We start from the raw sequence: 57,671 nt of genomic DNA, 5'->3' as shown, positions 1-57,671 counted from the left end.
TTTTATCATTACGGGATAACTCAACCCGATGGAAGCAATGCACCAGTTTACAATACTTCAAAGGAATTCCGTGTTTTGATGGAAAACAAACCAGGAGTTAGTTTGGCTGTTTTAGGAAATACAACTCTGAAAGTTACTAATTTAGCTCAGGAAATTAAAGTAAAGCTGACTAACAAAAATGCTTTGTCAGCAGCTCCTTATACTTGGTTATCTATTCCAGATGTTCAAGGAGTTGAGGTTATAGGTTTGCAAGAAGTTGATGGAAACACATTGCGAACTATTGATAAAGTAACAACTATCAGTGGTGAGTCAATGTTCTATTTAAGTGAAGCGGTGTTGCCTGCATCTGGTAGAGAGTACATTATAAAAGTACGTTTAACGAACTGTACACAAGCAACATTGAGGGTGCTTACTGGTTGGAATTGTAGTAAGTTCCCGTCGGGTTATAACCAAACGTGTAGTAGTGCAACAGATCCGAAATTAACTGATTCTGAGAAATCGGTAACATTGGTGCATTCAGGTAGTGAAATTCAGCTTAAACGAACACAGACACCTAATCCAGATCCGCAAGATCAAACAAGAGCAAAATTGAATATGTGTGCGGATAACTGGTACGAATATGAGATTAATAGTGGAGGAGATGGAGATGTTATTGATCCTAAAATCTCAATTACCAAAGAATTAGGAGTAACAATTGCTGGTGTTGAGGTCTATTACCCATTCGATGCGGTATCTCCAAGGACTTTGACTTCACGAGATGAGGGAACGGCTGTGGTGTACGACTTGTTACCTGCTGGTCAGCCTTTATTGGGAAGAGAATCTACCCAAAGTGAGAATCAACGTAAGATACGTGTACGTGTAAACATAAAACCAGATTGTGAATTCCGTGGGGGTTCGACCTTCGGTATGGAAGTATTGGGTAAAAATACCTGTGGCGGAGCACTTGAAGGGACACGTGATAATGCCATTACAGCGGCTATTGAAGGGGTTGCTGAAGCTAATTATAGAGTTATTAACACACTTACACATACTGGTGGTGACGCCAATGCTTGTGCTTCTGGTGCTACTTATGAAGGTAAGCACAGTATTTCAGCTGCTTCGGGAGCAACTACGCAAGATGGAGGAAGGGTTGTGATACGTATTCCCCAAGGGTTTAAAATGGTTGTGGGAACATTTGCAACAAAAGACCATTCAGGGAATTTTAATCTTACAAATGTAGTTCTTGAAACAGAGAGTGGGGTTGTTTTGCCTTCAGGAGTTACAGAATATCGAATAAAAGTACCTCAAAATATGGCAAATGACAACTGGTTTACATATCAATTTACTGTTAAACAGCCTGATGGGGAAAAAGCAACTAATTGTGAATCAGAAGCTAAAATTGAATATTATACAATAGATACGGTAGGTTCGGTAGCCTGTCCGGGAGGTAATGATTGTGCTAACATAACAACAGCAACTTCCGAGGTTAAGACCGTTACTCTAAAAGCTGAGCGTGCTTCATTAGTGATTAAAAATATAATTGCAACATCACAAGCCAAAAATAATAAAGAAGAGCTTGGTTTAACTTTTGATATAGAGAATACATCAAATACACCTTATACAGGAGCACTGAAAATAGCATTATTTGATGATGTAAACAATAATGGTAAAGTAGATGAAAATGAGCCTTCTTTAGGAGTAATCACTCTTTCAAGTCAGACTTTCGCAGAAAGCACTACAGTTCAGGGGCTCCAAGGAATGATTGAACTGCCACAGGAGCAAGTTTGCCGATTACGAATGAAGATAACATCTGCTGACAATAACTGCTTGTGTGATATGTCAGATGTTTTGGTACCTGCCCCTGCGACAATTACAGGTCTGGTAAAAGATGTAACTATTTGCCAAACAGATAGTAAGGAACTTGAATATAGTGCTGAGGCACCACAGTTTGCCTCTTATCATTGGAGCTCGACAGATTCCCAAGCAATGGATTATTTATCAGCGAATAATATAGGAAACCCTGTATTTACGTATACGGGTGCTGATATAACGCAAGATACAACCTTTACATATACGTTAACGGTACGTCGTGCAGGAGGTTGTGAGGCGATACAAACCGTTGTGGTTACTGTTACTCCTGCCCCTGCTGCCCCTGCTGTGTCTCCATTGACTTTCTGTGTAACAGCAACAGGAGCTGATTTAACTCCAAGCATTGCCTCAGGACATAATTGGTACACAACTGCCAAAGGAGGGACACCGATAACATCAGCACAGGTTCTATCTACTGGAACATATTATGTATCAAGTACAAATGGAAGTTGTGAGAGTTTGCGTGCGTCAGTGAATATAGTTATTTCGGCAAATCAAACGCCTAAGGGAGCCTTATCCGAAGTACCCTTCTGTGATAATACAGGGCAGAATGTTACGGTTGTTCAGCTTAAAGCCAAAATTTTAGAATTAGAACCTGCTTCGGGGGCTGTTATTAAGGTTTATAGCGGTACTCAATTGTTAAATGACACAGATGTAGTGATGCCAGGTACAACTTATAGATATACGCGTACAACGGATAATGATTGCGAAAGTGAAGGTCAGGACATAACGATTTTATTAGGAAAATCAACTGTGCCAACGGGTGATAATTCACAGAAGTTCTGTGGAACACCTACGGTAGCTGACTTGGCTGCAATTTATGGAGGCAATGCGAAAATTTTTGAGGATGCCACTACGCTTATAGCTCTGACTGATGCGACAAATCTTACAAATGGAACGTATTATGTACGAAATGTGGAAGTGGGTAAATGTCCGAGTGACGTTCTTTCAGTAAGTGTAACAGTTGAAAGTAACTGCGTAGATGCCATAGATGACAGGAATGCATCACCAATTAACGGAAGCGTAGGAAATCCAAATGTGCTGAATGTACTGACAAATGACATTCTTAATGGAGTGCCAAACATTCCGGTTTCAGAGGTTACTATTACGGTGCCTACACCTGCAACACCAATAAACGGAAGCCCTAATGTACCAACACTTGAACCAACAACGGGCAATGTAAGTGTACCAGCAGATACTCCATCAGGTACTTACACGATTGTTTACCAAATTTGTACAAACACAAATATCTGTGATACAGCAAATGTGGTAATTGTGGTGGACGCACAACCGATTGACGCAAAAGATGATACCTTTGCTCCAATGGCAGGAAATACGGGAGGAAAAGCAGGAAATGTTCTATCTAACAATGGTGATGGAACGGATACCTTAGGAGGTAATGATGCAACTACTTCCGATGTTGCGATAAGTGTAGTTACACAGGCAACAGGAATTAACGGAAGTACGGTTGTACCAACGTTAGATGTGGCAACAGGTGATGTTACTGTTCCAGCAAATACTCCGTCAGGAACTTATACTATTGTGTACAGTATCTGTGAGAAATTAAATCCAACAAATTGTGACACGGCTACGGCAACTGTTGTGGTAACTTCGGCAACTTTGGTGGCAAACCCTGATGATTTCAGTGGAACGCCGATTAGTGGAGTTAATGGAGGAAATACGCCAAGTGTTTTGACAAATGATACGCTTAACGGAAGCCCGTTAAACCCAACAGAGGTAGATCTGACGTGGGGAACTAATATCCCAGCAGGTTTAACACCAAATGCCGATGGAACAATAAGTGTAGCTCCAAACACTCCATCAGGAACATATACTTTAACCTATACAATTTGTGAAAAATTAAATCCAACAAATTGTGATACAACTACGGCAACTGTTGTGGTAGATGCTCGTCCGATTGACGCAAAAGATGATTCATTCTCGCCTGTATCAGGAAATACTGGTGGAACTGCGGGTAATGTTCTTTCCAACAACGGTAATGGAGCGGATACCTTGGGAGGTAATGATGCTGCTATTTCTGACGTTACTATGAGTGTAGTTACCCCAGCTGTGGGAATCGGCGGAAGTACAATCGTTCCAACATTGGATACGACAACAGGAGATGTTACCGTTCCAGCAAATACTCCGCCAGGTACTTATACTATTGTGTATAGAATTTGCGAGAAATTAAATCCAGCAAATTGTGATACGGCTACGGCAACTGTTGTGGTAGATGCTCGTCTGATTGACGCAAAAGATGATTCATTCTCGCCTGTATCAGGAAATACTGGTGGAACTGCGGGTAATGTTCTTTCTAACAACGGTAACGGAGCAGATACCTTAGGGGGTAATGATGTGGTTATTTCTGATGTTACTATGAGTGTAGTTACCCCAGCTGTTGGAATCGGCGGAAGTACAATCGTTCCAACATTGGATACGACAACAGGAGATGTTACCGTTCCAGCGAACACTCCGCCAGGTACTTATACTATTGTGTATAGAATTTGCGAAAAATTAAATCCAACAAATTGTGACACGGCAACGGCAACTGTTGTGGTAACTTCGGCAACTTTGGTGGCAAACCCTGATGATTTCAGCAGTACACCTATCAGAGGTATTGATGGAGGTACTACGCCAAATGTACTTACAAACGATACCTTTAATGGAAGTCCATTGAATCCGTCAGATGTAACACTTACTTGGGGTACTAATGTTCCTACCGGATTTACACCAAACGCAGACGGAACTATTACCATCGCACCAAATACGCCGGCAGGTACATATACCATAACTTATACTATCTGTGAGAAATTGAATCCGACAAATTGTGAAAGTGTTGAGGTTACCATAGTTGTGACTGAGGAGCCGATAGACGCTAAGGATGATAACTTCCCTGCCGTATCTGGTAACACGGGCGGAAAAGCAGGTAATGTTCTTTCGGATAATGGTAATGGTTTAGATGTGTTAGGAACAAATCCTGCAACGATTGCAAATGTTAATATTACACAGGTTACGCCTGCATCGCCAATCAATGGTAGTGCAAATATTCCAACATTGGATGTAACTACCGGAGATATTAATGTTCCGACAGATACACCAGCGGGTACTTATACTATTGTATATCGTATTTGTGAGAAACTGAATCCAACAAATTGTGATACAGCCACAGCTACGGTAGAGGTAGCAGCCTTACCAATTGTAGCAAACGATGATGATTATACATCATTCCCGATATACACAGCTGTAGGAGGAACTGTAACTACTTCTGTATTAGTGAATGACACGATTGGAGGAGCTCCGGCTACTTTAGGAACTGTTACTATTTCAAATCCTACTACACCGAATACAAACATCTATATTGATGTTTCTAACGGAACGGTTGTGGTATTGCCAAATACGCCAGCGGGAACCTATACACTTACTTACACAATCTGTGAAAATGCTAATGCGACAAATTGTAGTAATGAGGCAAACGTGACGGTAGTTGTTTTGGATGTTCCGAAAGCGAATGATGATTCTGCAACCACTGAAATAAATACTCCTGTAACAGTGAATATTTTGGATAACGATGAAAATATCCCAACAACAGGAAGAGTTGCCGTTGTGACTGATCCGTCAAGAGGTACTGTACAAGTAAATGATGGCGGAACACCAGATGACCCATCTGATGACACCATTACATACACTCCAAATCCAGGTTTTGTTGGTACGGATACATTTGTGTATGAGCTTTGTGACGCGGCGGGTAATTGTTCAAATGCAACAGTTACAATCGAAGTTGTAGCCGGAGGAGATATAGTTCCTTATAACGCTATTTCAACTAATGATGATGGTTCAAATGATATATTCTACATCAAGGGAATTGAGGCATATCCGAACAATACGGTAAGAATTTACAATCGTTGGGGAGTGAAAGTATTTGAAGCTCACGGGTATAATAATACAACGAAAGTCTTCAGAGGATTATCAAACGGAAGGGTAACGATAGAAGCTCCGGAGAAATTGCCACAAGGAACGTATTATTACATAATAGAATATGTGGATAAAAACAATCAAACTAAGAAAAAAGGAAGTTGGTTGTACATCAAAAATTAGACATTAATACTTATTGAAAAACTCGAGTGTTAATACAAAAACCGCTCGGGTTTTTCAAAAAAGTTATGGAGATAGGATACGATTATAAAATAAGACAATAAACATATAAATATATTATAATGAGAAAAAGTAGTGCTTTTTTAATGTTGATGTTAATGCTATGTACAGGGGTTTTTGCTCAACAAGAATCGCAATATACACAGTATATGTATAACACAATGATGTTTAATCCGGGGTATGCAGGTTCAAGAGATGTAGGGAGTTTCTTCGGGCTGTACAGAACCCAATGGGTAGGTTTGGAAGGTGCCCCGAAAACAGCAACATTGAGTTACCATACGCCTATCAGAGATAAAAATGTGGGGCTGGGAGTTTCATTGTTTCACGAATCAATTGGTCCTCAGCAAGATAATACAATTCTGGTAGATTTTTCATACACACTGAATTTTGAAAATTCAAAATTGGCTTTTGGTCTGAAAGGTTCGGCAGGATTTTTTCAGTTAGATGTCAATAAATTACACTTATATGACGGTTTAGACTATAGTTTCACCGGAGATAATACAATTTTCAGACCCAATGTAGGTGCAGGGCTTTTCTGGTATTCTGACAAACATTATTTAGGTTTTTCTGTACCAAATCTTTTAGAAACAGAAGTTTACAGAAGAAATGAGAGAAACAGAGAGGTTTCCGTTCTGAAAAACACTCAACACTATTACCTGATAGGAGGATACGTGTTTGATTTGACAAAAAATACAAAATTCAAGCCGGCGGTGCTTAGCAAAGTATCTTACGGAGCTCCATTTCAGTTAGATGTTTCGGCGAATTTTATGTTCAACGAAAAGTTTGTTTTGGGTGCTGCTTGGAGATGGTCGGCTGCGGTAAGTGCTATGGCTGGTTTCCAGATAAATGACCGATGGTTTATCGGCTACGGGTATGATTTCGAAACTACAGAATTATCAAGATATAATTCAGGTTCACACGAAATATTCTTGCGTTACGAACTGGTGAAAGCACACAGAAAAGTGATTTCTCCAAGGTTCTTCTAAGAAAATTTTTATCAATCTAATTTATTTTAAAAAGAACAAAAATGAAGAATCATAAAATATATGTGCTTGCAATAGCGTTGATTAGCAATGTCTTGTTGGTTTTTTCACAAGAAAAACAAATGCAGAAAGCCAATGAGATGTATAAGAATTACGCCTACATAGATGCTATCAAGGTCTATGAAAATATTGCAAAAAAAGGATTTATAAATCAGGAGTTGCTCGAAAGGCTTGGAGACTCATACTATTTCAATGCTGAGTACGACAAGGCTTCTACTTGGTATGAGAAACTTTTTGAAAATAAGGGATATAAGATGCAACCTGAATATTATTACCGATATGCATTATCCTTAAAATCATTGGGTAAATACAGTGAGTCAGACCAAATGATGAATAAGTTCGTAGAGCTTACCGGAGCAAATGATACTCGTGCCATATTGTTTGAGGAACACAAAGATTACAGAGAGGAAATAAAAGAAAATTCCAACCGATTGGAATTGCTTCAAACGGGCATAAATACGGAACATTCCGAGTATGGAACAGCTTTTTACGGAGATAAAGTGATTTTTGCAGCAAGTAACACGAGCCTGATTAAGCCTGTTTCAAAATGGACAGGTGAAAGCTTTTATGACTTGTACGAGGCGAATCGTGATAGTATTAGTTTGTCAAAAAAGACGCTGTTTTCATCAAAAGTTAACACAAAATTCAACGAATCAACAGCTGTATTCACAAAAGATGGCAACACTGTATATTTCACCCGAAATAATTACGTGAACAAAAAAGTAAGAATGGACTCGGAAAATACCATCTTACTGAAAATATTACGGGCAACCAAAGATAGTAAAGGAAATTGGGGGAATGTCGTTGAGATGCCATTCAATAGCAATACGTACAGTGTGGCTCATCCTGCGTTAAGTCCGGACGAAAAATATTTGTACTTCGCTTCGAATATGCCGGGGACATTAGGAAGTTCTGATATATTCCGAGTAGAAATATTGAAAAACGGTTACGGAAAGCCTGAGAATTTAGGAAATATCGTAAACACAAGCGGAAGAGAATCTTTCCCTTTCATTTCAAAAGATAATGTATTGTATTATTCTTCAGATGGTTATCCGGGATTGGGAGGATTGGATATCTTTGCTGTGAAATTGTACGACAACGGGACTACTTCAAGAGTCATAAACATCGGGGAGCCGGGAAATAGCGTAGATGATGATTTTTGTTTTGTGATAGACAAGGAGTCAAAGGTAGGTTTCTTGACTTCCAATCGTGCCGGAGGAAAAGGAAAAGATGATATTTACGGATTTTACGAGCGTATTCCTTTGAATTTCACTTGCAACAAAATTTTAAAAGGAGTTGTTAAGAATTCGGAAACAATGGAAATTATTTCTGGAGCAATGGTTTCATTGTCAGGGAAAAAGATGGATTTGCTAAAAACAGAACCAAGCGACCCTGCAGGAGGATTTGCCTTTGGAGAAGAATTCATAAATTGCCAAGATTCACATTTCTATTTGAAGGGAGAAAAAGAAGGTTACGAAACGGCTGAGGTAAAAGTAGAAATGAAAGGCAAAGGAAGAGAAATCCACTATGAAATTCTGTTAAAACCAAGAGTTATAAAAGTAACCGAGGGAGACGATTTAGCGAAAGTATTCAAGATAGAAAACATTTATTTTGATTTTGACAAGTCGAATATTCGTTATGATGCATCGGTACAGTTAGCTAAAATCTTGGAGGTGATGAAAGAATATCCAAATATGAAGATAGACGTTCGTTCGCATACAGATAGTAGAGGTTCAGATAGTTATAACTTAGCTTTGTCTGACAGAAGAGCGAAATCAACTGTAAAATGGATTATTGATAATGGCATTGATGCCAGCAGAATCACAGGAAAAGGCTACGGAGAAACACAATTAACGAACCATTGTTCTAACGGAGTGAAGTGTACACCGGAAGAGCACCAAGCCAACAGAAGAAGTGAGTTCATAATTATAAGTTTAGAGTAATAAAAAAGGGATAGTTTTTCAGCTATCCCTTTTTTATTTTTAATCTTTTAATTTTTTGTATATGATATTTTGTACTCCTCTAAAGCGATATGTTGTTCGTGAATTAATGTGGAAAAGCTCAATTTCACGGTCGTTTAAAATACGAACTTCAAAGCTTTCGGTTTCATTTCTGTAATTCAGATTTAGAATTTTTACATCATTAGCATTTCGTACATCATCAACGGTGTATATCCCTCTGAAAAGTGGCGTTGTAATATTCGGATGTTCTCTTGTTTCAAAAATATAATCTCCGTGGAGGCTGTAAAACCTGATAAAATTCTCATTGTCAAACGGATTCATTGCACCTTCTCTGCTGGTATATGTTTTCTCCCAGAAATTGTATTCTTGCAGAAAATATTGCATATTTTCAAAGAATAATCTGTCATAGTTGAAATTACGTTTGTGATATCCTTCCAATCTATAAACTGAATTAGAGTCTATATCATACAAATCTATTTGGTTCGGAGAAATTTGTACAACTTTAAAACGATAAGAACCATCTCTGTCGTGGTGAAATGTCAGGTGCGTATCAGAGGTGAAAAAATTTCCTATAACTCGTCCGTAACCTCTTCCAACAGAGCCGATTCCTACTAAGTTGTTGTTTGCCAGTAGTGTATTTCCGTCAAAAGTTATGGTAAAGGCCTTCTGCAAAAACGGAATTCGGTCGTTTCCGCGTGTAGCATCAACATTTACATACCACAGGTCGTAGGAATGCAAAAATTCGTGTAATGTGAGCTGGTCATCATCATATTCATTACGAACGGAACAACTGCTTAAAAATAGAATAATAGCAGAACTAAAAAATAATAATCGTTTCATAATCAGTTAATTTTAATAATTATGGTGCTTTACAATATTGTTACAATCAATAGTTGTGCCATTTTTGCAAAAGAGAGGAATAAAAATGTGTTCTTCTTTTGTGCTTTATTTAAAATTATTTACCTTTGCACCAGTTGTTTTTTAGGTTAAATCGTATAAATATATTACAAATGAATATTAGAAAACCATTTTTATTAGCAATTTCAGGGGCTGTATTGGTAGGCTGTGCAAGTCCGTTGTCAAAAATTGCATCGGCGAGCCCAGATGTTTTGCCAGATATGTTGCCAAAGCAAGCGGAAAAAATTTCTGATGAGCAATTGAAAGTTTGGCCTCACGAGAACCTTACTTCTTTTCCGGGAATTGGTTTGCAAGGAGCGTATGACTTATTGAAAGGTGTAAAAACAAGCAATAAAGTTATCGTGGGAGTTATTGATTCGGGAATTGATATCAATCACGAGGATTTGAAGAATGTTATTTGGGTAAATCCTAATGAAATTCCTAACAATAACATTGATGATGATAAGAATGGGTATGTAGATGATATTCACGGTTGGAATTTCTTGGGAGATATCAACCACGAAAATATGGAGCTTACACGTATTTACAAGTCCGGAGATAAGAGCAATCCTGATTATGAGAGAGCTAAAACCGAGTATGAGAAACAATACGAGGAAGCTTTTGCTGAAAAAGAGTATTTCGAGCAACTTAATCAAATGGCTTTATCGGCAGATGACATTTTGAAAAAAGAACTCAAAAAAGATAAATATACGTCAGATGATGTAGCTAAGATTCAACCTACTAATAATATGATGGCTCAGTATGTTGAGTTTATGCAACAACTGCTTGGTCGTGTGGGAGATTCGGAAGCTCTTAAAGAAGAATTGAAGGGAGCTCTTGAGCATTACACTTCAAAATTGAGTAACTATTTGAATTTGGAATTTAGCCCTCGTAGAGATATCTTGAAAGATGACGAGAATGATTTCAGCAAGATAGGATACGGAAATAATAACGTAATAGGTCCTGACTTGGATGGTTCACTGCACGGAACTCACGTGGCGGGTATCATTGGGGCTCAACGCGGAAATAACGTAGGGATGGACGGAGTTGCTGATAACATTGCTATTATGGCAGTGAGAGCAGTTCCTGATGGAGATGAGTATGATAAGGACATTGCTTTGGCAATTCGTTATGCAGCGGATAATGGTGCAAAAGTTATCAATACAAGCTTTGGAAAAGGATTTTCTCCTCATAAAGATAAAGTTTATGAAGCTATCAAATATGCAGCATCAAAAGATGTGTTGATTGTAAATGCAGCAGGAAATGACAGCAAAGATATTGATGTAGAGGAAACATATCCGAATGATGAGGTAGCAGGAAAAGAAATTTCAGATAACTTCTTGACAGTAGGTGCGTTGAATTTTGAATTCAATGATAAACTAATTGCTTCATTCTCAAATTACGGAAAAAGAAACGTAGATGTATTTGCTCCAGGGGTTAAAATCTGGGCTACTGCACCTGGTAACAGTTATAAATTTTTACAAGGAACATCAATGGCTTCTCCTGAGGTAGCAGGTTTGGCAGCTTTGATTCGTTCTTACTTCCCGAATTTGACAGCATCACAAGTTAAAAAAGTGATTATGCAGTCAGGGGTTAGCCCTAAACTTCAAGTGTACGTAGGAGAGGCTGAAAGCAAGAAAAAAGTGGATTTTTCAGAATTATCTTCAGCTGGAACTATGGTTAATGCACGAAATGCGGTTATTTTGGCTGCAAAAATGAGCCAAGCAAAGAAAAAATAGTAAAATATTAATAGAATTAAAAAAAAGCCCGACGTGAAAACGTCGGGCTTTTATATGCTGTTTCAAAACAGATTAGTGTTTGAAGTGTCTTGTTCCTGTAAGTACCATCGCTATTTTATGTTCATTACAATAATCAATAGTCAATTGGTCTTTAATAGAACCTCCAGGCTGAATAACCGATGTGATTCCTGCTTTGTCCGCTATTTCCACACAGTCAGGGAAAGGGAAGAAAGCATCACTTGCCATAACAGCATCATTCAGGTCAAACTCGAAAGATTGAGCTTTTTCGATGGCTTGTCGTAAAGCATCAACTCGGCTCGTTTGTCCGGTTCCGCTTGCTAAAAGCTGTTTGTTTTTGGCTAAAACAATTGTGTTTGATTTGGTGTGTTTGCAAATTTTTGAAGCAAAAAACAAATCCTCAAGAGCTTCTTCACTTGGTTTTTCGTTTGTAGCGTACTTGATGTCTTCTATTGTATCCGTTTTTAGGTCTTTATCTTGAACTAAATATCCATTTAAACAACTTCTGATAGAAGTTTCAGGCAAATTGATGTTTTTTTGTACTAAAATGATACGATTTTTCTTTTCTTTTAGTATTTCTAACGCTTCATCGCTGTATGTTGGAGCAATGATTACTTCAAAAAATAAAGAATTGATGTCATTTGCCGTAGCTGAATCAATTTTTGTGTTTGAAATTAAGATTCCACCAAAAGCAGAGACAGGGTCGCCAGCCAAAGCTGCTGCGTAAGCCTCCTGAATATTTTTTCGAGTAGCAACTCCGCAAGCGTTATTGTGTTTCAAAATGGCAAATGTAGGGTCATCGTGTTTGAATTCTGAAATAAGACTTACAGCCGCATCAACATCTAATAAATTATTATACGAAAGTTCTTTTCCGTGTAATTTTTCAAATAAATCATCAAAATTTCCGTAGAAATATCCTTTTTGATGCGGATTTTCTCCGTATCTGAGTACTTGACCTTCATTTTCACTGATTTTCAACGTAGTTATTTCTTCTGTTTGGTTGAAATAATTGAAAATAGCCGTGTCATAGTGAGAAGAAACTTGGAATGCTTTGGCTGCAAAATTTTTGCGTTGTTCCAAAGTAGTTTTTCCTTGAGAGTTTACCAAAATATCCAGTAAATCAGCATATTGCTCCACTGAGGAAACACATAAAACATCTTTGAAATTCTTTGCAGCAGCACGTATTAATGAAATCCCCCCGATATCAATTTTTTCAATAATATCACTTTCTATGGCACCACTTGCAACGGTTTTTTCAAAAGGATACAAGTCAACAATGACGATATCCAACTGAGGAATAGCGTATTGAATCATTTCCGAAACATCGCTGTCATTGTCCTGACGATTTAATATCCCTCCAAAAATTTTGGGGTGTAATGTTTTGACGCGTCCTCCAAATATGGAAGGATATTCGGTTACGGTTTCCACTGGAACTACATCGATGCCCAAATTTTTGATGAAAGATTCAGTTCCTCCCGTGGAGTAAATAGTGATTCCTAAGCTATTCATTTTGTGAATAATAGGTTCCAGTCCTGTTTTATCGAAAACAGAAATTAAAGCAGATTTGGCTTGTTTTGTGAGTTTCATTAAAAAAAGTCTTATATTTGAAGCTACAAAAATAACGTTTTTCTTACGGATAATAAAGCCTATTTCTAAAAATTATGTTTATATATCTGCAATTACTAAAAGAAAGTTTCAATTTTGCCATAAAGTCATTATGGGATAATAAGCTTCGTACGTTTTTGTCGTTGCTTGGAGTTACGGTGGGGATTTTTTCTATCATTTCCGTATTGTCAGCAGTTGATTCACTAAACAGAAGCATACAAGAAAATTTGTCGGGATTGGACAAAAACACAATGTCTATCTCAAAATTTTCATTTGCTCCAACAGATGTACCACGTTGGCGACGACTTAATTTTCCGCAGGTTACATATCAGGAATATGATTATTTAAGAAAAGAGATTCTTGATATGGACGCTATATCTTATGTGATTTTTGGAGTAAACTCTTCCATAAAGTACGAAGGGAAAACCATTGAAAATGTTCCTGCAAGTGCGGCTACTTCCGAAATTTTACAGATTGAAGACATAAAAGTAGAAAACGGACGTTTTATGAGTGAAGCCGAGTCCAGTACGGGAGCTCCTGTCATTGTTTTGGGGCATAAGATTGCCGAGCAACTTTTTGAAGATGAAGACCCCATTGGTAAAGAAGTTCGTTATTTTGGAAAAAGAATGATGGTAATAGGTGTTTTAAAAAAATATGGTTTAATGAACGATACTGATGAAAAAGTTGTGATTCTTTCTACCTTCATACGGAATTTTATGAATACGGGAACGATGGGGGTTCCTAGTGCATTGATAATCAAACCTAAAAAGAATGTGGACGTACAAGAATTTGAAAATACACTTGTTCAGCGTCTTAGGAAATATAGAGGATTAAAACCAGATGCTCCCAATAATTTTTTCATTAATAAAATGTCCACTTTTACGGCTATGATTGATGAAACTATCGGTATGATGAATTTAGTAGGATGGATTATTGGTGGATTTTCGATTTTGGTGGGTGGTTTCGGAATTGCTAACATAATGTTTGTCAGCGTTCGGGAAAGAACGAGCCTTATCGGGATACAGAAATCTTTGGGAGCAAAAAAGCATTTTATTTTATTTCAGTTTTTGTTTGAAGCTGTACTTTTGGCATTGATTGGAGGGTTTTTGGGGTTACTTTTTGTATGGCTTGGAACTTCCGTAGCTTCAAATATGATAGAAGAATTTAAATTTGTGCTTTCTGCGGAAAATATTATCATTGGCTTGGGAGTTTCGTTTGTAGTTGGCTTATTATCAGGAATTATTCCGGCATTGAGTGCAGCAAGATTAGACCCTGTTGAGGCCATACGCACAGGACAATAATGATTTTTATCTAAAATCATTTAAAATTTTGTCAGCAATTATTTCGAGGAGGAAATTATTTTCAATTTCGAAAAGTATTTCTTCCAAGGTTAGGTTTTGCAAGCAGTAAAAATATTTTTCTCTGTAAAGTTCTGATTTTTTGATGTTATTTTCTTTAAGATAGATTTCTTTTAGGAAAAAATACAGTAGCAAATTTTCTGCTTGGTTGTCATTCTGAAAGGCGTAAGGTTTTAATTTTTCGTATGTTTTGTTGTATTTTTCTGCAAGGAAGAAATATTTTTTTGCTTCTTCATTATTGTTTAAGTGCAATAATATTAGTGCTTTACGTGTACAAAGTAAAACGATTTCCTTGCCATCTTCAAAGTTTTCTTTGTAATGGTTTATTCCTTTATCATATAGTGTGATTGCCTTATCAAAGTCTTTCATTTTGAGGTGAACATTTCCTAAGAAAAGATAATTTTCCGTGTATTGGGAGGATGCGTCATTTATCATTATTTTTTCTGATAACTGACTCATTTTTAGTGCTTCTTCCGGAAAATTTGCAATAGACAAAGCATTTGCATAACGGGCGAAAAACATTGTTTGGTACAACTTTCCGCCATCGCCAAAATTGCTTTCATCGTGAGCAAGAGGCTCAACACTTTTATAAAGAGCCAATGCTTGAGAAAGTTCGCTTTTCTTTCTAAAGCTCAGAGAATCAGCCTCTCCGATTTTATAGATAAGTTCCTCATTGAAGGGAGTGAAAAACTCTTCTTCGTCAAACCATTTATTTTCTTCCATAATTAAACGAGTCCTTTTGCTTTTTGCAATAGATTTACGGTTTTATTTACGTTGAATTTTTGCATTAAGTTTTTGCGGTGTGAATCAACTGTTAACGGACTGATATTCATTTTATCAGCTATTTGTGCAGATGAAAGCCCTTCGGAAAGATACTTCAATACCTCTCTTTCGCGTCGAGTGATGATAGGGATTTCTTCCGAATTACTTTCAGAAGGCATTAAAAGATTGATAATCTGCTCACTTAAGTATGTATTTCCGTTATAAATATGCAAAATAGCTTCTTCAATTTCAGCCATTGGGCTACTTTTTAGCAAATAACCTGAAGCTCCGTCGTTTATCATTTGCTGGATAATGAAAGGATCATCAACATTGCTAAGTCCTAATATTTTTACATTGGGATAATTTTGCTTGATACTCAGACATATTTCAGAGGCTTTTCCGTCAGGCAGATGGATATCAAGTAGCAGAATATCAGCAATAACATTTTTCAAAACCTCATCAAGTTGCTTTATGTTCGAGGCAGTGGCAACAACTTCCATTTGCGGATGTGAAGTGATAAAACTTTGCAGACCTTCGTTAATTATGGGATGGTCATCGCAGATAATAATCCGTATCATAGGTAATTATATTTTACATTCAATATTTATGGTAGTTCCGATTCCTTCTTCGGAGAAAATTTCCATCTTTCCTCCCAAATAATTTACACGAGCTTCAATATTGTTAAGTCCCATATTTCTTGAAATACTTTTGGGGTCGAATCCTTTTCCATTGTCTTCAATTTCAATAAGAAGGAGATTGTCTTTAAAGGTGGATTGTAGCTGTATTTCAGATGCTTGGGAATGTTTTACGGCATTTGTTAGTAATTCCTGCACAATTCGGTAAACGGATAGTTGCCATTTTTTGTCGTGCAAGTCGGAAAGCCCGTCTGTATAAAGTTTGATGTGATGTTTTTCACATTGTAAAGATTGGCAGAAGTCGGATATTGCTGTTTGTAACCCGTATTTTTGCAAAGCAGAAGGGTCTAAATTATGAGCAGTATTTCTTAATTCAACAATTGCTATATCTAATTGTTTTACAATCTTTTGCAATTCTTCTTTCTTTTCAGAATTTTGCGACAACATTTCTACATTCATTTTAATTCCCGTGATGCGTCCGCCTAATCCGTCGTGCAATTCCCGAGCCAATCGGTTGCGTTCCTGTTGCTCGCCTTCCATAAGGGCGTGTGTAATTTCAATTTCTTGTTGCTGTTTTCTTAATAAGAAATCTTTTTTGGTACGTTTTCGATTTACATTCCAAGCATATAAAGCCCAAGCAGTTACAACTCCGAAAAGAGAAATTCCGCCGAAGAGCAGGATTTGATTTAATTTGTTTTTGTTTTCCAGCTGAATGATAGCCTTTTCCTTCTCGGCAGTGCGATATTGCAACTCCATATCGGCAAACATTTTCTTGTTTTTTTCTTCGATAATGCTGTCTTTAAGCGAGTTGTGTTTTTTCATCAAATCATACGCATTATCGTGATTACCAAGATTTGCTTCTAAGTCAGCAAGGTCATAGATTAATCTTAATTGATTTTTTTTGATAGTTTTATTGATAGAAGTTTTTAGAAGTTTCTGTATGATTTGTTTTGCTTCGGTAAAGCGATTTAATGTTTTAAGAATGCGAACTTTTTCATATTCTAAAGAATTTTGGTCCCACGGAGCATTATTTTTTGATGTGAAATCGAGTCCTTTGTTTATGCTTTGCAGAGCTTCTTCCGTTTTACCTATGAAAGCAAAATAGCGAGCTTCATTGCGGTAAACGAAACCTGTAAGTTTACTTCTTGGATATTGTTTCCAAAGAGATATTGTTTTATTGTACAAATCGGAAACACGAGCTTCTTCCCTCTTTTCCAGATAAATATCAAACATATTTAAGTAAGTCCAGAGGAGAGCTTCATTTTCTTTATTTTCTTTCTGAGCTTCAGCAAGAGATTTTTGATAATATTCTAAGGCTCTGTCGTACTCTTTGTTATTGCTTAAAATCATACCGATATCTGTAAAATATCCCATCAAAAGGTCAGAATCACCGGATTTTTCAGCAAAAGGAATACAGTATTCCAATGTGATATCCAATAGGTTATGTTCTCGGTCGTTGTATTGTTCCAGAACTCCGTAATTATGCCACAGCCTTGCTCGATACCGATAAGCTTCTGGGGTTGTGTACCATTTCAAATAATCGTTGGCTTTTTGATAGAATTTCTGACTTTTTTGATGGTCGTAATCAAAATAAATTCCTGCTTTGTTGAAATAGTAAATTCCTTCCAAATAAGGTTCTCCTTGGGCTAAATGGAATGCTTCTTCCCGAAGTATTTTGAGTGCCTGCGTGGTATCGGCTTGTGAGAGAATATTTGCAAGTTCCATTAAAATATAGAACTTTTCTCTGTCGGAAGAGGCTTCATTCGCCGCTTGACGCAGTTTATATGGTTCTTGAGCCTTCACCAGTGAAAAACTTAGAACTGTTACAGTTAAGATTAGTATTTTGAGATGTTTAAGCAAAGTGATTGATGTTTTTTACGGCATAAATATAGTGATAAAAAATAAAAACGAAAAAAAATATAGAAATTAATATAAAAATACCTAAAAAAGGGGATTGACATACGAGTTCGAGACTGTTAATTTTGTACTGTTGAAAAAACAATAAAAAGGAAGCTGACTGAATAACAACCTCAATTGTATTCAATAACGCTGTGAAAGTGTTGATATTGAGGGGGATGTAAAAAACAAATCGTTTTTTAAATTAGAAAAAAGAACTTAAAAATTAAAAACAATGAGAAACTTAAAAAAACTAAATCACAAAATTAAATTACTTTTGGTTATGGTTTGCTTTGCTTCGTGCGGAAAGGAGACCGAAGCAAGTGAGCCTTTCCAAGGAGTTTGGAATCTGAAAGCCATCGTTCAGGGAGGGCAAATTGTTGATGTTACAAAACCCGAATTACCTTGTTTTAAGAATACCAAACTTACAGTAGGTAGTTCAAACTTTGAATTATTTTTCTCTGCACTTAAGTCACAAAATTCCACGGATTGCAATAGTGTTACCGAATCAGGGACTTGGACTAAACGCGACGGAAAATATTACATCACTCAAAAAGGACAAGAAACTGAGTTCCCGATGAAATTCAGTGACAATAACACTACATTGCAATTCACCTACGGAGCTGGAAATGATGCTTTCGATATGGTTTTCAAAAAAGAAGGAGGCTCTTCGGGGGATAATAACACAGGTACTAACGCTACCAAACCTGGAACAGGCGTGTATGCGGGTATTTGGTTTCTTGGGGCAAATAGATATGACCTTGCCATCTACCTGCGAGATGACGGCACATATACCGAAGCACTTCGCAAGAGTGATTGGAAAACCCGAGTAGATGGTAATTACGTCATTCAAGGTAATAAACTTACCACTACAAGTAAATCTGGCAAGAAGTCGTACTATACATATATGGATAATTACAGTTATATGTTAGCCGATGGCACTTACTTTATGTTCAAAGTAGAATTTGTGAACCAGATTCCACCCAGTGGATATAAGTTCCAAAACATTGCCGTACTCGATGTAGCAGGTAATTTTTCGGCATCGGGGGTGAGTGGCTACCTGTATTTTGATGGTAAAGGCAATTTCTCGAATGATAAAACTGCTTTCACCCAAACATCGGGAAGTGGAATAGGAAGCGGAGGCTATTCCGGACAGAAGTACATAGGTACCTATACCATTTCCGACGGTACTTTAACTCTTCGTTATAGCAATGGTTCAACAAGTACTCATAGTTTCTTCTATGGGAAGCCTTCCAAAAAAGGAGACGATGCAACTATCGTGGTTGATGGATACACCTATTTTCAGAAAGAATAAAGAAATTTCGTCTTAAGAAACAAGTAAAAAAGTTTTCAAGAACCAAGTAATAAGTGTTTTTAGTAGAAAGAGAACATCCCCCTTACCCCCTTCAAAGGGGGAAAGAATGAACAAGAATTATTAAGAACCAAGTAATAATTAGTAAAAGCAATCTAAAAGAAAAAGAATAAATTATTTATTCACTGTACAAACTCCCCCTTTGAAGGGGGCAGGGGGATGTTAATAAGTAGAATAGTATAAATAAAGGGGCTTCGACTTCGCTCAGCCTGACAAATAAGATGAAAAATATTTGAGCTGTCACCCTGAGCGTAGTCGAAAGGTATAAAAAAATATTTTTACATACATCAACTATATGTATATGCTTATAAAAAAATAATTTTACATATATCAATTATATGTATAATTCTATAAAAAATATTTTTTATAAAGTGAAATAAGTATATAATGTGTTATAAAAATTAAATTTAAAATAAAAACAATATGAAAAATATGTTTACAATATTATTATATGTATTCAGTATGCTGATAGTATCGTGCAATAAAGATGATGAGGGAGGAGGAAATTCTTCAGCAAGTCATATTTCGGGAACGATACATTGGCAATTTGGAGGTAAAGTAGGCAAATATACACCTTCTAATGGTAGTTACAATAAGTCGGTATTTCTGATAGGGTCAAGTTCTACTAAAAAAGGATTTGATGTTTCGTGGGACGGTAAAAAATATATGATTGCATCAGAAACTTGGGATTCAGATGTACAACGTTTTGTACTCCGAGATATGGGGGAGAAAATGGCAAAAGTTGATGATGACAAGAATCGATTTAATGTAACTATCGAGTGGGATAAAATTGGTGATACGCAACCTGTAATAGCTCCTAATGAAAAATATTTTGCACTTGAGCCGCAACGTTGGGCAAAGATGCCGATTGTTATCGTAAATGATAAAGGAAGTGTAATACGTGAGTGGACAAATCCGAAAGAATCATTAGACTATCACGAGAAACCTGTGTGGGACGCTCAAAACGTGTTGTATTTCCGTATTGGTAATAGCGTTTGGAAGTGTGCACCTGATGGAGAATATGCTGATGCAAAGCAAATTATTTCCAATCTTAATGGTGGCAGTCATTTGACGGTAAGCCCCGATGGTTCAAAGTTTGTATTTCGTAAGGATTATTTCTTGTGGATGTGTAATTCAGACGGAAGTGATATGCGACAAATTACCACCTATGATATTTCCAGAAGAACGAACTATAAGGGAGATGCTCGTCCGGCATTTTCGCCCGATGGCAAATATATCGTTTTTACCACAACAGGAACTACAGGAGCAGGTTGGACAGATGCTGACCTTGATGTAAATGTAACCGGAAGTCGTTTCGGCTATCTGTGTATCATTCCCGCAGACGGAAAATTACGCAATCTTGATGATAAGAACAGCGGAGCTATCTATTTGAAGAATCCTGAAGGTGCTGCCGGTATCCCCTGCGATGGTCATTTAGTATGGAGACCTTAATGAGGAGTAAAGAACCAAGTTTTTCAAGAATCAAGTAACAGATATTTCAAGTTATAAAAAAGTCTGGTTTGTCACCCTGAGCGTAGTTGAAGGGTATGAAAAAGTTTTCAAAAACCAAGTAACAAGTATTTTCAAGTTACAAAAAAGTTCAGTTTGTCACCCTGAGCGTAGTCGAAGGGTTTAAAAAAGTTTTCAAAAACCAAGTAACAGGTATTTCAAGTTACAAAAAAGTCTAGTTTGTTACTCTGAGCGTAGTCGAAGGGGCTAAAAAAATTTTCAAGAACCAAGTAACAAATAGTATAAGTAATCTAAAAGAAAAAGAATAAATCAATTATTCACTGTACAAATTCCCTCTTTGAAGGGGGTAGAGGGATGTTAGTAGTCGAAAAAGTATAAATAAACAGGCTTCGACTTCGCTCAGCCTGACAAATAAATTAAAAAATATTTCAATTGTCACCCTGAGCGTAGTCGAAGGGTATGAAAAAGTTTTCAAGAACCAAGTAACAGGTAGTAGAAGTAATCTAAAAGAAAAAGAATAAATTATTTATTCACTGTACAAATTCCCCCTTTGAAGGGGGCAGGGGGATGTCAATAAGTAGAAGAATATAATGAAAAGGCTTCGACTTCGCTCAGCCTGACAAATAAATTAAAAAATATTTCAGCTGTCACCCTGAGCGTAGTCGAAGGGTCTAAAAAAGTTTTCAAGAATCAAGTAATAAGTTTTTCAATTGGGTTAAAAAGCATTCTTTTTGTTTCCTTCATAGGAGAAATAAATATGATTTAATTATTAGTTCTTTATATGTTATAATTTTAGTATCCTTTTGAGGGAAACTGGAGAATGCGACAAAAAAATGTAACTAATGGAAAAACTTTATAAATGTAAATACTTATAGCATCATAAGTCAATAAATTTTTATATATATTTTATAATATATTTATATTTTAAAAAAGATATTTGGCATTGTTTATGCGGCAATTTTAGTGTAGTTTAACTTATTTTTACTACAAAAAATAGTTTTAGTAATAACCAAATAAAATTTTTTAAGATGAACAACAAAGTAAAGGGGCTAAAAATACAAGCCTTGCAAAATCACGAACATTTCGGATTTGTATCTGAATTAAAATTAGTGTTGGAACAAGCTAATATTGATGAATTAGCAAAATTATTGGAGCAATTTTCTCTTTTGGTAGAAGAAGAAAATAGGGCTTTTGAACGTACGGCAAAAAGTAGCCATACTAAAACACTTTCTATGTTAGACAAGGAAAGTGGTAATTACTATCGCGGGCTGTTGGCTTGTGTGAATTCCGCCAAGTATAGTCCTGTGAAAGAAGAAAAAGAAGCAGCCGATTTGCTACTGATATTGATTAAATCATATGGTTATTTCATATCGGAAAGCTATGAAAGTCAGCACAGCAAAACGGTAAACTTCATTCAGGATATGCGAAGTGAAAAGTACAAAAAGGCTTCTGAGCTTGTCGGTACGGTACGGTGGGTCGATTGGTTTGAAAAAGCAAATCAGAACTTTATGGAAGTGTACCGAACACGTCGTGATGAGAAGGCTTCATCAAAGGCAGGTACACGTCCGTTGAAGTCAGTACGCAAAGAAATCGATGAAGTATATCGTAACATTGTAAACCATCTGAACGCATTGAATGTGTTGAAACCTTCAAATGAAATTATTCAACTTACTTCACGCATCAATGTTCTGATTGACAGACTTTCTGCAACTATGGCAAGCCGTAGTACAAGAGCCAAAAAGAAAGATGACGATTCTAAAAAACAGGTTTCATAATTAAAGTATTTAATATAGCAATTATTGGTTGATACATTCCTCCTCACAAAAAGTGTTGGAGGAATGTTTTAAAAGAATTGACTAAATGAAAAAAAAATTAGTTTGTCACCCTAAGCGTAGTAGAAGGGTATGAAAAAGTGTTCAAGAACCAAGTAACAAAGTATTTCAAGTTACAAAAAAGTTCGGTTTGTCACTCTGAGCGTAGTCGAAGGGTCTGAAAAAGTTTTTAAGAATCAAGTAACAAGTGGTAAAAGTAATTTAAAAGAAAAAAATAAATCAATTATTCACTGTACAAACTCCCCCTTTGAAGGGGGCAGGGGGATGTCAGTAATCAGAAAGGTGCAAAAAATTATCAAGAACCAAGTAACAAGTATTTTCAAGTTACAAAAAAGTTTTGTTTGTCACCCTGAGCGTAGTCGAAGGGTCTGAAAAAGTTTTTAAGAATCAAGTAACAATTAGTAGAAGTAATCTAAAAGAAAAAAATAAATCAATTATTCACTGCACAAATTCCCCCTTTTAAGGGGGTAAGGGGGATGTAAATAAATAGAAGAGTATAAATAAACAGGCTTCGACTTCGCTCAGCCTGACAAATAAGGTAAAAATATTTCAGCTGTCACCCTGAGCGTAGTCGAAGGGTCTAAAAAAGTTTAATCACAAAAAATTATAGGATATGAAAAAAGTTTTAGTATTAATAACAAGTCTTTTAGGAACGATGGTATGTAGTTCTTGTTCCAAAGAAAACGGCGGTGGAGGGGAGCTACCTCCGCTAAAAAATTTCCCCGGTACATTATACATCGATTTTGCTACTGACGGCATTCGTTCATACGATTTTAAAACAGGAAAACTCGTTAAAGTAACCAACACAGACAGAGGACCAGGGGTTACGGGCTATGATTTTTCGTATGGAAGTAAGGAAATTGCATTGTCGATAGGTACAAGCCGTACTTTTGACACCTATCAAGATAAGCAAACTTTCATTATGCGACCTTTTGAAGGGAAATATACGTGGTACAGCACCATTTCCGACCCCAATGGAATACCTTCCGAGGGGAATATATTTGGTTTCAAATATCAATATAACGGACAAAGTTCTGAGGGACAATTCTACCATGAAGCTGCGATACGGGTTTCTCCTAATAAAAGATATATCGCCGTAGATGGTAATTATTGGGAAGACAGAGGGGTGCTCCTGTTTGATACGCAAACGGGGAAACTTCTGGCTGAGTTTTACACCACCAAAGAAGATTTAGACTATCAATCTACACCCGTTTGGACACATAACAATGAATTATTTTTTGCCATCAGAGGGATGTTGTACCGTTGGAAAGAAGGTTATGGCACGAAAGTAGAACAGGTTTTAAATCTTAATAATGGTAATGGGGCGGGTTATGTAGCCGTAAATCCACAGGGAACACGAGTTGCTTTCCGTTACAAAAAGCATTTGTGGATACAAAACATTGACGGAAGCGGGTTGCAACAGATAACGACCAGTCCGCCCTCAGGACTTTCTAAGGTGGACGGAGAGTATCAACCTGTATTTTCTCCCGATGGGCGGTATATAGCCTTTGTGGGTTCACCTACAATTAGTCAGATGTGGACAGATTATGACCCTTTACAACCGCGTTTGCCTCACGTTACTGTGGTGGGTGGTTCGTACGGATATGTATTTATCATTCCTGACGACAATAAACTATATGATTTGAAAGACCCCACCAGCGGAGCCGTAATGATTAAAGATAGTTCTGGCTTTTCCGTAGCAGGTTATTTTAGTAATATGATTTGGAGATAGTGATATAAAAAACTTCAAGAACCAAGTAACAAGATATTTTAGTTAGAAAAAAGTTCGGTTTGTAACCCTGAGCGTAGTCGAAGGGTCTATGTAAGTTTTAAAGAACCAAGAACCAAGTATTTTAAGGAGGAAAAAAAACATTTGAAAATATTAAAAACTAACGTTTGGATAAAGTATTAACTATTAAAACACAATCAAAATGAGAAGAATTTTATTTTTTATGGGAGCGGTATTGTTGTTTACTGCTTGTGGAAAAGACGACGGAAAAGAAAGTGTGGATACCTCTGAACTTCTGGGAATGTGGCAATTGGAATCGCTTATAAATGACGGACAACCGAAGGCATTAAACAATTGTGAGCGTCAATGGAAGCAGGAATTCCGTGAAAATAACCAATTGACGTTCTATCATTTCGATGTACAAAACGACGGAAGTTGTAAATCGGAAGTTGCAACATACACATATCAAGTATCAGGAAATCAGATTACATTTAGCAACGAAAAAGGCAAGATGGTCAATACGTTTTCTGTTAAAGAAGGCAAACTGACGATGGTTACTCCTGCAAGCCAAAGCAGAACAGGAAAAGAGGAAATAGCTACCTACACAAAAATTACAGCAAATAACAATGCGGATTCTGACCCAATCATAGGTAATTGGAAGATTCGTGTTATTCAAGATGCATCGGCAACGGTTGAGGTAACCAATAAACCTTGTGTAAAAGATACTTATTTGCAAGCAGATGCTACCTCCATTTTGTTTAAACTATATCTTCCTGACCCAAAAACGAACGAATGCCAGTCGGGGCAAGAACAATATCAATGGTTTAGACAAGGAGATACTTATTATTTTAATCAAAATGGTCAGCAATTTAAACTTCCTATTGAGTTGAGAGATAATAATCAAACTTTAATGTTGGATTATCCTACCCAATCAGGTAATATTAAATTTTATTTTACGCGAGGCTAATTAGTCAAAATATCAAAAATGAAAGGTTGTTTTTAACTTTTCCTTTTTGAAAAAGAAAGAAAAAAAATTTTTGTAATAATCTAATACTTTGGATATGATGAAAAAAAGAATTTCATTGCTCGGAATAATATTGTTTGCTTTCTTGGTGTCTTGTGCTAAGGAAAGCGAATTAAGCGTAGGAACGCAAAATCTCAGTGGCAATTTGTTTATACAATTTACTGATGGTGTATCTGTATATAATTTAACGGATAACAAATATACGGAGGATGTAGCAAAAGTAAGTTTGACACAAGTTTTACAAACGTATGATGTGTCGTGGGATACTTCGAAGGTACTTTTTACCCTTGATGTACAGGGCTTTAATCATAAGCGTATTGTGTACAGAAATATTAGCGACCCCGTAACACATCAAGAAGTAAAAACCGACGGTAAGAATATCCACGATTTTGAGTACGAATGGGGTGATGTACGCCCCCTCGATGCATTTATTTCTCCTAACGAGAAGTACATTGCGTTAGAAGGACAAGGATATTCGGATATGCCTACGATTATCATCGAAGCGGATAAAGATAAAGAAGTAGGTCGTTGTGACCCTCCCGCAGGGTATAACGATTGGGGAAAACCCGTTTGGACAGCTGATAATGTGTTATACGTTCAGGTAGGTGATGCCGTTTACAAGATGAGTCCCGATGACGGATATAAAACGTATCAAAAGGTCTGCTCTGCCGATGGAGGAGGTTCTTATAGGGTAAATCCGCAGGGAACGAAGTTTGTCTATTATAAGGATAAACATTTGTGGCTTTGCAATATTGACGGTAGCAATCGCAAACAAATCACGACCAGCAAAACCTACGATTGGGCAAGCTGGGACGGCGAAGGATTTCCTACATTCTCCCCTGACGGAAATTACATTGCTTTTACTTCACGAGGTTCACGCGGTATGGCGTGGAGCGACCACGATTATCCTGATGGCTCTTGGGTGGGTGCTGTGGGAGGTAAATATGGTTATATATCAGTAATTCCCGCCGACGGAAACCTTTACAATCTTGATGATAAAAATAGCGGTGCCATATCACTAACCAGAAGCGGAAATAGAGGAATTCCTTGCGACGGACACTTAGTTTGGAGGAGATAAATATATTGTTAAAAAATCAAGAAACATTAACGAATATTAACTTATAAAATACCTGAAAAGGGGGATTGATTACAACGAATATTAGGTGTATTTTTGTACTGTAAAATTGCTTATAAAATGGAACTAACTACAAATCATTGAAGCGAGAATCGTATTTACTGAGTTATTAGTGGTGTCTGATTTATGAGGATTCCTTATTGGGATAAATCTTGTTCTGGTTTCAATGAAAGATGAAAGTAGAAATTATTGTTGTGATATTTTTAAAACAATATTTTGCTATTATTTTGAACGTAAATTTGAATCAGAAAAACAGATGCTATGAAGAAAACAATTTTATTCTTGTTGAGCATAATATTGATAGGTTGTTCGGGAGAAGGAAAGGAAGGTTCTTCTGTTAAAGGAGTATTCGATGTAAGGTTTCAAGCAGATTTAAAGAATACCATTTACACCTCGGCTATTTTTGGATTGGCAGAAGTGGAGCGACAAACAAATCAAGCCATTGATTTTTTCTATATTGATTTTGAGGCAGAAGAAAATGGAACGATTGAGGTTACAATTGAAGAAACCGTACTGAATCACAAAACGGAAGTAACACAGGAGGTAACCGCTGGTCGTAATAGTTTTTCTCCAAAAATAAAATGGAAATATGATGCCTTGAAGCAAATGAAGCAACCCGGATATACTGATTTTACTTTCCTCTGCAAAAACACAGCAGGCGATAAATTGGGAAGTAAAGACATCAAAATACGATACACTTCTATCAATGAATGTGTGTTGGTCGCAAAGTTAGAAGGGAAAATTTATCCGTTGTTCCATTTTATGGGAGCTTATGTAAATGAAGATAGCCCCATAGTGGATGTTTTTCTAAAAGATGTTCTCAATACAACTGATTTAAAGGCTTTTACAGGTTATCAAGGAGGAAATTCAAATGAAATTGCTATAAACGTCATAAACCAAGTACGAGCAATGTTCCTTACATTACGAGCTAAGGGTTTGAAATACAGTAGTATAACAGATACAAGTAATAATTCTTCCAATCCTAACGTTGTAAGCCAGTACATTCGTTTTGCGGATGAGGTAATGAACAATACACAAGCCAATTGTGCAGACGGAACAGTTTTTCTTTGTAGTGCCTTAAGAAAAGTAGGAATAGAAGCGTTTATGGTTTTTCAGCCAGGACACGTTTACTTAGGATATTACGCTAACTCTGGCAAAAAGAGACCTTTCCTTTTGGAAACCACAATGGTAGGAACTGAAATTTCCTTTATGCAAGCAACTGATATTAATGTCAATACGTTCAATAAAAACATTGATAAATACAATAATAAAGATTATATGGATATGTATTTCATTATAAATATAAATGATATACGTCCGCTAATTAAACCTATCGGGAGATAGGACATTATTTTTTCTCAAGCTCAAATTTTGTAATTTGAGTGCTAATCATCTCTGTTAAGATTCCAAAAAATGAAATAATTTTCATAACTTTGGAATCTTATTTTTTTATGATAGAAATGTATTTCAAAGATTCTCCAAAAACAACCGCTAAACAGTGGAAACAACGCGTACAGTTTGAACTGCAAGGGGCTGATTATAATGATTTATTGGTTCATAAATCACACGAAGGAATTCCATTACTCCCTTTTTACACTTCTGAAAATAAGCAATTTACATATGAAGTAAATGCAGAACCAAAAGCGATGATTTCACTTTATTGTTCAAATACGGAACAAACGCTTAAGCGGATTAATTTTTGGCTTTCCAAAAACGTTAATCATTTTTTCATAGCCTTACATTTTGAAAAAAATAATTGGAGTGAATTCTTCTCGCAATTACCTGAAAATGGAGTTTATTTTATTGATATTCAGTTATTAGATTTGTTATTTCTTCAAAAGATAAACGAATTAATACAAAATTGTAATCGGGAAATTTTTCTTTGTAATGATTGTATTCATAAATTTCTCAAAAAAGGAAAATGGTTTCAAAATCAAAAATCTGATTTAGAATTAGTTATAAATAATGTTGCTGATAAAAATCCTGTGATTTTTGTAGATACGACATTGTACCAAAACGCAGGAGCAGGAATGATTCAGCAGATAGCCTATGGAGTTTCTCAAGCGATGGAATATTTTAAAAATATATGTAATAAATTTATTATCAATGAATTAAAAATATGTTTTAAAGTTGCGGTAGGAGATAATTTTATGTTTGAAATTTCAAAAATGAGGGCGTTTAGGCAGGTTACAGAAAGTGTTTTTGAAAAATTTGGTAGTAATATAAAAATTTTCTTTATTACCGAAACTTCCAACAGGGGCTTGTCAATCTTGAAATCGAAATATAATGAGAATTACGTTTCCCTTGCCTATGAGAGTGCAATTTTAGGAGGTTCAGATTTTGTGATTCCTAAAAATTCAGTGATTTATAAGAAAAATACACTTGAAAATGAGGTTAATAACATAGAAGAAATACAAAAAATTATTCAAAATAGAAAGGCAGTTTTCTTAAACGGAATGTATAGTTTCGAAACGATTTCTTGTGAAATTGCTAAAAAATCATTGCTATTATTTCAAAATATTGAAAAATCAGGTGGTTTGTTAGAGCAGGTAAAAAATCACACTCTACAGAAAAAGATAAAGGAAAAAGCCCAAGAAGAACAAATTTTATTTGAAAAACAAATAGAAGAAATGAATATTGATTTTCAGTGTTTTGCCTCAAAAGAAGAATGGGAGTTATATCCGTTTGTAAAGCAAAAGCAAGAAAAAACATTGGTGGAACCTTTGATAGAGAAGCGATTATGGGAGAAAATAGAGAAAAGGCAGTTGAAAAAATAATTTCAGAAATTCAAAAAATAAGTCTAAAAAGTTCAAAATCAGGATTTTTAGAAAATGAGTACATAGCAGGATTTCCTCCTTATTTAAGAGGATATCACGCAATGGGAAATTTATTGCAATCTCCTGAATATGAGCCAGTATGTGTGTGGAATGAAGGTTTAATTTTTTGCGAAGAAAAATATGCAGAAGTATTGTTTCACAATTTAGAAGATTTGCTAAATGCTAAAAATATTGATAAAAAATCGATTATTATCACGGAAAAACTCAATTTAAATCAAATAATTGATAATATTAATCAAATAAATTACATTTATCTGTTGTGTGATTTAGAATATCCGTATTTACGAAGTTTTTTTCAACAAATTCCCAAGAAAATACTTCCAAAAATTAGATTTCTGTTGTTTTTTGATGAAAAAGTATTCGATAGAATGGACAAAATAAGAGAAATACGCTCGTTTTATTCTGAAATTATGGAAGAAATGGAGTATTCTTACAAAATCCCGATAGCATCTTACGTAAACACAGTCACGGAGCAGTTATATGCCTTAGCAGCTCAATCCGATGTGTTGTTGTATGATGTAAATAATTTATATTTGAATGATAAGTTAAATCGTTTTCTTATGCAAAACACATTGATTTTAAAGACGATTGACCCTTTCTGGAAATAAAAAAGGCAATTCACAATGAATTGCCTTTTTCTTTATTATTATTATTTTTTCTGTTGAGCTTTGCGTTGTGCTTCAGCTTGTTCCATCATTTCACGCATTTTACGCTGAAAATTACTTTCTTGTTTAGGTTTTTTCTTATTTTCTTCAATTCTGGCGTGAATTTTCTTTTCGTCAATAATCCAATGCTTGATGGCTAACATTATGAAAATGGTAAGTAAATTCGATATGAAATAATATAAACTCAATCCACTGGCATAGTTATTAAAGAAAAATAACATCATAATAGGAGAGAGGTAAATTAAGAATTTCATATTTGGCATTCCCGGTTGTTGCTGTTGCATACTTTGTGACATTGTCATTATTGAGTAAATCAAAATTGCAACCGAAGCTAAGATTGGGAACAAACTCACGTGACTTCCATAAAAAGGAATTGAGAAAGGAAGTTCCAAAACAGCATCGTAGGATGAAAGGTCATCTGCCCACAGAAAAGCCTTTTGTCTTAATCCAAATTCTGTTGGGAAAAAGTTGAAAAGAGCCAAGAAAACAGGAAGTTGTAAAAGTGCTGGAATACAACCACTTAAAGGATTAACGCCCGCTTTTCGGTACAAATCCATTGTTTCTTGTTGGCGTTTCATTGGTTCTTTGTATTTTTCGTTGATTTCCGTGATTTCAGGTCTTAAAACTTTCATTTTTGCCTGCGAAATGTACGATTTGTAAACCATTGGCGAAAGTAATAAACGCACAATAATTGTCATCAAAATAATGCACAAACCAATTGAAAAATAATTAGATAAGAAGTTGAACAAAGGAATAAATAACCATTTATTCAACCAACCGAAAATTCCCCAACCAAGCGGAATTAATTCTGTTAAGTTATAATTTCCTTTTTCGTCGTATTTGTTTAATAAGTTGTAATCACTTGGTCCGAAATAGAAATGCAAAGATTCGTTAATTTCATTTCCTTTTGAAGCAAGAGCAATTTGTGCATTGTAATCTTTGGTGAATTTTACATCTACACCTTCGTCATCGACCAAATTTTTTGATTCGAATTTTCCACTTTCAAACGCATTATCTGAAATTAAGATGGAAGAGAATAAATGTTGTTTAAAAGCTACCCAACGAACATTTTTGTTTTCCTCGCTGTCGTTGCTCCCTTCACTCATTCTGCTTACTTTATCTTCTTCATACAGAGAGGTTAACTGTGTGTATCGATTTTCGTAAGTAACACTTTTTTCCATTCTTCTGGATTTCAAAGCCCAGTCCAACGAAATTTGTCGCGAAGTGTCCAATACTCCTGAAAGACCCTTTGAATGAATTTTAAAATCAACCATATAACCTTCTGAAGGGAGAGCATAAACGTACTCCAAATATTGATTTTCAGAAGTTTTTAATTTCATTGAAACTACTTTCATTCCGTCTTTTTCTGAAACGGAAGACTCAAAGTATAAATCTTTTGTATTCAGATTTTGATTTTGAGTGGTTGTAAAATTGATTGAAAACGATGCATTTTTGTCGTGAATCAAATAAAGTGGCTGAGCGTCATAGGTTTTGAACTCTTTCAAAAGAACCTCTTCAATTTGTCCACCTTTATTGTTGATTGTCAGTTTTAAGTCCTTGTTTTCAAGTATAGTAACCTCCTCTTTAGCAGATGGAAGCGAAGCCGAGTAGGCAAAAGCTCCCAATGAAGATTTATAATTTGCCAAAGTTACTGAATCCGTAGGTACAGAACTGTAAGTAGTTGTATTTTGGGCTTGTGTATCGTTGTTTTGTTTTGCTTTTTCTGCTTCAATACGCTCTTTTTCAGCCTTTTGTTGAGCTATTTCTTGCTCAGTAGGACGATTATTGTACATCATCCACATAAGCAATACGAAAATGAGCACAAACCCAATAATGGTTTTTAAATCAATCTTTTTTTCTTCCATATAATGTTAATTTGTTTGATATTTAAGAGTTTATGTTTATAAATATCAAATTATTTTGAATTAATTTTTTCAAGTTTATTTTTTAGAGCTGCTTTCACAAAGGCTACGAAAAGTGGGTGCGGATTGGCAACTGTACTTTTATATTCAGGGTGATATTGTACACCTACAAACCAAGGATGGTCTTGAATTTCAATAACTTCCACTAAGCCCGTTTCAGGATTAATTCCTGTGCAACGCATTCCAGCTTTTTCTAAAACATCTTTAAATTCATTGTTGAATTCATAACGATGACGATGACGCTCAGAGATATTCTCTTTTCCGTAAGCCTCATATATGTTGCTGTTTTTCAGTAATTTGCAATCCCAAGCACCAAGACGCATTGTTCCGCCTTTATGTGTGATATCTTTTTGATTTTCCATCAAGCTGATAACCGGATATTCCACATCAGGATTCATTTCTGTGGAATTGGCATTCAGTAAGTTAGCTTTATTTCGAGCAAATTCAATAACCGCCATTTGCATTCCTAAACAAATTCCTAAAAACGGAATTTTATTTTCACGTACAAAACGAATTGCCTCAATTTTTCCTTCAATACCTCTGTTTCCAAATCCTGGAGCAACCAAAACTCCGTCTAAATGTCCAAGCTTTTCTTTGATGTTATCAACATCTAAATGCTCGGAATGAATACTTTCCACTTCAACTTTTACCTCATTTTCAGCTCCTGCGTGAATAAATGCTTCTAAAATTGATTTGTATGAATCTTGCAATTCTACATATTTCCCAACAAGCCCGATTTTAATTCGGTTTTTTGGATTTTTGTGTCGTTGTAAGAAAGCATTCCACTGCGTTAAATCAGGTTCTTTTTTGTCAGGCAGAGCCAATTTTTTCAAAGCAACTTTATCCAAACCTTCCAAAAGCATCATATTTGGAACGTCGTAAATTGTTGAAGCATCAATAGATTGGATTACTGCTTCACGTTTTACATTGCAGAACAAAGCTAATTTGTAACGTAAGTCGTCCGAAAGTTCGTGTTCGGTACGGCAAACCAAAATGTCGGCTTTTATTCCGCTTTCCATCAAGGTTTTTACGCTGTGCTGAGTAGGTTTTGTTTTCAATTCGCCCGCGGCTGCCAAAAACGGAACCAAAGTCAAGTGTACTACAATTCCGTTATTCTCGCCCAAATCCCATAACAATTGTCGAACCGATTCAATGTACGGAAGTGACTCAATATCACCAACTGTTCCGCCAATTTCTGTTATAACGATGTCATAATCACCAGTTTGACCAAGTATTTGCATACGTTGCTTGATTTCGTTGGTAATATGCGGAATGACTTGTACGGTTTTTCCTAAAAATTCTCCTCTGCGTTCCTTTTCAATGACACTCTGATAGATACGCCCTGTAGTCACGTTATTAGCTTGTGAGGTATGTACGTTCAAAAAACGCTCGTAGTGACCTAAATCAAGGTCAGTTTCGGCACCGTCCTCAGTAACGAAACACTCGCCGTGTTCATACGGGTTGAGCGTTCCCGGATCGACATTAATATATGGGTCAAACTTCTGAATAGTAACACGATAGCCCCTTGCTTGCAATAATTTGGCAAGTGAAGCCGCAATGATTCCTTTTCCAAGTGAAGACGAGACGCCTCCCGTTACGAAAATATATTTGGTCTTAGCCATTTTATTATGTAGTTGTTTTGATTTTCAATCGGCAAAAGTAGGAATTTTAACTGAAAGCACAAAAGAAAAGAAATAAAGAAAAAGGAATGTTAATTATCATTCAGCTATTTGCTTTTTTTAGATAAATCTTTTTATAAGTTAAATAGATACGATAAAAATTCAAAAAAATATTTTTCTTATTTTGATAATTCTTAAATATGGTTGAAAAATTATTTCACTATTAAAATTTATATAAATAAAAGTATAAGTATTTCTTTAAAAACCTAAAACAATCTTCGCAATGGAAAAGTAAATCAGGATACCTAATACGTCATTACTTGTGGTGATAAACGGACCTGTGGCAACAGCTGGGTCAATCCCTCGTTTGTGCAGGAAAATAGGGATAAAAGTTCCGATGACTGCCGCATTGATTATCACGGTTACTAAGGCAACTGCTACAGTCAGGCTGATAAGATAGCTGGTCTGGAAGGCAAAATGACTAACCAGAATCACCACTGCGGCAATAGCTAACCCATTTATGAGACCCAAAAGAAATTCTTTCAACAACCTGCCCCATATTTCGCCGTCTATGGAATCATTTGCCAGTCCTTGTACTACGATAGCCGATGACTGTACCCCAACGTTCCCTGCCGTTGCCTGAATGAGTGGTATGAAGATTAAAAGCACCGGAAAGCGTTCCATAGCTCCTTGAAAGCCATTGATAATGCTTGCTGCTCCCAGTCCGCCGAACATTCCGATAAGTAGCCAAGGCAGTCGTGCCTTTGTAAGTTTCCAAATGCTATCGTCAGCCTCCACGTCGTGGGTGATACCCGCTGCTAACTGGTAATCTTTTTCTGCTTCCTCTTTGATAACGTCCACCACGTCGTCGATAGTGATGCGTCCGACTAATCTTTTCATCTCATCGACTACCGGAATAGCCTCCAAGTCATATTTTGCCATTATTCGGGCAACATCTTCTGCCGTATCGGTAACATAAACATAATCTACCTTAGGGATATATACGTCTTTTATATTGGAACGCGTAGAAGTGGTTAATAAATCTTTTAGTGAAAGCCTTCCTTTTAATACATCGTTATCATCAACTACGTAAATGGAGTGTACACGCTTTACAAACTCAGCTTGTTCGCGCATTTCCTTTACACATTTGAGTACATTCCAATTCTCATTGACTTTTACTAACTCCTTAGCCATCAATCCCCCTGCGGTATCGTCATCATACCGAAGCAAATCGACGATATCCTTTGCGTGTTCTACGTCTTCGATGTATGAAATAACCTCTGTCTTTCGTTTTTCGGGAAGTTCTGAGATAATATCCACCGCATCGTCCGTATCAAGCTCTATCAACTCATCCGCAATCTCTTTTGCGGACATATTTTCAAGGATTTTGTCTCTGAAATCTTCATCTAACTCCGTAATAACGTCTGATGTCTTTTCCGTATCAAGCAGTCGGATAATATAAATTGCCTCTTTAATATGCAATTCGTGTATAATCTCTGCAATATCAGCGTAGTGCATATCATTGAGTAGCGTCTCCAATTCCTTGTTTCGCTCCTCATTGATGAGTAATTCGATTTGCTCAATAAGTTCATCCGTGAGTTTAAATGTTGACATAGAGTACCTTTGTTATTTTCTTCTGCAAATATAAGTATTTTTACTATTTAATTCAACTCAATAGTTTATATCAAGCTATTTTGTTGATATTTAGTCGTATATGATATTTTTTAAACTTAAAACCTCTTCAATGTAGTAGTATGTATGGTTACTGAAAACACTTCCTCAGCATTACTGATAATTACCTTTGCCAGCTTACTATTGAAGCTTTCTGTTGAATCTACTTTCTTACAAAATGTTGAAAGTCAGTTTATATCATTTTCCAAGTCAAATTGCTTAACTCTATTCACAGAAACTTTTTGCAACTAAAACAATTACCTATATGTTTTAATATCAGCTCACCATAGATAACTTTATGATGTTTATCCTCAATTAGAATAAAATTTTTTAAATTATTGTCAATAATTCAAAAATTTACTGTAATTTTGTTTCCGTAAGGTATTAGTATTATATTTTTTATGATTAAATACGAAATGAAATTACAGAATTTTTATCTTTGTAATAAAAAATTATCTTTCACATAAACAAAAAATATTTTTATTATGAATTTTATTAAAAAAATAGCAGTTTTCATCTTAATTATTGGATTGATTTCTTGCAAGGTAACAAAACCTCAAACTAAAGAAACGAGTTATGTTAAAATGTATAATGATGAGCCTATAACGATTCATTTTTTTGCTCCTCAATACATCGGGAGTGTAGAGCAATTTTATGGTAAATATACAAAAAAAGAGTATTTCACAATAAAAAAGTTGATTGAGGAAAATTTGCAAACTACAATTCCGGACGGAAAGACAATTATTATAAATTTTTCACAGAAAGCTCCAAATTGTTTTGAATATGGGCAAACCCCATCAGACGTTCGTGAAATGGCAAAGAATAGTATTAAAATTTCAAATGAAATCAGTGAAACATATAATGCTATAGATTTTTTTGTTTTTACAGAAGATTTCTTTTTCAAGAATATTTATAAAACTATTGAAAAATATAAATTAGATACGGGATTTTTTCACAAAAATATTTTCACACGCCATCAAAACTGCGGAGCCTTTATAGCGATAAAACCTAATGGTCATTTTTATAAATATTATGGAGAGGACTATTATTCTCAGATGGATGCATTTTTGAGTAATTCAATAAAGTTTACTGATTTGAAATAGTAACACCACGATTTTCTCCATTGACCTTATCTTTTTATTGCTCTTGAGCTTCGCTCAGAGTGATGGATAATTTCTTTTTCTTTAACTCTTTACGCTTTTCCCTTATCCTTTACACTTTATCCTTTATTTTTTGACTCAATCAGATTGGTGATGTATAAAAATTCCTGCCACGAGAGTTGTTCCGGACGCTTATCGAAGATTTTGTTCTGCTTTACTTCTTCATTGGTGAGGAACTGTTTTAAACTGTTGCGAAGCGTTTTTCTTCTTTGATTGAACGCTGTTTTTACTATGTTGAAGAATTTTTTTTCGTCGCAGTCCAGATGATAATTTGCCTTCCGCTGTAGTCGAAGTACTCCACTTTTGACCTTAGGCGGCGGATTGAATACGTTTTCCGACACGGTGAAGAGGTATTCTGCATCATAGAAGGCTTGAGTTAGTACAGATAGGATGCCATACGTTTTACTTCCGGGCTTTTCGCAGATACGCTCCGCCACTTCTTTTTGAAACATTCCACTGAATTCGGGAATATAGTCACGTAATTCGAGAGTTCTGAATATAATTTGCGAAGAAATGTTATAAGGAAAGTTACCTATGACGGCAAATGGCTCACTTCGGAAGTAAGAAAGAATATTGAACTTCAAAAAGTCGCCACTGATGATATTATTTTGTAAGGTCGGGAAGTTTTTTTCGAGATAACTCACCGATTCTTTGTCGATTTCGATAACGTGTACTTCGGTGCCTTTCTTTAAAAGGAATTGTGTGAGCACGCCCATTCCGGGACCTATCTCCAAAACCTTACTATACCCTGAAAGTGAGAGTGTATCGGCAATTTTTTGAGCGATATTGAGGTCTTTCAAGAAATGTTGTCCTAAATGTTTTTTGGCTTTTACCGTTTCCATAGTGATTTGTTGTCTTTTTTAAGTGATTTGTTATTTATAAGGAGATTTCTTTAAGCTCCGTACCGAACATCAGTACTTTATCGCCAAAGTTCTCCATACTTAATTGTTTAAGCGTAGGGATTTCTTTCTTGATGAAGTGAAGTAAATCTTGAGGAGACTCAGTTTCGTGATGGATTGCGTATGTTATATCGTTTTCCATATTCATAATTTTGAAAATCCTCACTGATTTGATTTTGTTTGTTTCATAAACCTTATGGATATATATTTGTTTAATCCAGTCCAGCCATTGATTGTGGATATTTCTCCCTATAACCGCAGTTAAATTATAGATGTACATAAAATTGAATTTTTGCAAAGGTATAAAAAGTTAGTTAGCCGGCAAGATTCAATATTATATATTATGGTGTAAGAAATTATTGTTTCTAAGTTTTTCTTCTTTAGGATTTCTTTATTTGAAAAATTCTTTTTATTTAAATGATTGATTTTAAGTTTTTTGAATTTATTTTCAAAAGATTTTTGCAAAAAACTTGGCAAAAAGTTTGGAGTTTTAGGAAAAAGTATTACTTTTGCACCCGCTTTGAAAGGCTTACGGTGTATAGCTAATAGCAATTAGCCAATAGCTAAAAGCGAAAAAATAAAAAAAGTTCATAAAAATTTTGTGGGAATAAAAAAAGTATTTATCTTTGCACCCGCTTTGAAAGGCTTACGGTGTATAGCTAATAGCAATTAGCCAATAGCTAAAAGCAAAAAATAAAAAAAACTTTCAAAAAGTTTTGGTGGTTTAAAAAAAAGTATTACTTTTGCACCCGCAAATGCAACGAGCTTCTGAAGGGGAGGTGCGTTGCTAAAATGAATAAGACGCATAGTTCATTGATATATTGTTGACAGCACAAAAAAGATTTAAAGAATTAATCCTAGAGTCAATTACTTTATTTGGTTATAATATTAAAGATTTTAACGATGAAGAGTTTGATCCTGGCTCAGGATGAACGCTAGCGGCAGGCCTAACACATGCAAGTCGAGGGGTAGAGTGCTTCGGCACTTGAGACCGGCGTACGGGTGCGTAACGCGTGTACAATCTACCTTTTGCTAAGGGATAGCCCGAAGAAATTTGGATTAATACCTTATAGTATTATTGGATGGCATCATTTAATAATTAAAGCTACGGTGGCAAAAGATGAGTACGCGTCCCATTAGCTAGTTGGAGTGGTAACGGCACACCAAGGCTACGATGGGTAGGGGTTCTGAGAGGGATGTCCCCCACACTGGTACTGAGACACGGACCAGACTCCTACGGGAGGCAGCAGTGAGGAATATTGGACAATGGTCGGAAGACTGATCCAGCCATGCCGCGTGCAGGATGACGGCCTTATGGGTTGTAAACTGCTTTTGTATGGGAAGAATAAGATTTACGTGTAGATTGATGACGGTACCATACGAATAAGCATCGGCTAACTCCGTGCCAGCAGCCGCGGTAATACGGAGGATGCGAGCGTTATCCGGAATCATTGGGTTTAAAGGGTCCGTAGGCGGGCTTATAAGTCAGAGGTGAAAGCACTGAGCTCAACTGAGTAACTGCCTTTGAAACTGTAGGTCTTGAATGGTTGTGAAGTAGCTGGAATGTGTAGTGTAGCGGTGAAATGCATAGATATTACACAGAACACCGATTGCGAAGGCATGTTACTAACAACTTATTGACGCTGATGGACGAAAGCGTGGGGAGCGAACAGGATTAGATACCCTGGTAGTCCACGCTGTAAACGATGGATACTAGCTGTTTGGTAGTAATATTGAGTGGCTAAGCGAAAGTGATAAGTATCCCACCTGGGGAGTACGCACGCAAGTGTGAAACTCAAAGGAATTGACGGGGGCCCGCACAAGCGGTGGAGCATGTGGTTTAATTCGATGATACGCGAGGAACCTTACCAAGGTTTAAATGGGAAACGACGTATCTAGAGATAGATATTTCTTCGGACGTTTTTCAAGGTGCTGCATGGTTGTCGTCAGCTCGTGCCGTGAGGTGTCAGGTTAAGTCCTATAACGAGCGCAACCCCTGCTGTTAGTTGCTAGCGAGTGAAGTCGAGCACTCTAACGGGACTGCCGGTGCAAACCGTGAGGAAGGTGGGGATGACGTCAAATCATCACGGCCCTTACATCTTGGGCTACACACGTGCTACAATGGCCGGTACAGAGAGCAGCCACTGCGTGAGCAGGAGCGAATCTATAAAGCCGGTCACAGTTCGGATCGGAGTCTGCAACTCGACTCCGTGAAGCTGGAATCGCTAGTAATCGGATATCAGCCATGATCCGGTGAATACGTTCCCGGGCCTTGTACACACCGCCCGTCAAGCCATGGAAGCTGGGGGTACCTGAAGTCGGTTGCCGCAAGGAGCTGCCTAGGGTAAAACTAGTGACTGGGGCTAAGTCGTAACAAGGTAGCCGTACCGGAAGGTGCGGCTGGAACACCTCCTTTCTAGAGACGATCCAAATGGAGAGTTGTTAGGGATTTTCTTTAAATCTTGTGCAGTCGATAAAAAAAGATGCAGTCTCATAGCTCAGCTGGTTAGAGCGCTACACTGATAATGTAGAGGTCGGCAGTTCGAGTCTGCCTGGGACTACAAAGGCTGATAGCTATTAGCTAAATGCTAAAAAGTTCATAGAAATAGAATGAAAGGAAATTTTAGAGGTTGTTGCTTTTAAGATAGGTAAGAGTTTTGGGATTGATATAAACTATTCCCTATTGCCTAACCCCTAATACCTGTATAAAAAGGGGAATTAGCTCAGCTGGCTAGAGCGCCTGCCTTGCACGCAGGAGGTCAAGGGTTCGACTCCCTTATTCTCCACAGGGAAAAGGATAAAGGATAAAGTAAAAAGGATAAAAAACTTCAAACTTTTAACTTTACACTTTAAACTTTCGAAAGGTTCATTGACATATTGGGATAAAAAACACGAGAGATCAAATAAGATTGATTAAATCGAGAAAAAAATAAAAGAATCAAAGAGAACGAGGTATGCTTTACTTGAAGTAAAGCAACTACAAGCGCAATAAGTTATGTAAGGGCGTATGGGGGATGCCTAGGCTCTCAGAGGCGAAGAAGGACGTGATAAGCTGCGAAAAGCTGCGGGGATTGGCACATACGAATAGATCCGCAGATATCCGAATGGGGCAACCCACTAGTTTGAAGGACTAGTATCCTTATAAAGGAGGCGAACCCGCTGAACTGAAACATCTAAGTAGGCGGAGGAGAAGAAAACAAAAGTGATTCCGAGAGTAGTGGCGAGCGAAATTGGAACAGCCCAAACCCATGTTGTTACGGCAATATGGGGGTTGTAGGACCCGATGTTGGTTGTTAAATGGAACCGGAAGTGTTTGGAAAGATACGCCATAGAGTGTGATAGTCACGTATGGGTAACGTTTAATAAATCATAGGGAAATCCTGAGTAGGGCGGGGCACGTGGAACCCTGTCTGAATCTGCCGGGACCATCCGGTAAGGCTAAATACTCCTGAGAGACCGATAGTGAACCAGTACCGTGAGGGAAAGGTGAAAAGAACCGTGAATAACGGAGTGAAATAGACCCTGAAACCATACGCTTACAAGCGGTCGGAGCCCTTTTGGGTGACGGCGTGCCTTTTGCATAATGAGCCTACGAGTTACTTTTACCAGCGAGGATAAGTATTTCAGATACGAATTCGTAGCGAAAGCGAGTCTTAATAGGGCGATATAGTTGGTAGTAGTAGACGCGAAACCTGGTGATCTACCCATGGGCAGGTTGAAGCGCTGGTAACACAGCGTGGAGGACCGAACCGGTTGTCGTTGAAAAGACTTCGGATGACCTGTGGGTAGGGGTGAAAGGCCAATCAAACTGGGAAATAGCTCGTACTCCCCGAAATGTATTTAGGTACAGCGTCGTATATAGTTTATTAGAGGTAGAGCTACTGATTGGATGCGGGGGTTTCACCGCCTACCAATTCCTGACAAACTCCGAATGCTAATAAATGTTTTGCGGCAGTGAGGGCATGGGTGCTAAGGTCCATGTCCGAGAGGGAAAGAACCCGGACCATCAGCTAAGGTCCCCAAATATATGCTAAGTTGACCAAACGCGGTCTGACTGCACTGACAGCTAGGATGTTGGCTTGGAAGCAGCCATACATTTAAAGAGTGCGTAACAGCTCACTAGTCGAGCGGTCGGGCATGGATAATACTCGGGCATAAGCATATTACCGAAGCTATGGACTTAATAAATTAAGTGGTAGGGGAGCATTCTAATGGCGTTGAAGGTGAACTGTGAGGTTTGCTGGAGCGATTAGAAAAGAAAATGTAGGCATAAGTAACGATAAGGCAGGCGAGAAACCTGCCCGCCGAAAGATCAAGGTTTCCTCAGCTATGCTAATCAGCTGAGGGTTAGTCGGGGCCTAACGCGAATCCGAATTGGAGTAGTGGATGGACCACAGGTTAATATTCCTGTACTTTCATAACGATAGAAGTGACGGAATGAGGTAAGCTCTGCGTACTGACGGAATAGTACGTTGAAGGTGCTGTTATGGCATTGATAGTACACTAAGGCTTCGGCTGCGGTGATAATGAGCAGATAACGTTTCCAAGAAAAGCGAGTTATGAAACCCGTACCGTAAACCGACACAGGTGATTGGGATGAGAATTCTAAGGCGCTCGAGAGATTCATGGCTAAGGAACTAGGCAAAATAGACCTGTAACTTCGGGAGAAAGGTCGCCTCCCTCCGGGGAGGCCGCAGTGAAAAGGTCCAGGCGACTGTTTATCAAAAACACAGGACTCTGCTAAATTGAAAGATGACGTATAGGGTCTGACACCTGCCCGGTGCTGGAAGGTTAAGAGGAGATGTTAGTTTCGGCGAAGCATTGAATTGAAGCCCCAGTAAACGGCGGCCGTAACTATAACGGTCCTAAGGTAGCGAAATTCCTTGTCGGGTAAGTTCCGACCTGCACGAATGGTGTAACGATCTGGACACTGTCTCAGCCATGAGCTCGGTGAAATTGTAGTATCGGTGAAGATGCCGATTACCCGCAGTGGGACGAAAAGACCCTGTGCACCTTTACTATATCTTCGTATTGGTCTTGGATAAGTGATGCGTAGGATAGGTGGGAGACTTAGAAGCGGCTATTCCGGTAGTTGTGGAGTCGTTGTTGAAATACCACCCTTTGCTTATCTGAGGTCTAACTCCGCATAGAGTGGAGGACAATTCGTGGAGGGTAGTTTGACTGGGGTGGTCGCCTCCAAAAGCGTAACGGAGGCTTCTAAAGGTTCCCTCAGCACGCTTGGTAACCGTGCGTAGAGTGCAATGGTATAAGGGAGCTTGACTGAGAGACTAACAAGTCGATCAGGTACGAAAGTAGAGCATAGTGATCCGGTGGTTCCGTATGGAAGGGCCATCGCTCAAAGGATAAAAGGTACGCCGGGGATAACAGGCTGATCTCCCCCAAGAGCTCACATCGACGGGGGGGTTTGGCACCTCGATGTCGGCTCGTCACATCCTGGGGCTGGAGAAGGTCCCAAGGGTTGGGCTGTTCGCCCATTAAAGTGGCACGCGAGCTGGGTTCAGAACGTCGTGAGACAGTTCGGTCTCTATCTACTGTGGGCGTTAGAAATTTGCGTGGTGCTGACTCTAGTACGAGAGGACCGAGTTGGACCAACCTCTGGTGTATCAGTTGTTCCGCCAGGAGCATGGCTGAGTAGCTACGTTGGGAAGGGATAAGTGCTGAAAGCATATAAGTACGAAACCCGCCACAAGATGAGATTTCTTTTAAGGGTCGTGGGAGATGACCACGTTGATAGGTTACAGGTGTAACGGCAGTAATGTCATAGCCGAGTAATACTAATAACCCGTAGACTTATTGCGTCGCAGATTCTTTTGTGCTGATAGCTTATGGCAGTTGGCGGATAATTAGAACGTGTTTTTTATCCTAGTATGTTAACATATTATAGTGGAAGTATGGCTAATGCCTGTTGCCTAATGGCTCTTCCCTAAAGACTTAAGGTGGTTATAGCGAAAGGTCTCACCTCTTACCATTCCGAACAGAGCAGTTAAACCTTTTAGCGCAGATGGTACTACGCAAGTGGGAGAGTATGTCGCCGCCTTCTTTAAGTTAAAACTCCAATCAGAGATGATTGGAGTTTTTTTGTTTTTTAAGGGGGGTAGAGTGTTTCTGCGGCCGCACACTACCTTCTTTTAGAAACTTCAAGAGGAATCTTGAGGTTTTTTGTTTTTTTGAGGGTTAAGATTCTGTAAGATATCTTAAAATATTAGGAGAGTTTATTAGAGTCTTAAGGGAAATAAAAAACAGCCTTAAAATTAGGCTGTTTTCTCATATAATTATAATATTTTATTACCTCGAGTAATTAGGAGCTTCTTTTGTGATGGTAATATTATGTGGGTGGCTTTCCGCTATACCGCTTGCTGTTATTCTTACAAAACGTCCAGTTTCTTGGAGAGTTTTAATATCTTTAGCTCCGCAGTATCCCATTCCTGCACGTAGTCCTCCTATGAACTGATGCATACTTTCTTGCAATTCACCCTTGTATGCCACTCGCCCTACAATTCCTTCGGGAACTAATTTTTTGATGTCGTCTTCAACATCTTGGAAATAGCGGTCTTTACTTCCTTGTTTCATAGCTTCAACAGAACCCATTCCACGATAAGACTTGTATTTTCTTCCTTCAAAAATAATCGTTTCTCCCGGAGATTCCTTAGTTCCTGCTAAAAGTGAGCCTAACATAACGCAATCTGCTCCTGCTGCAATTGCTTTAACAATATCGCCTGTATAGCGGATACCTCCATCAGCGATAACAGGAACGCCAGAGCCTTTCAGTGCATTGGCAACTCCCATTACAGCAGAAAGTTGTGGATATCCGACACCAGCAACAACTCTTGTTGTACAAATAGAACCAGGTCCTATTCCTACTTTAACAGCATCAGCTCCATTTTGAGCCAAAAAGATAGCAGCCTCAGGGGTTGCAATATTTCCAACAACGACATCTAATTCAGGGAATTTCGCCTTAACAGCTTTCAAAACTGAAACAACTCCCTGAGTATGTCCGTGAGCAGTATCAATGATTACGGCATCTACTCCAGAGGCAACCAAAGCTGTTGCACGTTCTACGGCATCAGCGGTGACGCCTAATGCAGCAGCAACACGTAGTCTGCCATAGGAATCTTTGTTTGAAATAGACTTTTCTTGCAGATTAGCAATATCACGGAAGGTAATAAGCCCAACCAATTTATTGTTTTTATCAACTACAGGAAGTTTTTCAATTTTATTTTTTTGTAAAATTTTCTCAGCATCTTTCATTGAAGTTCCTTCATTTGCCGTAATTAAATTTTCGGAAGTCATAACTTCAATTATAGGACGATTTCCATCTTGTTCAAAACGTAAATCACGATTGGTAACAATTCCTTTTAAGATTCCGTTTTCATCAACAATAGGAATTCCGCCAATGCTGTTTTCTTTCATACTTTTCTGAGCATCTGCTACTTTTGCACCCATATGAAGCGTTACAGGATCAATAATCATTCCGCTTTCGGCTCTTTTTACCTTGCGAATTTGCATTGCCTGCTCATCAATTGTCATATTTTTATGCAAAACTCCGATACCGCCCTCACGAGCCATAGCAATAGCCATAGCAGCTTCCGTAACAGTATCCATAGCCGCCGAAATGATAGGGACATTCAATGAAATGTTTTTGGTAAATTGTGTTGTGATAGAAACGTCTCTTGGTAATACTTCAGAGTAATTAGGAATAAGAAGTACGTCATCGTAGGTTAAGCCTTCACCTACTATTTTATTTTGTTGAAGATTCATAATGCAACTTGAAATTTAGTTGCGTGCAAATGTACATCTTTTTTTAGAAATAAAAAAACGGGTTGTTTATTTTCACAACCCGCTTTCGTGTATTATTTTTTCTTCCAATTTGTAATATTGTGTTCTAATGCTTTCACATAACCTTCGTTTCCAGCTTTTTTTGCGGCTTCCAATGCCTTTTCAGCTGTTTTGATGGCTTCTTTGTAGTTTTTCAAAGCACCTTGAATATCTGACTTCAATTTCAAAACCCAATAAGCATTAGGATTGAGTTCGGCAGCTTTAACAGACCATTCCAATGCCTTGTTCAAATCAATATTTTCTTCAAAATAATAGCTTGCGGCTCTGTGATAGTCGCTGGCAGTTGGTCCGTTCATAGTTTTTCCGATACTTTCCATAACGGCACTTCGTGTATTTACTTTGATTGGAACTTTTACTAAAATGTTATCCCAAGCCAAAGTTAACATCACGTCATTATTTCTGATATCATCAAATCCAATAGAAAAAGTTTCAATTTTCGGGCTGATATTTTCTGGCTTAACAACAGTTTCAGCCACAACTTTTGAAGCATCATAATTCTTTCCCGGGTCGCCCCAAAGCTGGTATTCTTCATACAAAAATACTTTCCATTGATTTGCTTCCGGAATTGAATAAAGAGCGTATTTTCCCGCTTTGATTTCTTTATTTCCGAATGTAACTGCTGTTGAAAACTCAATAACAGTAGCAGCATTAGCTCCCGTACGCCAGATTTTTCCGTAAGGAACCAAATCTCCGAAAATCGCTCTTCCTTTTACTGAAGGACGAGAATAAGTTACACTGATGTCGGTTAGCCCTACCGTCTGGTTTACGGAAGATTTTGGACTTGCATCGGGGGTTTTTAGCTGGGCAAAACAAATGTTTAGCGAAAATAAAACGAGTGTTGATGTAAGTAATTTTTTCATATTCTGTGTGTTAAGATTAATAAAATTACGTGTGTGTTTGATTAGTTTTTGTTGTCTCCTGCCAATCCTTTCAGAACGAGTTCCGCAGTAGCAGGATTGGTGGCAATAGGAATATTATGGACATCACATATTCGCATAAGCATCAGAATATCAGGTTCGTGAGGATGCTTGTCCAAAGGGTCTCTGAAAAAGAAAACACCTTGGATTTTTCCTTCAACGATTTGTGCGGCGATTTGTGCATCTCCTCCTTTGGGACCAGAGAGTACTCTTTCAACCTCAAATCCCGCATTTTGAGCGTGTTGCCCTGTGGTTCCAGTTGCAATGATTTGAATATTTGCCGAATGGAGAATTTTTAAATTTTTCATCAAAAAGGAGACCATTTCTGCTTTTTTTCCGTCGTGTGCAATAACTGCTAATTTCATTGTATATTGGTTTTTATTATTTTGATACACCGTTGTAATATATGGTTTTTATGATTCCGTCAGCCAGCCCTATTCTTGGTACGTGGATTGTTTTAGCTTGTCCCCATTTCATTGCGTTGATGTACACTTGAAGAGCGTAAAGGATTACGTCCGCACGGTCGGGGTTGAATCCTAAAATGCGAATTCTTTCTTCATAGGTAAAGGAAGATAGATACTTTAAATAGTCCTTTAAATATTTGTATGATAGAGGCTTGCCTTCTTTTTTTTCTGAATTTTTAAATATTTTATTGATATTTCCTCCCGAACCGATGGCTTCAATTGAAGAAATATTTTTGGTATTTTCTTTAATCCAATCTTCGGCTTCTTTCCACATTTTTGAACTAACCATACCGTCCAAAAGGCGAACAGTACCTATGGGAAAAGAACGTGAATTGATTATTTTTCCGTTCACAAAAACTGTGAATTCAGTGCTTCCTCCACCAACGTCAATGTACAAATAGGATTTGCCTTGTTTTTCTATAAGTGAGTGTATATCAGTAGATGCGATGATTTTTGCTTCTTCCGAGCCATCAATAATTCGGATTTTAACGCCCGTTTTTTTGAATATTTTTTCAACGATTTCTTGTCCGTTGGAAGCTTCTCGCATTGCAGAAGTGGCACAAGCCATATATTTTTCCACTTTATTTACTTTCATCAGTAAATCAAATGCTTGCATTGAATCGGAAAGGCGAGAGGTGTTTTCTTCTGAAATTTGTCCGTCCAAAAAAACATCGGCTCCCAAACGAATAGGAACGCGAACCAAACTGCTTTTTTTGAATGTTGGGGTTTTGTTTTCTGATTCTAATACGTTGGATATTAATAATCTAACTCCGTTAGAACCAATGTCAATAGCTCCTAATTTTTTTATCTTCATTTTGTTGTTGGTTTTATAGTTAATGCAAATCTAATTAAAAAAATGATATTTGTTTAAATATTTTTGAATTTTATGCAGATTTATTTCAAAAACAATCTTTTTTTTGGATAATCAATGATGGCTTTTCCTGTTTTTAGAATATCTGCACCAATAATTCCGTGAACCGGCGAAATATTATGTTGTGTTAAAGCGAAATTCACGTGCGTTAAATCAAAAAGGACGATGGGCATTTTTTTGCGTTTCCACTCTCCGATTTCAAACAAATTGGTTTTTGATATTTGCGTTTCCATTTCGCTGGCTCCCGCTCCTGAGGCTTTTACCTCTGAAAATTCAGTTTTCAGATTGAAATGTTCAATGCTGTCCAACCCCAAGCAAGTGTTTGAAGCTCCCGTATCTAAAATGAATTTCCCTTCTATTCCGTTTATTTTGGCTTGAATTTCAAAATGTTGTGTAATGGTTGGATTCAGAGGAATTGCCACATATCCCTGACTTGTAAGTAATTGTTTTAAATTCATAATTTATTTGAAAAAAGTAAATTAAGTTTGGACGCAAAAGTACAATTTTTTTAACATTTATTTGAATATTCATAAATATAATTGATGCAAATCTTCCTTATTTGTACTTTTAAAGAGAAACTTTTGGTTTGTTATTTTTTATATTTTTGCAAATCGAAAAAAGAAGATATTTATTTTATGATAATTACAGATACGCACGCACATTTGTACAGCAATGCTTTTGATGAAGACCGCAAAGAGATGATACAGAGGGCAATAGATTTGGGAATTACCCGATTTTTCATTCCGGCGATTGATTCTTCCTATACCGAAAGTATGTTCGTCTTGAAAAAAGATTTTCCTGATAATGTTTTCTTAATGAATGGGTTGCATCCGTGTGATGTTAAAGAAAATTACAAAGAAGAGCTTATCCACGTTGAGAAACTAATGGATGAACATCCTTTTTGTGCCATTGGTGAAATTGGGATAGATTTGTATTGGGATAAAACTTTTTTGGCAGAACAACAAGAAGCTTTCCGCTGGCAGATTCAGCTGGCAAAAAAGCATAATTTGCCCATCGTGATTCATTGCAGAGATGCATTTGATGAGATTTTTGAAGTGTTGGAAACAGAAAAGGACGAAAAACTTTTCGGGATTTTTCATTGTTTCACAGGTACGGAAGAACAAGCCAAAAGAGCAATTGGATATAATTTGAAATTAGGAATTGGAGGAGTAGTTACGTTTAAAAACGGCAAGATAGATACTTTTTTAAATAAGATAGGTTTGGAACACATTGTGTTGGAAACCGACTCGCCATATTTGGCTCCCGTTCCTTACAGGGGCAAACGTAATGAAAGTGCTTATATCATTGAAGTTTTAAAGAAAGTAGCAAGCCTTTATCAGCTTCCTTTGGAGGAAGTGGCTCACATAACAACCGAGAACTCCAAAAAAATTTTTAGCCTTTAGCATTGTTTAATGAAAAAAAAATCGTTCCTTTGCTATCCGTTACAACCATAAAACAATAAAAAGTTGGATTATTTTAAATCAATTCGTCCTTATTATGACCGTGAAGTAGCAGAAGTGCTACACAAGATAAAAGACCATTCTTTTATGAAGGCGATGTTGGGCTATGGTTTTCCTCAGTTTTCGGAACAAGAAAGGCTTGAATTGCTGTGTTCTTGCAAATCTATTTTTGAATTTCAAACCAAAATAATGTACAAAGTGGTAAAAAAAGCAATGGAAAAAAGCATTGCCGAATTTACGCACGAAGGGTTTGATAAACTAAGTCCTGAAAAGGCTTATATGTTCATTTCCAACCATAGAGATATTGTTCTTGATACTTCATTGTTGAATGTTACCCTGCACGATTATAATCTGAAAATGACGGCTTCGGCAATAGGGGATAATTTAATCAAAAAGGAGTTTCTGCAAAGGCTCGCTATGCTGAATAGAAATTTCATTATTTACAGAAATCTTCCGCCGAGAGAAGCTTTGGAACGTTCTAAAATTGTTTCAGAATATATAAAATATTGTATCTGTGAGGATAATCGTTCCGTTTGGAGTGCCCAACGCGAAGGACGCACTAAAGATGGAGATGACCGAACTCAACAAGGTGTATTGAAGATGCTTTCTTTAGCTACTCCACAGGGTGTCTCTACTTTGCAGTATTTCAAGCAGTTGAATATTGTTCCAATTTCTATTTCATATGAATTTGACCCAACGGATATGTTAAAAATACCCGCTTTGATGGCACAACATTATGGAGTAGAGTATGTTAAGTCAAAAAAAGAAGATTTTGAAAACATCTTACAAGGCTGGATGGGGCAAAAAGGACGCGTGCATATGTCTGTCGGAAAACCTCTGAGTGAAGAACTTGACCAAATTGAGAGGGAACATAGCCACATAAATAAGCAGTTGCAAGTTTTAGCTGAATATTTAGATGAGTTTATCCACAAGCAATATAAACTTTTTCCGGCAAATTATATTGCCTATGATTTGCTAAATGATACGGACAAATACAAGGAATTTTATAATGAAAAGGAATTTCGGCAATTTGAAAGAAGAATGCACAATCGCACCAAATCAGAAGATGCTATTTCGCAGAAAAAATATTTGGAGATGTACGCCAATCCGGTGAAAAACAAATATAGTTATTAGCTCAATTTTTGATTAGAGAATGGAAACGGAAAGCTCAAAGATACTACTAATATATACGGGTGGAACTATCGGGATGATAAAAGATTACGAAACAGGCGTTTTGAAGGCGTTTGAATTTGAGAATATTTATCATCGCATTCCCGAACTGTCACATTTGGATTGCTTGATTGATTCGGTGTCATTTGAAAAGGCGATTGATTCATCTGATATGAATCCGGAGCATTGGGTAAACATCGCGGAAACCATAGAGAAAAACTACGATAATTACGATGGTTTTGTAGTTTTGCACGGAAGTGACACAATGAGCTACTCGGCATCAGCACTGAGTTTTATGCTTGAAGGGCTTTCAAAACCTGTAATTTTTACCGGCTCGCAATTACCGATAGGAGATTTGCGTACTGATGCTAAGGAGAATTTGATAACCTCCATCCAATTGGCGGCATTGAAAGAAAATGGCGAATCCGTAATTAAGGAGGTGGGCTTGTACTTTGAATATAAGTTATATCGTGGTAACAGAACTACAAAAATTAATGCGGAAAACTTTCAGGCTTTCGTTTCGATTAATTACCCAACTCTTGCAGAAAGTGGTGTACATCTGAAAGTTATGAAAGAAAATCTGTTGCCTGAAAAACCAAATGTTAAGCTAAAAGTCTGGAAAGAATTTGACCAAAACGTAGCTATAATAAAATTGTTCCCGGGTATTACGGAGAAAATTTTGAACGGAATTTTTAATATTTCAGGCTTAAAAGCGGTAGTTTTAGAAACGTATGGTTCGGGCAATGCTCCTACTGAAGGTTGGTTTTTGAAAAGCCTTGAGGCAGCCATCGAAAAAGGTATTCATATAGTAAATGTAACACAATGTTCAGGCGGAAGTGTTATTTTAGGCAAATATGAAGCCAGTGAGTATCTGAGAAAAATAGGAGTAATTAACGGAAAAGACATCACAACGGAGGCAGCAATCGTAAAATTGATGATTTTGTTGAAAAAAAATATTTCTTCTAATTTATTCAAAATCAAGTTTGAAGAAAATATAAGTGGAGAAATTTAATAAAAAGTTAGCGTTTTTCTTTCTCAATAGAAAAAAAATTCGTTATTTGGCATTCTGAAATAGAGAGGTGTCCGAGTGGTTGAAGGAGCACGCCTGGAAAGTGTGTATACGTCAAAAGCGTATCGAGGGTTCGAATCCCTTCCTCTCTGCTTACATAAAATAATGTAATTTAACCATTAAAATAATTATTAATTAACTAACAAATTAAAAAGATTAAACATGAAAAAAATGACATCTAAGCTGTTATTTGCAGCTATGCTAATTTTGAATGTCGCTATGGTTAGCGCACAAGAGGTTGAAAGTGCGGAAGCATCAAAAGGTTTTCACCAAATTTTAAAAGAGCGTTTCATTGAGGGAGGTCCTGCATTTATGGGGGTTGTATTACTCTGTTTGATTTTAGGATTGGCAGTAGCGATAGAGCGTATCATTTACTTGAACTTGGCTACTACAAATACTAAAAAGTTAGTGGCTGAAGTTGAAACAGCTTTGGACAACGGAGGAATTGAGGCTGCTAAAGAAGTTTGCCGCAATACAAAAGGACCTGTTGCTTCTATTTTCTATCAAGGTTTAGACCGTTCAAGCGAAGGAATTGAAATGGTTGAAAAATCAGTAATCGCTTATGGTGGTGTTCAAATGGGACAATTGGAGAAAAACGTATCTTGGGTTTCTTTATTTATCGCCGTTGCTCCGATGTTAGGGTTTATGGGAACGGTAATCGGGATGATTCAGGCGTTCGATAAAATTAGTGCTGCGGGTGGTCTTGATGCTTCTTTGATTGCAGGAGATATCAAAGTTGCGTTGTTGACAACGGTATTCGGACTTATCGTAGCTATTATCCTTCAAGTTTTCTACAACTACATCGTTGCTAAAATTGATGCAATCGTGAATGATATGGAAGATGCTTCTATCTCATTGGTGGATTTGTTGGTAGCAAAACAAAAAAGATAAGAAACAAGTTTTATTAAATTAAAGAAATTTTAGATTATGTACAAAATATCAAAAATAGGTGCTTTAGCATTAGGGGTGTTAGGAGCATTGCTTTGGATTTTGTTAGTCTCTTCAGATACGACTAACCCAAGCGAGGCAATTAACAATACTCCTATGCAGTGGATGTTTATTGTATCGTATGTTTTGCTTGCTGTGGCTATTTTGGTAGCTGTTATTTCAGGAGCGAAAAACGTATTATCATCTCCGAAAGCATTGAAAAAAACACTTATCTACACAGGAGTTTTCGTAGCTATCATAGGTTTGTCATACGCTTTTGCCGGTGGCGATGGAACTGAGAAATTGGTAAGTGCAGGTTTAATTTCATTCTATATCCTTACAACGGTGGCTGTAGGCTTGTTGGTTGTTTCAGGGGTGAAGAATGCACTAATAAAATAATTGAAATATGGCAAGAAGAGGAATACCTGAGGTAAATGCGGGTTCAATGGCTGACATTGCATTCTTGTTGTTGATATTCTTCTTGGTAACGACAACAATTGAAACCAATGCGGGTATTACCACGAAGTTACCTCCAAAGCTTCCAGTTGATATGCCACCTCCACCACCTGTAAAAGAGAAAAACGTGTTGGTTGTGGTAGTGAATAAAAACAATCAATTGTTAGTGAATAACCAATTGATGGAGTTGAAAAATGTAAGAAAAACAGCTGTTGAATTTTTGGATAATGGCGGAGACGGAACTTGTGCTCACTGTAAAGGAGCTAAAAACCCTCTTTCATCAGATAATCCGGAGAAAGCAGTAATTTCACTTCGAAATGACCGTGAAACATCTTACAAAACGTACATTGCTGTTCAAAATGAGCTGATAGCTGCATACAATGAGCTTCGTGAGCGTGAGCGTAAACGCTTATTCCCTGAAGAGGTATCATATATGGAGATGGATGCAGAGTTTAATGCAGCAAGAACTCCGAGAAGTCGTAAGGACGTACTGGAAGGAAAAATCAAGAAGTTACAGGAATTATTTCCAAGAAAATTATTGGAAACAGCTCCTAAGAAAAACTAAAAATCAGAAACAAAATGTCTAAATTTACAAAAAAGAAAAGTGGAGAATTGCCACCAGTTTCAACGGCATCGTTACCTGATATTGTTTTTATGCTTTTGTTCTTCTTTATGACAGTAACGGAGATGAAAGATAGCGATTTGATGGTTCATAATAAGGTGCCAACAGCTGACCAAGTTCAAAAACTTGATAAAAAAGACCCGGTGGTTTATATATATGCAGGGAAACCTCTTGAAAAATACCAAGATAAATTTGGTTCTAATGCAAAAATTCAAATTAATGATAAATTTGCAGATGTATCAGAGGTAGCTCCTTTCATACTACAATACAGAGATGGAATCCGTGAAGAGTTACGCGATATTTTCATCACTGCATTGAAAGTAGATGCAGAAACAAATATGGGATTAGTTAGTGATATTAGAGAAAAATTACAAGAGGTTAATGCCTTGAAATTAACTTATATCACAAGAGAAGGCTCTCCACTGGAACAAAAATAGAAGTAAAATTCTATAATTCATATCGTAAAAAAGAGATGAGATTTTTCCTTATCTCTTTTTTATTTTTTAACCGTAAGATATATTTCTTTAATATTACGAAAAAAATACTATCTTTGTCGCGATATTATTAATACACTTGTAGATGAAAAAAATTATTATCGTATGTTTGGTGCTTTTCTCTTTAAAAGCATTTGCACAGGATACTCAAAGTTATCCTAAGCACGAAGTGAAATTGAATATTTTTAATGCGATTGCTATAGCTTCAATTGAAGTTGGGTATGAGTATTTTGTTGGGTTTAATCAATCTATCGAAGGAGAGTTATTTTTCAATGATAGATTTTCGTATTTTCCTAAAAAGGACGGAAAATTCAAGGCAACAAGCTTTAAATTAGGATACAACTATTATTTTGATTTGGATAATTTGTCAGGACCTTATATAAATCCTTTTATCAAAACACGTTTTGGGGAATTTAAAAACAATGATAAAGAAATAACAAATCTGGATAGTTTCATTTTAGGAATAGGGGTAGGATATTTGTGGAACTACAATGATACTTTTGTTGTGGCTCCTTACATAAACATAGCACGTAACTTTGGAAAAGGAGTTACTGATAATAACTATTTCTGGGCGGTTGAGCCTAATGCAGGGCTTAAAATAGGTTACAGATTTTAAGAAAAAGAATCCGATTTAAATATTTAAAAATTAGAAACTTTGTTTGAGTTTTTGAACTTGAGCAAGGTTTTCTTTTTATGATAAAACTTTTAATTTTTACGCTTTGAGGTATGAGCTTTAAATCATATCTTTGTTGCTTAGGAAATATTGTATTCACATATCATATAATTATGTTAAAGTTACTTGCGAAATTTTTATTTTCAACCCGTTTGATGGCTGTGTTGTTTGTTGTTTTTGCTGTTGCATTGGCTTTGGGGACTTTTATTGAGAATGATTATGGCATTGATACTGCTCGTATTTGGGTGTATAATGCTTGGTGGTTTGAGCTGATTATGCTAATTTTTATGATTAATTTCATAGGAAATATCAAGCGTTACAGTTTGCTTAAAAAAGAAAATTGGGCGGTGTTGGTGTTGCATCTTTCGTGGGTTTTTATCATTGTTGGAGCGTTCATAACACGATATGTCAGCGATGAGGGAATTATATCAATTCGAGAGGGAGAAACAGTTGATTTTTATGTTTCTGACAGAACGTACGTTACTGTTTTCGTGGATGGTGAACATCAGGGAGACGGACTCAGACGTAGCAACCAAACTGAAGTTCTCTTCTCGCAACACTCCAATAATTCATATCATTGGAAATCAGATTTTAAAGGGAAAGATTTCGAAGTAAAATATAAAGAATTTATCCGTGGAGTTGAAGACGGATTTGTTCCGGATCCCGAAGGGGAAGGATATCTTAAATTGGTGGAGTCTGGTTCAGGCGGAAGGCACGAGCATTATTTGAAAGACGGAGAAATTAGTAATATTCACAATATTCTTTTTGCAGTGAATCGTCCTACTTCCGGAGCTATTAACTTGACAATTAATGAAGAAGGGTATTTTATTAATACTCCGTTCGAGGGTAATTATATGACAATGGCAACTCAGGAACAGACGCCAGTGCTTAAAGACAGCATTCAATCGTTTCATTTGCGGTCATTGTACGTTTTGGGGCAAACGCAATTTGTAATTCCTGAGCCAATGGTAAAAGGGCGTGAAGGAATTCGGAAACTACCTGAAAAAGAGGTTACTAAAGAAAGTCCGAATGCAGTTGTGTTTGAAGTAAAGTCAGGAAATGAAGTTAAAGAAGTTACTGTTTTGGGTGGTAAAGGTTCTGTAAATCCTCCTATGATGGTCAATTTGAATGGATTAGATTTTTACATAAGTTATGGCTCTCGCCGTGTTCAAATTCCTTTTTCTGTTACACTGAATGATTTTATTGCCGATAAATATCCGGGAACCGATAAAAGTTATTCGGCTTTCAAAAGTAAAGTTTCTGTAAAATCAGGAGAAGAGAAGTTTGATTATGATATATTTATGAATAACATATTGAATTACAAGGGATACAGAGTTTTTCAAGCACAATTTCATCCTGATGAAAAAGGTTCTGTTCTGTCCGTAAATCACGACTATTGGGGTACTCTTTTAACGTACATAGGTTACTTTTTGCTTTATGGCGGATTGATAGCCTTTATGTTTGTTGGAAAATCTCGATTTATCAGGCTCGCTCAGCAACTCAAAGAAATACAAGCTAAACGTGCAACTTTGCTTATTCTGTTATTTTTGATGGGAGGCACTTCTTTGTTTGCTCAACATTCAATGCGACCTACTGAAAAACAGATAGATTCCATTCTGAAAGCTACTACCGTAAGCAAACAGCACGCTAAGAAATTCGGGGAACTTGTCATTCAGGATGCAGGACGAATGAAACCTGTAAATACGTTTGCCTCTGAGCTTTTGCGAAAAATGAGCAAAGATGATACCTTCAAGGAAATGGATGCCAATCAGGTACTTGTTTCAATGATGTTAAATCCGATGGCTTGGTATTATGTTGATTTTATGTTTGTTAAAAAGCAAAATGATAGTCTTCATTCAATCTTAGGAGTTGAAAAAGGAAAGAAATATGTAAGTGCAGTTGATTTTTATGACGAAAAAATGAACTATAAACTTGCTCCTTTTTTGCAAGAAGCCTACGCTACAAACACTCCGAATCAATTCCAGAAGGATTTTAAGCAAGCAGATGAGCGTATGGGGCTGTTGAATCGTGCCTTATCTGGGGAAATTTTGAAAATATTTCCGCTTTTGGACGATGAAAATAACAGATGGGTATCAACACTCGAATTCCGTGAAAATACGAGTATTGTAAAAGATTCATTGTATGCTAATTTTATAAATGGTTCTGTACCTATTTACTTGAATATGCTTCGGGAGTCAGTACAAACGGGTGATTATACCAATCCCGATAAAATGTTAGATGCTTTTAAAAAGAATCAACAAAACCACGGAGGAGAGGTTTTACCTTCTGAAAATAAGATAAAAGCTGAGATTTTATACAATAAAGCTCATATTTTCAATCGATTATTTGAATGGTATTTGTATGTAGGAACATTTATGTTTGTGCTACTCATTGTTGATATTTTTTCAAAAAAGAAAATTGTCAGGATTGCTGTTACTGTATGTAAATATCTGATTTTTATTCTGTTTTCACTTCACACTTTGGGGCTTATTGGGCGTTGGTATATTTCGGGACACGCTCCTTGGAGTGACGCTTACGAGAGTATGATTTATGTGGCTTGGGCTACAATGGGCATTGGTTTACTGTTTGCAAAACGTTCTCCTTTGTCGCTGGCATCTACTACATTTGTAACTTCAATGATATTGATGGTAGCTCATTGGAATTGGATGGATCCTTCCATTGGAACGTTACAACCCGTGTTAAACAGCTATTGGCTAATGATTCACGTAGCGGTAATTGTGGGAAGTTACGGACCTTTTGCTTTAGGGGCAATTTTGGGAATTGTGTGTATGTTTTTGATGATTTTTACCAATAAAAATAATAAAGGAAAATTATCGCCAGCTATTCAAGAACTTCTGATTGTTAATGAATTAGCTTTAACGGTTGGTTTGGTAATGCTTACTATTGGAAATTTCTTAGGCGGAATGTGGGCAAACGAAAGTTGGGGACGTTATTGGGGCTGGGACCCGAAAGAAACGTGGGCTTTGGTTAGCATTATGGTCTATGCTTTTGTGATTCATATGCGATTGGTACCTGGTCTGCGAGGACGATGGGCATTTAGTTTTGCCAGCACGGTATCGTTTTTTAGCATTTTGATGACTTATTTCGGAGTGAATTTCTATTTGTCAGGATTGCATAGTTATGCAAGTGGAGACAAAATCATAACTCCTTCATTTGTATATTATTCGGTAGCTTTTGTACTTATTTTAGGAGCAGTTTCTTTCTGGAAATACCGATTGCACTACAAAAAATAATAATTCATTTTTACTAAAAATTGAAAGAAGAGTTTTTAGTCAAAAACGATTTAATAATACAAAAAAAGTTGGGATTGAACTCCCAACTTTTTTATTTTACGGCAGAAAGATTACTCATCATCATCAACAGAATCATCAGGTATTTCCAAAGCACCTGTGCCCAAATCATCACCTTCTCCTGAGATTGA

The 57,671-nt window shown here is 36.9% G+C and carries 40 protein-coding genes, 3 tRNA genes and 3 rRNA genes (2 of these 46 cut by a window edge); 30 read left to right on the top strand and 16 right to left on the bottom strand.

Annotated features, from left to right (window positions below):
- The 3 genes from CGC58_RS03040 to CGC58_RS03030 all read left to right on the top strand — a co-directional run.
- A protein-coding gene (locus tag CGC58_RS03040; RefSeq protein ID WP_095895061.1) for a T9SS type B sorting domain-containing protein crosses the window boundary here: on the top strand, positions 1–5,943 show its 3' portion. Its footprint begins 3,147 nt before the window's first position; the window shows 5,943 of its 9,090 coding nt (coding positions 3,148–9,090); its start codon lies off the left edge, out of view; it ends in the stop codon at positions 5,941–5,943.
- A gap of 119 nt (positions 5,944–6,062) precedes the next feature.
- Positions 6,063–6,986 carry a PorP/SprF family type IX secretion system membrane protein gene (locus CGC58_RS03035; RefSeq protein WP_373309510.1) on the top strand — a complete coding sequence of 308 codons (924 nt, stop codon included), beginning with the start codon at positions 6,063–6,065 and terminating at the stop codon, positions 6,984–6,986.
- A 41-nt stretch (positions 6,987–7,027) separates the two neighbouring features.
- Entirely contained in the window at positions 7,028–8,986 is a 1,959-nt protein-coding gene (locus CGC58_RS03030) for an OmpA family protein (RefSeq protein WP_095895059.1), read from the top strand.
- A 39-nt stretch (positions 8,987–9,025) separates the two neighbouring features.
- Here the strand turns inward: CGC58_RS03030 and CGC58_RS03025 are convergent, their stop codons facing one another.
- A complete protein-coding gene (locus CGC58_RS03025; RefSeq protein WP_095895058.1) occupies positions 9,026–9,844 on the bottom strand; it encodes a hypothetical protein in 819 nt (272 codons plus the stop codon).
- 170 nt (positions 9,845–10,014) lie between these two features.
- Here CGC58_RS03025 and CGC58_RS03020 point away from each other — a divergent pair, with 170 nt between their 5' ends.
- Positions 10,015–11,640, top strand: coding sequence for a S8 family serine peptidase (locus tag CGC58_RS03020; protein WP_198540745.1), 1,626 nt, complete (start codon positions 10,015–10,017; stop codon positions 11,638–11,640).
- Between the two features lie 72 nt (positions 11,641–11,712).
- Here the strand turns inward: CGC58_RS03020 and purH are convergent, their stop codons facing one another.
- The gene (gene purH / locus CGC58_RS03015) at positions 11,713–13,245 is read right to left on the bottom strand and encodes a bifunctional phosphoribosylaminoimidazolecarboxamide formyltransferase/IMP cyclohydrolase (protein WP_095895057.1); all 1,533 of its coding nucleotides are present in this window, start codon (positions 13,243–13,245) and stop codon (positions 11,713–11,715) included.
- Between the two features lie 74 nt (positions 13,246–13,319).
- Between purH and CGC58_RS03010 the strand changes: the two genes are divergently transcribed.
- Positions 13,320–14,564, top strand: a complete 1,245-nt coding sequence (locus CGC58_RS03010; RefSeq protein ID WP_095895056.1) for an ABC transporter permease — start codon at positions 13,320–13,322, stop codon at positions 14,562–14,564.
- A 6-nt stretch (positions 14,565–14,570) separates the two neighbouring features.
- Here CGC58_RS03010 and CGC58_RS03005 read toward each other — a convergent pair whose 3' ends face one another.
- Genes CGC58_RS03005 through CGC58_RS02995 form a run of 3 tightly spaced genes read right to left on the bottom strand, consistent with a single transcriptional unit; the run spans position 14,571 to position 17,821 of the window.
- Complete coding sequence (locus CGC58_RS03005) at positions 14,571–15,344, bottom strand: tetratricopeptide repeat protein (RefSeq protein ID WP_095895055.1); 774 nt, start codon at positions 15,342–15,344, stop codon at positions 14,571–14,573.
- A gap of 2 nt (positions 15,345–15,346) precedes the next feature.
- Positions 15,347–15,961: a LuxR C-terminal-related transcriptional regulator gene (locus CGC58_RS03000; protein ID WP_095895054.1), complete on the bottom strand. Its 615-nt coding sequence runs from the start codon at positions 15,959–15,961 to the stop codon at positions 15,347–15,349.
- 6 nt (positions 15,962–15,967) lie between these two features.
- The gene (locus tag CGC58_RS02995; RefSeq protein WP_095895053.1) at positions 15,968–17,821 is read right to left on the bottom strand and encodes a sensor histidine kinase; all 1,854 of its coding nucleotides are present in this window, start codon (positions 17,819–17,821) and stop codon (positions 15,968–15,970) included.
- A gap of 328 nt (positions 17,822–18,149) precedes the next feature.
- Between CGC58_RS02995 and CGC58_RS02990 the strand changes: the two genes are divergently transcribed.
- The 9 genes from CGC58_RS02990 (at position 18,150) to CGC58_RS02950 (ending at position 29,921) form a co-directional block, all read left to right on the top strand.
- Positions 18,150–19,229: a lipocalin family protein gene (locus CGC58_RS02990; RefSeq protein WP_095895052.1), complete on the top strand. Its 1,080-nt coding sequence runs from the start codon at positions 18,150–18,152 to the stop codon at positions 19,227–19,229.
- A gap of 489 nt (positions 19,230–19,718) precedes the next feature.
- Complete coding sequence (locus tag CGC58_RS02985; RefSeq protein ID WP_157909182.1) at positions 19,719–20,738, top strand: TolB family protein; 1,020 nt, start codon at positions 19,719–19,721, stop codon at positions 20,736–20,738.
- Between the two features lie 1,046 nt (positions 20,739–21,784).
- Positions 21,785–22,531 carry a DUF6261 family protein gene (locus CGC58_RS02980; protein ID WP_095895050.1) on the top strand — a complete coding sequence of 249 codons (747 nt, stop codon included), beginning with the start codon at positions 21,785–21,787 and terminating at the stop codon, positions 22,529–22,531.
- A gap of 670 nt (positions 22,532–23,201) precedes the next feature.
- Complete coding sequence (locus CGC58_RS02975) at positions 23,202–24,320, top strand: WD40 repeat domain-containing protein (RefSeq protein WP_095895049.1); 1,119 nt, start codon at positions 23,202–23,204, stop codon at positions 24,318–24,320.
- A 199-nt stretch (positions 24,321–24,519) separates the two neighbouring features.
- On the top strand, positions 24,520–25,284 hold the full coding sequence (locus tag CGC58_RS02970; RefSeq protein ID WP_095895048.1) for a lipocalin-like domain-containing protein: 765 nt from the start codon (positions 24,520–24,522) through the stop codon (positions 25,282–25,284).
- Between the two features lie 94 nt (positions 25,285–25,378).
- Positions 25,379–26,419 carry a TolB family protein gene (locus tag CGC58_RS02965; protein WP_095895047.1) on the top strand — a complete coding sequence of 347 codons (1,041 nt, stop codon included), beginning with the start codon at positions 25,379–25,381 and terminating at the stop codon, positions 26,417–26,419.
- A gap of 318 nt (positions 26,420–26,737) precedes the next feature.
- Entirely contained in the window at positions 26,738–27,820 is a 1,083-nt protein-coding gene (locus tag CGC58_RS02960) for a hypothetical protein (protein ID WP_095895046.1), read from the top strand.
- Positions 27,821–27,936: 116 nt separating this feature from the next.
- Positions 27,937–29,253, top strand: a complete 1,317-nt coding sequence (locus CGC58_RS02955; protein WP_198540744.1) for a methylmalonyl-CoA mutase family protein — start codon at positions 27,937–27,939, stop codon at positions 29,251–29,253.
- The gene (locus tag CGC58_RS02950; protein WP_095895044.1) at positions 29,217–29,921 is read left to right on the top strand and encodes a hypothetical protein; all 705 of its coding nucleotides are present in this window, start codon (positions 29,217–29,219) and stop codon (positions 29,919–29,921) included. Before CGC58_RS02955 ends, CGC58_RS02950 begins: the two co-directional genes overlap by 37 nt.
- A 41-nt stretch (positions 29,922–29,962) precedes the next feature.
- Here CGC58_RS02950 and yidC read toward each other — a convergent pair whose 3' ends face one another.
- The 3 genes from yidC to mgtE all read right to left on the bottom strand — a co-directional run bounded on the left by yidC (position 29,963) and on the right by mgtE (position 35,133).
- Complete coding sequence (gene yidC, locus CGC58_RS02945; RefSeq protein WP_095895043.1) at positions 29,963–31,843, bottom strand: membrane protein insertase YidC; 1,881 nt, start codon at positions 31,841–31,843, stop codon at positions 29,963–29,965.
- A gap of 50 nt (positions 31,844–31,893) precedes the next feature.
- Positions 31,894–33,522: a CTP synthase gene (locus tag CGC58_RS02940; RefSeq protein WP_095895042.1), complete on the bottom strand. Its 1,629-nt coding sequence runs from the start codon at positions 33,520–33,522 to the stop codon at positions 31,894–31,896.
- Between the two features lie 255 nt (positions 33,523–33,777).
- Positions 33,778–35,133 (bottom strand): magnesium transporter, encoded by a 1,356-nt coding sequence (gene mgtE / locus CGC58_RS02935; protein WP_095895041.1) that lies wholly within the window; start codon positions 35,131–35,133, stop codon positions 33,778–33,780.
- 542 nt (positions 35,134–35,675) lie between these two features.
- Here mgtE and CGC58_RS02930 point away from each other — a divergent pair.
- Positions 35,676–36,293, top strand: coding sequence for a hypothetical protein (locus CGC58_RS02930; RefSeq protein WP_095895040.1), 618 nt, complete (start codon positions 35,676–35,678; stop codon positions 36,291–36,293).
- A gap of 116 nt (positions 36,294–36,409) precedes the next feature.
- Here CGC58_RS02930 and rsmA read toward each other — a convergent pair whose 3' ends face one another.
- Both rsmA and CGC58_RS02920 read right to left on the bottom strand, forming a co-directional pair.
- Positions 36,410–37,192 (bottom strand): 16S rRNA (adenine(1518)-N(6)/adenine(1519)-N(6))-dimethyltransferase RsmA, encoded by a 783-nt coding sequence (gene rsmA / locus CGC58_RS02925; protein ID WP_095895039.1) that lies wholly within the window; start codon positions 37,190–37,192, stop codon positions 36,410–36,412.
- A 34-nt stretch (positions 37,193–37,226) separates the two neighbouring features.
- Positions 37,227–37,529 (bottom strand): DUF4286 family protein, encoded by a 303-nt coding sequence (locus CGC58_RS02920; protein ID WP_095895038.1) that lies wholly within the window; start codon positions 37,527–37,529, stop codon positions 37,227–37,229.
- 620 nt (positions 37,530–38,149) lie between these two features.
- Here CGC58_RS02920 and CGC58_RS02910 point away from each other — a divergent pair.
- The 5 genes from CGC58_RS02910 to rrf all read left to right on the top strand — a co-directional run bounded on the left by CGC58_RS02910 (position 38,150) and on the right by rrf (position 43,310).
- Positions 38,150–39,665 (top strand): 16S ribosomal RNA (locus CGC58_RS02910).
- 71 nt (positions 39,666–39,736) lie between these two features.
- Positions 39,737–39,810 (top strand) — tRNA-Ile (locus CGC58_RS02905).
- A 151-nt stretch (positions 39,811–39,961) separates the two neighbouring features.
- Positions 39,962–40,035 (top strand) — tRNA-Ala (locus CGC58_RS02900).
- 200 nt (positions 40,036–40,235) lie between these two features.
- Positions 40,236–43,068: ribosomal RNA gene (locus tag CGC58_RS02895) — 23S ribosomal RNA — on the top strand.
- 134 nt (positions 43,069–43,202) lie between these two features.
- Positions 43,203–43,310: ribosomal RNA gene (gene rrf, locus CGC58_RS02890) — 5S ribosomal RNA — on the top strand.
- The 16S, 23S and 5S rRNA genes sit together here with 2 tRNA genes alongside, the layout of an rRNA operon.
- Before the next feature lie 245 nt (positions 43,311–43,555).
- On the opposite strand, the gene guaB is transcribed toward rrf, so the two are convergent.
- The 5 genes from guaB to CGC58_RS02865 form a co-directional block, all read right to left on the bottom strand.
- Complete coding sequence (guaB, locus tag CGC58_RS02885) at positions 43,556–45,028, bottom strand: IMP dehydrogenase (protein ID WP_095895036.1); 1,473 nt, start codon at positions 45,026–45,028, stop codon at positions 43,556–43,558.
- Between the two features lie 92 nt (positions 45,029–45,120).
- On the bottom strand, positions 45,121–45,966 hold the full coding sequence (locus CGC58_RS02880; protein ID WP_095895035.1) for a DUF2911 domain-containing protein: 846 nt from the start codon (positions 45,964–45,966) through the stop codon (positions 45,121–45,123).
- 41 nt (positions 45,967–46,007) lie between these two features.
- Positions 46,008–46,388 carry a methylglyoxal synthase gene (locus tag CGC58_RS02875; RefSeq protein ID WP_095895034.1) on the bottom strand — a complete coding sequence of 127 codons (381 nt, stop codon included), beginning with the start codon at positions 46,386–46,388 and terminating at the stop codon, positions 46,008–46,010.
- Positions 46,389–46,404: 16 nt separating this feature from the next.
- A complete protein-coding gene (locus tag CGC58_RS02870) occupies positions 46,405–47,301 on the bottom strand; it encodes a Ppx/GppA phosphatase family protein (RefSeq protein WP_095895033.1) in 897 nt (298 codons plus the stop codon).
- Between the two features lie 80 nt (positions 47,302–47,381).
- Positions 47,382–47,816 (bottom strand): retropepsin-like aspartic protease, encoded by a 435-nt coding sequence (locus tag CGC58_RS02865; protein ID WP_095895032.1) that lies wholly within the window; start codon positions 47,814–47,816, stop codon positions 47,382–47,384.
- Positions 47,817–47,999: 183 nt separating this feature from the next.
- Here CGC58_RS02865 and CGC58_RS02860 point away from each other — a divergent pair, with 183 nt between their 5' ends.
- From CGC58_RS02860 to ccsA, 10 genes are all read left to right on the top strand, one after another.
- Positions 48,000–48,761, top strand: coding sequence for a TatD family hydrolase (locus CGC58_RS02860; RefSeq protein ID WP_095897085.1), 762 nt, complete (start codon positions 48,000–48,002; stop codon positions 48,759–48,761).
- Between the two features lie 63 nt (positions 48,762–48,824).
- Entirely contained in the window at positions 48,825–49,952 is a 1,128-nt protein-coding gene (locus tag CGC58_RS02855) for a lysophospholipid acyltransferase family protein (protein ID WP_095895031.1), read from the top strand.
- A gap of 19 nt (positions 49,953–49,971) precedes the next feature.
- Complete coding sequence (locus tag CGC58_RS02850; RefSeq protein WP_095895030.1) at positions 49,972–51,000, top strand: asparaginase; 1,029 nt, start codon at positions 49,972–49,974, stop codon at positions 50,998–51,000.
- A gap of 61 nt (positions 51,001–51,061) precedes the next feature.
- Positions 51,062–51,149, top strand: a tRNA-Ser gene (locus CGC58_RS02845).
- Between the two features lie 70 nt (positions 51,150–51,219).
- Positions 51,220–51,948: a MotA/TolQ/ExbB proton channel family protein gene (locus CGC58_RS02840; RefSeq protein ID WP_095895029.1), complete on the top strand. Its 729-nt coding sequence runs from the start codon at positions 51,220–51,222 to the stop codon at positions 51,946–51,948.
- 36 nt (positions 51,949–51,984) lie between these two features.
- Positions 51,985–52,383 carry a hypothetical protein gene (locus tag CGC58_RS02835; RefSeq protein ID WP_095895028.1) on the top strand — a complete coding sequence of 133 codons (399 nt, stop codon included), beginning with the start codon at positions 51,985–51,987 and terminating at the stop codon, positions 52,381–52,383.
- A 7-nt stretch (positions 52,384–52,390) separates the two neighbouring features.
- On the top strand, positions 52,391–53,005 hold the full coding sequence (locus tag CGC58_RS02830; protein WP_095895027.1) for an ExbD/TolR family protein: 615 nt from the start codon (positions 52,391–52,393) through the stop codon (positions 53,003–53,005).
- Between the two features lie 14 nt (positions 53,006–53,019).
- Positions 53,020–53,499: an ExbD/TolR family protein gene (locus CGC58_RS02825; RefSeq protein ID WP_095895026.1), complete on the top strand. Its 480-nt coding sequence runs from the start codon at positions 53,020–53,022 to the stop codon at positions 53,497–53,499.
- Between the two features lie 142 nt (positions 53,500–53,641).
- Entirely contained in the window at positions 53,642–54,172 is a 531-nt protein-coding gene (locus CGC58_RS02820) for a porin family protein (protein WP_095895025.1), read from the top strand.
- A 170-nt stretch (positions 54,173–54,342) separates the two neighbouring features.
- Positions 54,343–57,483 carry a cytochrome c biogenesis protein CcsA gene (gene ccsA / locus CGC58_RS02815; protein ID WP_095895024.1) on the top strand — a complete coding sequence of 1,047 codons (3,141 nt, stop codon included), beginning with the start codon at positions 54,343–54,345 and terminating at the stop codon, positions 57,481–57,483.
- A 110-nt stretch (positions 57,484–57,593) separates the two neighbouring features.
- On the opposite strand, the gene CGC58_RS02810 is transcribed toward ccsA, so the two are convergent.
- On the bottom strand, positions 57,594–57,671 hold the end of the coding sequence (locus tag CGC58_RS02810) for a hypothetical protein (RefSeq protein ID WP_095895023.1). It continues 228 nt past the right edge of the window; only the last 78 of its 306 coding nucleotides appear in the window; its start codon lies off the right edge, out of view; it ends in the stop codon at positions 57,594–57,596.

Origin of the sequence: Capnocytophaga stomatis (assembly GCF_002302635.1) — a bacterium.
In the GTDB taxonomy this organism is placed as follows: domain Bacteria; phylum Bacteroidota; class Bacteroidia; order Flavobacteriales; family Flavobacteriaceae; genus Capnocytophaga; species Capnocytophaga stomatis.
This window is presented reverse-complemented; position numbering and strand designations above follow the sequence as displayed.

Coding starts and splice junctions, on each gene's coding strand:
- CGC58_RS03035 (WP_373309510.1), top strand. CDS start 6,063: ATGAGAAAAAGTAGTGCTTTTTTAATGTTGATGTTAATGCTATGTACA.
- CGC58_RS03030 (WP_095895059.1), top strand. CDS start 7,028: ATGAAGAATCATAAAATATATGTGCTTGCAATAGCGTTGATTAGCAAT.
- CGC58_RS03025 (WP_095895058.1), bottom strand. CDS start 9,844: ATGAAACGATTATTATTTTTTAGTTCTGCTATTATTCTATTTTTAAGC.
- CGC58_RS03020 (WP_198540745.1), top strand. CDS start 10,015: ATGAATATTAGAAAACCATTTTTATTAGCAATTTCAGGGGCTGTATTG.
- purH (WP_095895057.1), bottom strand. CDS start 13,245: ATGAAACTCACAAAACAAGCCAAATCTGCTTTAATTTCTGTTTTCGAT.
- CGC58_RS03010 (WP_095895056.1), top strand. CDS start 13,320: ATGTTTATATATCTGCAATTACTAAAAGAAAGTTTCAATTTTGCCATA.
- CGC58_RS03005 (WP_095895055.1), bottom strand. CDS start 15,344: ATGGAAGAAAATAAATGGTTTGACGAAGAAGAGTTTTTCACTCCCTTC.
- CGC58_RS03000 (WP_095895054.1), bottom strand. CDS start 15,961: ATGATACGGATTATTATCTGCGATGACCATCCCATAATTAACGAAGGT.
- CGC58_RS02990 (WP_095895052.1), top strand. CDS start 18,150: ATGAGAAACTTAAAAAAACTAAATCACAAAATTAAATTACTTTTGGTT.
- CGC58_RS02985 (WP_157909182.1), top strand. CDS start 19,719: ATGTTTACAATATTATTATATGTATTCAGTATGCTGATAGTATCGTGC.
- CGC58_RS02980 (WP_095895050.1), top strand. CDS start 21,785: ATGAACAACAAAGTAAAGGGGCTAAAAATACAAGCCTTGCAAAATCAC.
- CGC58_RS02975 (WP_095895049.1), top strand. CDS start 23,202: ATGAAAAAAGTTTTAGTATTAATAACAAGTCTTTTAGGAACGATGGTA.
- CGC58_RS02970 (WP_095895048.1), top strand. CDS start 24,520: ATGAGAAGAATTTTATTTTTTATGGGAGCGGTATTGTTGTTTACTGCT.
- CGC58_RS02965 (WP_095895047.1), top strand. CDS start 25,379: ATGATGAAAAAAAGAATTTCATTGCTCGGAATAATATTGTTTGCTTTC.
- CGC58_RS02960 (WP_095895046.1), top strand. CDS start 26,738: ATGAAGAAAACAATTTTATTCTTGTTGAGCATAATATTGATAGGTTGT.
- CGC58_RS02955 (WP_198540744.1), top strand. CDS start 27,937: ATGTATTTCAAAGATTCTCCAAAAACAACCGCTAAACAGTGGAAACAA.
- CGC58_RS02950 (WP_095895044.1), top strand. CDS start 29,217: ATGGGAGAAAATAGAGAAAAGGCAGTTGAAAAAATAATTTCAGAAATT.
- yidC (WP_095895043.1), bottom strand. CDS start 31,843: ATGGAAGAAAAAAAGATTGATTTAAAAACCATTATTGGGTTTGTGCTC.
- CGC58_RS02940 (WP_095895042.1), bottom strand. CDS start 33,522: ATGGCTAAGACCAAATATATTTTCGTAACGGGAGGCGTCTCGTCTTCA.
- mgtE (WP_095895041.1), bottom strand. CDS start 35,133: ATGTCAACATTTAAACTCACGGATGAACTTATTGAGCAAATCGAATTA.
- CGC58_RS02930 (WP_095895040.1), top strand. CDS start 35,676: ATGAATTTTATTAAAAAAATAGCAGTTTTCATCTTAATTATTGGATTG.
- rsmA (WP_095895039.1), bottom strand. CDS start 37,192: ATGGAAACGGTAAAAGCCAAAAAACATTTAGGACAACATTTCTTGAAA.
- CGC58_RS02920 (WP_095895038.1), bottom strand. CDS start 37,529: ATGTACATCTATAATTTAACTGCGGTTATAGGGAGAAATATCCACAAT.
- guaB (WP_095895036.1), bottom strand. CDS start 45,028: ATGAATCTTCAACAAAATAAAATAGTAGGTGAAGGCTTAACCTACGAT.
- CGC58_RS02880 (WP_095895035.1), bottom strand. CDS start 45,966: ATGAAAAAATTACTTACATCAACACTCGTTTTATTTTCGCTAAACATT.
- CGC58_RS02875 (WP_095895034.1), bottom strand. CDS start 46,388: ATGAAATTAGCAGTTATTGCACACGACGGAAAAAAAGCAGAAATGGTC.
- CGC58_RS02870 (WP_095895033.1), bottom strand. CDS start 47,301: ATGAAGATAAAAAAATTAGGAGCTATTGACATTGGTTCTAACGGAGTT.
- CGC58_RS02865 (WP_095895032.1), bottom strand. CDS start 47,816: ATGAATTTAAAACAATTACTTACAAGTCAGGGATATGTGGCAATTCCT.
- CGC58_RS02850 (WP_095895030.1), top strand. CDS start 49,972: ATGGAAACGGAAAGCTCAAAGATACTACTAATATATACGGGTGGAACT.
- CGC58_RS02840 (WP_095895029.1), top strand. CDS start 51,220: ATGAAAAAAATGACATCTAAGCTGTTATTTGCAGCTATGCTAATTTTG.
- CGC58_RS02835 (WP_095895028.1), top strand. CDS start 51,985: ATGTACAAAATATCAAAAATAGGTGCTTTAGCATTAGGGGTGTTAGGA.
- CGC58_RS02830 (WP_095895027.1), top strand. CDS start 52,391: ATGGCAAGAAGAGGAATACCTGAGGTAAATGCGGGTTCAATGGCTGAC.
- CGC58_RS02825 (WP_095895026.1), top strand. CDS start 53,020: ATGTCTAAATTTACAAAAAAGAAAAGTGGAGAATTGCCACCAGTTTCA.
- CGC58_RS02820 (WP_095895025.1), top strand. CDS start 53,642: ATGAAAAAAATTATTATCGTATGTTTGGTGCTTTTCTCTTTAAAAGCA.
- ccsA (WP_095895024.1), top strand. CDS start 54,343: ATGTTAAAGTTACTTGCGAAATTTTTATTTTCAACCCGTTTGATGGCT.